Origin of the sequence: Dyella sp. (assembly GCF_036384435.1) — a bacterium.
In the GTDB taxonomy this organism is placed as follows: domain Bacteria; phylum Pseudomonadota; class Gammaproteobacteria; order Xanthomonadales; family Rhodanobacteraceae; genus GSA-30.
Window position 1 is genome coordinate 1 of record NZ_DASVMI010000107.1, and the last position, 51,375, is coordinate 51,375.

At 62.9% G+C, this 51,375-nt stretch carries 44 protein-coding genes; 21 read left to right on the forward strand and 23 right to left on the reverse strand.

The window, feature by feature from the left end; translation table 11 throughout:
- Positions 1 to 124, reverse strand: a 124-nt coding sequence (locus VF436_RS10550; protein ID WP_330904020.1) for a transposase, incomplete at its 3' end; no start/stop codon positions are given.
- Between the two features lie 115 nt (positions 125 to 239).
- Positions 240 to 2,219, reverse strand: coding sequence for a UvrD-helicase domain-containing protein (locus VF436_RS10555; RefSeq protein WP_330903978.1), 1,980 nt, complete (start codon positions 2,217 to 2,219; stop codon positions 240 to 242).
- A gap of 110 nt (positions 2,220 to 2,329) precedes the next feature.
- Here VF436_RS10555 and VF436_RS10560 point away from each other — a divergent pair, with 110 nt between their 5' ends.
- From VF436_RS10560 to VF436_RS10570, 3 genes are read left to right on the forward strand one after another with little or no spacing between them, the layout of a single operon-like run.
- The gene (locus VF436_RS10560) at positions 2,330 to 3,670 is read left to right on the forward strand and encodes an NAD(P)/FAD-dependent oxidoreductase (RefSeq protein ID WP_330903979.1); all 1,341 of its coding nucleotides are present in this window, start codon (positions 2,330 to 2,332) and stop codon (positions 3,668 to 3,670) included.
- Positions 3,671 to 3,704: 34 nt separating this feature from the next.
- On the forward strand, positions 3,705 to 4,337 hold the full coding sequence (locus tag VF436_RS10565; protein WP_330903980.1) for a thymidine kinase: 633 nt from the start codon (positions 3,705 to 3,707) through the stop codon (positions 4,335 to 4,337).
- Between the two features lie 34 nt (positions 4,338 to 4,371).
- Positions 4,372 to 5,139, forward strand: a complete 768-nt coding sequence (locus VF436_RS10570; protein ID WP_330903981.1) for a hypothetical protein — start codon at positions 4,372 to 4,374, stop codon at positions 5,137 to 5,139.
- Positions 5,140 to 5,161: 22 nt separating this feature from the next.
- On the opposite strand, the gene VF436_RS10575 is transcribed toward VF436_RS10570, so the two are convergent.
- The 7 genes from VF436_RS10575 to VF436_RS10605 all read right to left on the reverse strand — a co-directional run bounded on the left by VF436_RS10575 (position 5,162) and on the right by VF436_RS10605 (position 12,381).
- On the reverse strand, positions 5,162 to 6,415 hold the full coding sequence (locus tag VF436_RS10575) for a hypothetical protein (protein WP_330903982.1): 1,254 nt from the start codon (positions 6,413 to 6,415) through the stop codon (positions 5,162 to 5,164).
- 111 nt (positions 6,416 to 6,526) lie between these two features.
- The gene (gene mutM, locus VF436_RS10580) at positions 6,527 to 7,354 is read right to left on the reverse strand and encodes a bifunctional DNA-formamidopyrimidine glycosylase/DNA-(apurinic or apyrimidinic site) lyase (protein WP_330903983.1); all 828 of its coding nucleotides are present in this window, start codon (positions 7,352 to 7,354) and stop codon (positions 6,527 to 6,529) included.
- 125 nt (positions 7,355 to 7,479) lie between these two features.
- Positions 7,480 to 8,901 (reverse strand): NADP-dependent phosphogluconate dehydrogenase, encoded by a 1,422-nt coding sequence (gndA, locus tag VF436_RS10585; protein ID WP_330903984.1) that lies wholly within the window; start codon positions 8,899 to 8,901, stop codon positions 7,480 to 7,482.
- 102 nt (positions 8,902 to 9,003) lie between these two features.
- Entirely contained in the window at positions 9,004 to 9,501 is a 498-nt protein-coding gene (locus VF436_RS10590; protein ID WP_330903985.1) for a hypothetical protein, read from the reverse strand.
- Positions 9,498 to 10,853 carry a GldG family protein gene (locus VF436_RS10595; protein ID WP_330903986.1) on the reverse strand — a complete coding sequence of 452 codons (1,356 nt, stop codon included), beginning with the start codon at positions 10,851 to 10,853 and terminating at the stop codon, positions 9,498 to 9,500. Before VF436_RS10595 ends, VF436_RS10590 begins: the two co-directional genes overlap by 4 nt.
- Positions 10,853 to 11,638: an ABC transporter permease gene (locus VF436_RS10600; protein WP_330903987.1), complete on the reverse strand. Its 786-nt coding sequence runs from the start codon at positions 11,636 to 11,638 to the stop codon at positions 10,853 to 10,855. Before VF436_RS10600 ends, VF436_RS10595 begins: the two co-directional genes overlap by 1 nt.
- Positions 11,635 to 12,381, reverse strand: coding sequence for an ABC transporter ATP-binding protein (locus VF436_RS10605; protein WP_330903988.1), 747 nt, complete (start codon positions 12,379 to 12,381; stop codon positions 11,635 to 11,637). The genes VF436_RS10600 and VF436_RS10605 overlap by 4 nt, the downstream gene beginning before the upstream one ends.
- 157 nt (positions 12,382 to 12,538) lie before the next feature.
- Here VF436_RS10605 and VF436_RS10610 point away from each other — a divergent pair, with 157 nt between their 5' ends.
- Both VF436_RS10610 and VF436_RS10615 read left to right on the forward strand, forming a co-directional pair.
- Entirely contained in the window at positions 12,539 to 13,729 is a 1,191-nt protein-coding gene (locus VF436_RS10610) for a DesA family fatty acid desaturase (RefSeq protein ID WP_330903989.1), read from the forward strand.
- A 223-nt stretch (positions 13,730 to 13,952) separates the two neighbouring features.
- Positions 13,953 to 15,065 carry a saccharopine dehydrogenase family protein gene (locus tag VF436_RS10615; protein ID WP_330903990.1) on the forward strand — a complete coding sequence of 371 codons (1,113 nt, stop codon included), beginning with the start codon at positions 13,953 to 13,955 and terminating at the stop codon, positions 15,063 to 15,065.
- A 260-nt stretch (positions 15,066 to 15,325) separates the two neighbouring features.
- Here VF436_RS10615 and VF436_RS10620 read toward each other — a convergent pair whose 3' ends face one another.
- A complete protein-coding gene (locus tag VF436_RS10620; protein ID WP_330904021.1) occupies positions 15,326 to 15,868 on the reverse strand; it encodes a DUF4166 domain-containing protein in 543 nt (180 codons plus the stop codon).
- A 146-nt stretch (positions 15,869 to 16,014) separates the two neighbouring features.
- Here VF436_RS10620 and VF436_RS10625 point away from each other — a divergent pair, with 146 nt between their 5' ends.
- Positions 16,015 to 18,513 carry a S9 family peptidase gene (locus VF436_RS10625; protein ID WP_330903991.1) on the forward strand — a complete coding sequence of 833 codons (2,499 nt, stop codon included), beginning with the start codon at positions 16,015 to 16,017 and terminating at the stop codon, positions 18,511 to 18,513.
- Positions 18,514 to 18,585: 72 nt separating this feature from the next.
- On the opposite strand, the gene VF436_RS10630 is transcribed toward VF436_RS10625, so the two are convergent.
- Genes VF436_RS10630 through rpmB form a run of 3 tightly spaced genes read right to left on the reverse strand, consistent with a single transcriptional unit; the run spans position 18,586 to position 19,188 of the window.
- Positions 18,586 to 18,729, reverse strand: coding sequence for a hypothetical protein (locus VF436_RS10630; protein WP_330903992.1), 144 nt, complete (start codon positions 18,727 to 18,729; stop codon positions 18,586 to 18,588).
- Positions 18,730 to 18,772: 43 nt separating this feature from the next.
- On the reverse strand, positions 18,773 to 18,940 hold the full coding sequence (gene rpmG, locus VF436_RS10635; protein ID WP_126675274.1) for a 50S ribosomal protein L33: 168 nt from the start codon (positions 18,938 to 18,940) through the stop codon (positions 18,773 to 18,775).
- A gap of 11 nt (positions 18,941 to 18,951) precedes the next feature.
- Positions 18,952 to 19,188: a 50S ribosomal protein L28 gene (gene rpmB, locus VF436_RS10640; RefSeq protein ID WP_090449535.1), complete on the reverse strand. Its 237-nt coding sequence runs from the start codon at positions 19,186 to 19,188 to the stop codon at positions 18,952 to 18,954.
- Between the two features lie 449 nt (positions 19,189 to 19,637).
- Here rpmB and secB point away from each other — a divergent pair, with 449 nt between their 5' ends.
- The 5 genes from secB to VF436_RS10665 all read left to right on the forward strand — a co-directional run bounded on the left by secB (position 19,638) and on the right by VF436_RS10665 (position 27,642).
- Positions 19,638 to 20,141, forward strand: a complete 504-nt coding sequence (gene secB / locus VF436_RS10645) for a protein-export chaperone SecB (RefSeq protein WP_330903993.1) — start codon at positions 19,638 to 19,640, stop codon at positions 20,139 to 20,141.
- A gap of 12 nt (positions 20,142 to 20,153) precedes the next feature.
- A complete protein-coding gene (locus tag VF436_RS10650) occupies positions 20,154 to 21,179 on the forward strand; it encodes an NAD(P)H-dependent glycerol-3-phosphate dehydrogenase (RefSeq protein ID WP_330903994.1) in 1,026 nt (341 codons plus the stop codon).
- 441 nt (positions 21,180 to 21,620) lie between these two features.
- A complete protein-coding gene (locus VF436_RS10655) occupies positions 21,621 to 24,641 on the forward strand; it encodes a DEAD/DEAH box helicase (RefSeq protein ID WP_330903995.1) in 3,021 nt (1,006 codons plus the stop codon).
- Between the two features lie 56 nt (positions 24,642 to 24,697).
- Entirely contained in the window at positions 24,698 to 25,189 is a 492-nt protein-coding gene (locus VF436_RS10660) for a hypothetical protein (protein ID WP_330903997.1), read from the forward strand.
- A gap of 413 nt (positions 25,190 to 25,602) precedes the next feature.
- Positions 25,603 to 27,642, forward strand: a complete 2,040-nt coding sequence (locus VF436_RS10665; protein WP_330903998.1) for an ATP-binding protein — start codon at positions 25,603 to 25,605, stop codon at positions 27,640 to 27,642.
- Positions 27,643 to 27,649: 7 nt separating this feature from the next.
- Here the strand turns inward: VF436_RS10665 and VF436_RS10670 are convergent, their stop codons facing one another.
- The 5 genes from VF436_RS10670 to VF436_RS10690 all read right to left on the reverse strand — a co-directional run bounded on the left by VF436_RS10670 (position 27,650) and on the right by VF436_RS10690 (position 32,076).
- Positions 27,650 to 27,967 carry a hypothetical protein gene (locus tag VF436_RS10670; protein WP_330903999.1) on the reverse strand — a complete coding sequence of 106 codons (318 nt, stop codon included), beginning with the start codon at positions 27,965 to 27,967 and terminating at the stop codon, positions 27,650 to 27,652.
- 417 nt (positions 27,968 to 28,384) lie between these two features.
- Positions 28,385 to 29,068 (reverse strand): HAD family hydrolase, encoded by a 684-nt coding sequence (locus tag VF436_RS10675; protein ID WP_330904000.1) that lies wholly within the window; start codon positions 29,066 to 29,068, stop codon positions 28,385 to 28,387.
- A gap of 199 nt (positions 29,069 to 29,267) precedes the next feature.
- A complete protein-coding gene (locus VF436_RS10680; RefSeq protein WP_330904001.1) occupies positions 29,268 to 29,645 on the reverse strand; it encodes a hypothetical protein in 378 nt (125 codons plus the stop codon).
- Between the two features lie 12 nt (positions 29,646 to 29,657).
- Positions 29,658 to 30,680, reverse strand: coding sequence for a glucokinase (gene glk, locus VF436_RS10685; RefSeq protein ID WP_330904002.1), 1,023 nt, complete (start codon positions 30,678 to 30,680; stop codon positions 29,658 to 29,660).
- 46 nt (positions 30,681 to 30,726) lie between these two features.
- Entirely contained in the window at positions 30,727 to 32,076 is a 1,350-nt protein-coding gene (locus tag VF436_RS10690) for a GH1 family beta-glucosidase (protein WP_330904003.1), read from the reverse strand.
- Between the two features lie 161 nt (positions 32,077 to 32,237).
- Between VF436_RS10690 and VF436_RS10695 the strand changes: the two genes are divergently transcribed.
- From VF436_RS10695 to VF436_RS10720, 6 genes are all read left to right on the forward strand, one after another.
- Positions 32,238 to 33,326 carry a sn-glycerol-3-phosphate ABC transporter ATP-binding protein UgpC gene (locus VF436_RS10695; protein ID WP_330904005.1) on the forward strand — a complete coding sequence of 363 codons (1,089 nt, stop codon included), beginning with the start codon at positions 32,238 to 32,240 and terminating at the stop codon, positions 33,324 to 33,326.
- A gap of 119 nt (positions 33,327 to 33,445) precedes the next feature.
- Positions 33,446 to 34,120, forward strand: coding sequence for an ABC transporter ATP-binding protein (locus VF436_RS10700; protein WP_330904006.1), 675 nt, complete (start codon positions 33,446 to 33,448; stop codon positions 34,118 to 34,120).
- On the forward strand, positions 34,104 to 36,002 hold the full coding sequence (locus tag VF436_RS10705; protein ID WP_330904007.1) for an HlyD family secretion protein: 1,899 nt from the start codon (positions 34,104 to 34,106) through the stop codon (positions 36,000 to 36,002). The genes VF436_RS10700 and VF436_RS10705 overlap by 17 nt, the downstream gene beginning before the upstream one ends.
- On the forward strand, positions 35,999 to 37,201 hold the full coding sequence (locus VF436_RS10710) for an efflux RND transporter periplasmic adaptor subunit (protein WP_330904008.1): 1,203 nt from the start codon (positions 35,999 to 36,001) through the stop codon (positions 37,199 to 37,201). The genes VF436_RS10705 and VF436_RS10710 overlap by 4 nt, the downstream gene beginning before the upstream one ends.
- On the forward strand, positions 37,198 to 38,430 hold the full coding sequence (locus VF436_RS10715; RefSeq protein WP_330904009.1) for an ABC transporter permease: 1,233 nt from the start codon (positions 37,198 to 37,200) through the stop codon (positions 38,428 to 38,430). Before VF436_RS10710 ends, VF436_RS10715 begins: the two co-directional genes overlap by 4 nt.
- A gap of 173 nt (positions 38,431 to 38,603) precedes the next feature.
- Positions 38,604 to 38,936 (forward strand): hypothetical protein, encoded by a 333-nt coding sequence (locus VF436_RS10720; RefSeq protein ID WP_330904010.1) that lies wholly within the window; start codon positions 38,604 to 38,606, stop codon positions 38,934 to 38,936.
- A gap of 151 nt (positions 38,937 to 39,087) precedes the next feature.
- Here VF436_RS10720 and VF436_RS10725 read toward each other — a convergent pair whose 3' ends face one another.
- Positions 39,088 to 40,599: a S53 family serine peptidase gene (locus VF436_RS10725; RefSeq protein ID WP_330904011.1), complete on the reverse strand. Its 1,512-nt coding sequence runs from the start codon at positions 40,597 to 40,599 to the stop codon at positions 39,088 to 39,090.
- Between the two features lie 194 nt (positions 40,600 to 40,793).
- On the opposite strand from VF436_RS10725, the gene hemB reads away from it, so the two are divergent.
- Positions 40,794 to 41,786, forward strand: coding sequence for a porphobilinogen synthase (gene hemB / locus VF436_RS10730; RefSeq protein WP_330904012.1), 993 nt, complete (start codon positions 40,794 to 40,796; stop codon positions 41,784 to 41,786).
- 80 nt (positions 41,787 to 41,866) lie between these two features.
- On the opposite strand, the gene VF436_RS10735 is transcribed toward hemB, so the two are convergent.
- Complete coding sequence (locus tag VF436_RS10735; protein WP_330904013.1) at positions 41,867 to 42,442, reverse strand: DUF4865 family protein; 576 nt, start codon at positions 42,440 to 42,442, stop codon at positions 41,867 to 41,869.
- Positions 42,439 to 42,837: a tautomerase family protein gene (locus VF436_RS10740; protein ID WP_330904014.1), complete on the reverse strand. Its 399-nt coding sequence runs from the start codon at positions 42,835 to 42,837 to the stop codon at positions 42,439 to 42,441. Before VF436_RS10740 ends, VF436_RS10735 begins: the two co-directional genes overlap by 4 nt.
- Before the next feature lie 97 nt (positions 42,838 to 42,934).
- Here VF436_RS10740 and VF436_RS10745 point away from each other — a divergent pair, with 97 nt between their 5' ends.
- A complete protein-coding gene (locus VF436_RS10745) occupies positions 42,935 to 43,819 on the forward strand; it encodes a LysR substrate-binding domain-containing protein (RefSeq protein WP_330904015.1) in 885 nt (294 codons plus the stop codon).
- A gap of 52 nt (positions 43,820 to 43,871) precedes the next feature.
- The gene (locus VF436_RS10750) at positions 43,872 to 45,713 is read left to right on the forward strand and encodes a monovalent cation:proton antiporter-2 (CPA2) family protein (RefSeq protein WP_330904016.1); all 1,842 of its coding nucleotides are present in this window, start codon (positions 43,872 to 43,874) and stop codon (positions 45,711 to 45,713) included.
- Positions 45,714 to 45,952: 239 nt separating this feature from the next.
- On the opposite strand, the gene VF436_RS10755 is transcribed toward VF436_RS10750, so the two are convergent.
- On the reverse strand, positions 45,953 to 49,447 hold the full coding sequence (locus tag VF436_RS10755) for an ankyrin repeat domain-containing protein (RefSeq protein WP_330904017.1): 3,495 nt from the start codon (positions 49,445 to 49,447) through the stop codon (positions 45,953 to 45,955).
- A gap of 68 nt (positions 49,448 to 49,515) precedes the next feature.
- Complete coding sequence (locus tag VF436_RS10760) at positions 49,516 to 49,812, reverse strand: YcgL domain-containing protein (protein WP_330904018.1); 297 nt, start codon at positions 49,810 to 49,812, stop codon at positions 49,516 to 49,518.
- A 304-nt stretch (positions 49,813 to 50,116) separates the two neighbouring features.
- Here VF436_RS10760 and VF436_RS10765 point away from each other — a divergent pair.
- Positions 50,117 to 51,375 (forward strand): OmpP1/FadL family transporter (locus VF436_RS10765; protein WP_330904019.1); only part of this gene is annotated, 1,259 nt, incomplete at its 3' end.

Sequence of the window (51,375 nt, forward strand, 5' to 3'; positions counted from 1 at the left end):
TCCAGTTGAAGAACGTCGCTTCGCAGATCCCCATCTTTCGACAAACTTCCGCTACCGTCGTGCCGCTCTCGGCCTGGCGCAGGGCGAACGCAATCTGCTCTTCGGTGTATTTGGTCTTCTTCATAGCAAAACAGCCTCCTCGTGAGGGTCAGTTTCGCCGAAAAACTCTACTTTGAAACGCTACAAATGGCAGGGATAAGGTCAAGGCTGACCCACTATCAATCCGCATGGCGCCGATATCATCGGCCCGCAAGCATTGCCGCAATCTTCGCCATGTGCGATTCGGCGGTTTCACGGACGACTTCCTTGTCTGCTTCCGGGTCCTTGCCCTGCCAGTGCAGGTCGTCCTGCGGCAGCTCATGCAGGAAACGGCTGGGCTGGTTGCTGTGCACTTCGCCGTAGCGCTTGGTCTTGGCCGACCACGACAACGTCAGTACTTCCTTGGCACGGGTGATGCCCACGTACATCAGGCGGCGTTCTTCGTCGATGCGTCCCTCATCGATGGCGCCTTCGTGCGGCAGCGTGCCTTCTTCGCAGCCGACGATGAATACGAAACGGAATTCCAGGCCCTTGGCGGCATGGAGCGTCATCATGCGCACGGCGTTGCCCGGCTCGTCGCGGTCGGCATGCGAGAGCAGCGCCAACTGCGCGGCCAGGTCGCCGGCACTGTTACCTTTCTGCATGGCGCGAAACCAATCGGCTAATTCGCGCAGATTGCCCAGGCGGCGTTCGCGCATGGCCGGATCGGTGGTGCTGGCGACGATCTGCGCGGCGTAGCCGGTGCGCTTGAGCAGGGTTTCCACCAGGTCGGCGGCACCCTGGTGGATGGACGCGCTACGCAGTTCGTCGATCAGGTCGGTAAATTGCGCCAAGGCGGCGGCGGGGCGGGGCGTGAGCTGGCGCAGCACGGCGTCGCTACGGGCGGCATCCAGCAGTGATGCATGCTTGCTCTGTGCGATCTGACCAAGTTTCTCCAGCGTAGTAGCGCCGATCTCGCGCTTGGGTACGTTCACCACGCGCAAGAAGGCAGCATCGTCGCTGGGGTTGGTCAGCAGGCGCAGGTAACACAGCACGTCCTTGACTTCAGCGCGGTCCAGAAACGACAACGCACCGGTCAGATGGTACGGAATGCGTGCCAGTCGCAGGGCCTTTTCCAGTGGGCGCGCCTGGAAGTTACCGCGATACAGGATGGCGATGTCGTGCCAGCGTGCCTTGTGCTTTTCGGCGAGCGTGGTGACGATGGCTGCTACGCGCTCGGCTTCGTGCTCGTTTTCCTTGCATTCGAGCACGCGAATCTGCGCACCCTCGGGGTGGTCGCTCCAGAGTTTCTTTTCGTGCAGGTGCGGATTATTGGCGATCAACTTGTTCGCCGCGCGCAGGATGCGCTTACCGCAACGATAGTTTTGTTCCAGCTTGATCACGCGCAGGTTGGGCCAGTCGCGGCCGAGCTGGTCGATGTTTTCCGGATTTGCGCCGCGCCAGGCGTAGATGGATTGGTCGTCGTCGCCCACGCAGGTAATGCGTCCGCGCTCACCGGCCAGGGCCTTGAGCAGTCGATACTGGGCGTCGTTGGTGTCCTGGTATTCGTCCACCAGCAGATAGCGCAGGCGCTCGCGCCAGGCATCGCGGCATTCGGTGTCATTTTCCAGGATATTGAGCGGCAGGCGGATCAGGTCGTCGAAGTCCACCGCGTTGAAGGCTTCAAGGCGGGTCTGGTAGAGCTCGTGGATCATCGCCGCGTCCATTTCGCGCGGGCTGCGCGCGGCGGCCTGGGCTTCGGCGGGTGAAAGACCGGCGTTCTTGGCGCGGCTGACCAGGTTGCGCAACGCGAACAGCGCATCGGGCTTGATGCCCTTGGGCGCCAGTTCCTTGATGATGCCTTCGCTGTCATCGGCATCGAGTACGGAGAAGCCTTTGCGTAATCCGGCGCGCGCATGCTCGATCTGCAGGAACTTCAGTCCCAGCGCGTGAAAGGTACAAACAGTGAGTGCCGCGGCGTCCTCGCTGCTGATCAGCTTGGACACGCGCTCGCGCATTTCCTTGGCCGCCTTGTTGGTGAACGTGATCGCCGCGATCTTGGCAGCGGGCAGCTTCCTGCGCGCGATCAGGTAGGCGATTTTCTGGGTGATCACCGAGGTCTTGCCGGAGCCGGCACCGGCGAGCACCAGCAAAGGGGTGTCGCAGTGTTCGACGGCGGCCAACTGTTGCGGATTGAGCATGGTCGAGCGTGGCGGAATGGCGGCGGTCGATGGTAGCAGACGCTTCCTGCTAGGCTTAGGGGTCGGGGCTTGCAAGGGGCCGCCAACCGGGCGGGCCAGGGAATGAAATCATGACGAATCAGGAAGATGTAGCGCCTGAGCGCTGCGACGTGGCGATCATCGGCGGCGGGCCGGCCGGCAGCACGGCAGCCACGGTACTAGCTCGCAAGGGGTACCGGGTGGTGCTGCTGGAGAAAGCCAGGCACCCGCGTTTTCACATTGGCGAATCGTTGCTGCCGATGAACCTGCCCGTGTTCGAGCGGTTGGGCTGCCTGGACAAGGTGCGCGCCATGGGCGTCTACAAGGCCGGTGCCGATTTCGAGGCGGACACCCCGCGAGGCTACAACACCTATGCGTTCGCCCGGGTGGTCGGCAAGAGCCCGCCCCACGCTTTCCAGGTGTGGCGGCAGGATTTCGACCAGATGCTGTTCGAACATGCGCGCGAGAACGGCGCCGACGGTCGTGAAGGCGAGGAAGTGCTGGACGTCGAGCAGGCCGGTCCACGTGAGTCCCTCTTGCAGGTGCGCCGGGATGACGGCAGCGCCTATCGCCTTCAGGCGCGCTATGTGCTCGATGCCAGCGGGCGCGATGCATTTCTTTCGCGCCGCAAGAAACTCAAGCGTAAGAACGACGAACACCAGAGTGCGGCCATCTTCGGTCACTTCCGTGGCGCTGTTTACCGCGAGGGCGAGGATGCCGGCAATATCAGTATCTATAGCTTTGCGCATGGCTGGATGTGGATGATCCCGCTGCCCACTGGCGCCATGAGTGTCGGGGCTGTTTGCCGCCCCGAGTACCTCAAGCAGCGGCGCGGCACGCCAGCGGAGTTCCTGATGCAGACGCTGCGGGCCAACCCGGCGCTATGGGCGCGGATGGAGCGTGCCGAACTGGTGGGCGATGAGGTTCGGGTCACGGGCAACTATTCGTATGATTCGGACTGCATGGGTGGACCAGGCTGGCTGCTGATCGGCGATGCGTTCGCCTTCCTTGACCCGGTGTTCTCCTCGGGGGTGTACTTGGCAATGAGTGGCGCCGAAAAGGCCGCCGATGTAGTGGACGAGGCCTTGCGCGAGCCGGGCCGCGAGGCGCGCCTGATTCGCCAGTTGGAGCGCCGGCAGCGCCGGGGCATGCGCCGATTCGCCTTCTTCATCTACCGGTTCAACGGGCCGGTGATGCAGTATCTTTTCCGCAATTCCCGGGGTTTCCTGCAACTGGACCAGGGGGTTACGTCCATGCTGGCCGGGGATGTGTTCGATTCCTTTCCGGTCTGGTGGCGCTTGCAGGTGTTCCGGCTGGTCTATGCGATCCAGGCCCTGCGTGATCGTCGTCGCTGGTCGGCTGAACGCAAATTGCGCCTGGCGCAGGCCGCTTCGCAGTTCACGGGCGGGACCACGCCGGTGGACGACGCCTGAGGCTGTACCATGGTGCCCCGAAACTGGGGTGCCCATGGCCAAGCTCTACTTCTACTACTCGGCGATGAATGCCGGTAAGACCACCACGCTGCTGCAAAGCGCGTATAACTATCACGAGCGCGGCATGCGCACGTTGATCCTGACGCCTGCGCTGGATGATCGTTTCGGCGAGGGCGTGGTGGCTTCGCGTATCGGCCTGAAAGCCCACGCGCGCAAGTTTTCTCCGGAGGAGAACCTGCTCGCCCTGGTGCGAGCGGATATCGAGGCGCGCGGTCCCCTGCATTGCGTCTTCGTCGACGAGGCGCAGTTCCTGTCCAAGGCCCAGGTCTGGCAGATCTCCGACGTGGTCGACAAGCTCAACATACCGGTGCTTGCCTATGGATTGCGTACCGATTTTCGCGGCGAACTGTTCGAGGGCAGCCGTTATCTGCTGGCGTGGGCGGACAACCTCGAAGAGATCAAGACTATCTGCCATACCGGCCGCAAGGCCACGATGGTGGTGCGTGTGGATGAACAGGGCCGTGCCGTGACCGAAGGGCCTCAGGTTGAGATCGGTGGCAATGACCGCTATGTCTCGGTCAGCCGCGCCGAGTTCAAGAACATCACCGAAGGACACGGACGCATCGAATTGCAGCAGACCGTGCTGCCGCTGGGCGAAGAACGTTGAGCTCAGCGGCGCCGCCAACCACAAGGATTTTGCTATGAGTCACGCCATGATCATCCCCGCCTGGCAGCGCCCCCATTGGCAGCCTAGCGAGGAGGAGATCCTGCTGCAGTTCTTCGTCTTTGGTCGCTTTGGCGAAGGACGGCCGCCCATGCAGGACTATGGCAGTGACGGTCTGCCGCATGGCGTGACCCTGACCAGCTACCAACACAACGCGCTACGTCAGTGGGAAGGTTATCCGCTGCAGGGCAGCCTCGGTCGCATGCTCAAGGCCGATGTTCCCGATGCGTATCGCGCCGCCCTGGATGCTCCGCAGGTGCTGGTTGTTCGCGGCCGTATCAAAGATAGTCAGGCGACCGGCTACCTGCGCGACACATTCGGTGTACTGGCCTCGTTGCTCGATACGGGGGGCGTGGCCATCCTCGATCCACAGATCGCCTCTTTGTTCGATGCCGATGCCTGGCGTCGTCGCTACCTGGTGCGCGATGGCGCGCCCACGCGCGCGCACCTGCTGATCATGCGCGATGGCGATGAGCAGCCAGGCCGCTCCTGGGTGCACACCCGTGGCATGCGCAAGTTCGGCCGCCCTGACGTCAGCCTGCGCAACGTGCCTGATCGCGATCTCGATCGCGCCGGCGCACTGTGCGAACGGCTTGCCGATCTGCAAGCCCTGGGTGCGCATTTCGTCGAAGGCCAGCCGCTGGAAGCCGAAGGCGTGCCAGGTGGCATGGTGGCGAAACTGGGTGGTGGCCAGGACGATCCGGGTTTCAACAATACCTACGTGGAATTTCACTGGCCCGTGTGACACGGGCCAATGAGGATAGCCGTCAGCCCGGCGGCTCTATCTTGATACGTGAAACCTTGCCATCCAGCCCGTTGTGTCTTCTGAACACCATCTCGATGTCCGCGTTGTTCACGTTTTGCTGGAAGGTAGGTATGACCAGATCCTCGATGTTACGACGCAAGGTGATGATCGTGTAGTCGTCTGAAGTGCTTCCGCTGGGAGAGTCATAGATAGAGATGCGCGTTCCAGCGGGCAGCCCGACGATACGCGCAGATCGTGCTTCGTCGTTTTCGCAGCCCAGGCTGTCATTCTGCGTATTGATATTGATTGTGACCCTGCCGGGAATGCCGCAGACGATATTCTGCATCGCGCGATTGCCTTCGTAGAAGATGACGCCGCCCTGGCTCAGGACGCCCGCGAAAGGCAGGCCATCACCTTGTTCGATATGATCGATCGCGATGTAGTTGGCGATGCGTTGTGCCGCCGGGAAGCAGTGGTTGTTGTGGCGATCCAGCAGTTTGTCGAACCGATTGTCCTGCCGGGAGTGGGCCGAAAGGCTCACGCCGTGGAATTGGTTCATGACGAATAGTCGGTCCCAGGATTTTCCCGGAAACGTAACGCTCCGGCTGGCTAGAGGGATGTTGTCCCAGCGGCTTTTGCAGCTGTAGTCATGCGAGAAAATGGTGTCGCCCAAGCTCCAGTAATTCTCTACGGTGCCCTGCGTACTGGCCATGACATGGGCGGTGCCACTATTGAGTTCGTAGTCGCCGGCCATGCTGCTGTTGAGATGAAAGATCAGCAGACGCTGTCCGGATTCCTTCATTTGTCGCAAGGTTGGCCACTGCGACGTATTCCACGAGCCTGGCTTGAAGGTGGCATTGGCCAGCCCAGGCACCCGGTTGAACGAGGTGTGCAGCATCGCGCGTGGCACCTCGCCCTCGACAAGCAATGTAACGACCGCATCAGAGTTACTCGCCAGGAAAGGCATAATGGTGTCTTTGAGCGCATTTTCCAGGCGTTCCTCACCACCGAGGCATACGGAATGACACAGCCGTACCTCATTGCCGCTCTGAACAAGGTCGAGCATCAGTCCACGCACTCCGGCTTGAAGCTGTGCCGCCATCGTCAGGCTCTGGTTGGGTACGGGGGTGAGATTGCGATTGAATGCGTTGTGCGCAGCTACCCAGCTGTACTGGTTGAAAGGCAAATCCATGGAATGCACGAATGGTGCAGGGGTATTGGCGTGAGTCTGTCCCAGGATCAGACAGGTCAGGGCCGTAATAAGTTTCCTGTACATCAAGTTGCTCCGCAGCTTACTTCGGGAGCCCATTGTCTTTGTAGGTGCAAACCTTGCGCTGTGAGCGCCAGAATGCAATGTCCGTGGGATTCTTGTAGCTGTGCCGGAGGGTTATCGCTGGCAGCGCGGACACCAGAAGGTGGAGCGCTGTCCCAGCACAATCTGTCGAATCGGCGTGCCGCAGGTACAGCACGCCTCGCCATCGCGCCCATAAGCGTTAAGTTCGCGAAAGAAGTAACCCGGTGCACCATCCGGATTAAGAAAGTCACGTAGCGTTGTGCCGCCGCGTTCGATGGCCCATGCCAGGATGCGCTTCACTTCGGTGGCTAGTCGCGCATAGCGTTCGCGCGATACGGAGCCGGCAGCGCGCCTTGGGTCAATGCCCGCCGCGAACAGTGCTTCGCTGGCGTAGATGTTTCCCACACCCACGACCACGGCGTTATCCATCAGGAAAAGTTTCACCGCCGTCTTGCGTCCGCGCGAACGGCGCCATAGTACGTCGCCATCGAACGCATCGGTCAAAGGTTCAGGCCCCAACGAGGCGAGCAGTTCGTGCGTGTCGCCAGCCGGTTGCCATAGCAGGCAACCAAAACGACGCGGGTCGGTGAAGCGTAGGACACGCTCGCCCGACGTTGCGGTGGCTTCGACAGCGATATCGAAATGATCGTGCTTGCCCAGCGGTGCATCCGGCGGCAGCACGCGCAGCATGCCGGACATGCCCAGGTGGAGCAGGGCACTGCCGGCCTGGGTATGCAGAAGAAGGTATTTCGCGCGGCGTTCGATGTCGTCGATGCGCTGACCGGGCAATTGCTCGGTGATCTCTCTGGGAATCGGCCAGCGCAGGTCGAGGCGCCGCAGCGTTATCGAGGTGATCCGTCGCCCGATGAGGTGCGGAACAATACCGCGTCGCGTGGTTTCGACTTCGGGGAGTTCGGGCATGGATGTGTGGTGGTGCTCTGCAGGACGTGTCCTAGGCCATGCGAGGAGCTGTTCATGGCCCCTCGTATGGCATGGCGACTTCAAGGAATCTTTTTGGGAGATTCCTTGAAGTCTTGCCTATTCCATCAGGTACCCGGTGCCCAATGTTCTTCGTGGAAGCTGCCTTGTTCATCCACGCGCTCGAACGTATGGGCGCCGAAGTAATCGCGCTGGGCCTGGATCAGGTTGGCCGGCAACTGTTCGGAGCGATAGCCGTCGTAGTAGGCAATGGCCGAGGAGAAGCCCGGTACGGCGACACCCGCACTGACCGCCGCGGCGACCACGTCACGCAAGGCCTGCTGGTAGTCGCTGGCAATTTTGCTGAAGTAGGGGTCGAGCAACAGGTTGACGATGCCTGCGTCGTGTTCGTAAGCATCGGTGATCTTTTGCAGAAACCGCGCGCGGATGATGCAGCCTGCTCGGAAGATCTTGGCGATCGTGCCGTACGGCAGATCCCACGTGTATTCTTCCGAGGCGGCGCGTAGCTGTGCGAAGCCCTGGGCGTAGGACACGATCTTGCTCAGGTACAGCGCACGGCGCACGGCCTCGATGAAAGCCTGGCGATCACCGGCAAACGGTGTGTGCTTGGGGCCGGCCAGATGCTTGCTCGCCGTCACGCGCTGTTCCTTCAGCGAGGACAGCAAGCGCGCGAAGACCGATTCGGTGATCAGCGGCAGCGGTACGCCAAGATCCAGGGCATTCTGACTGGTCCACTTGCCGGTGCCCTTCTGCGCGGCGCGATCAAGCACCACGTCAAGCAGGTCCTTGCCGGTCTTGCTATCTTTTTTCTTGAAGATGTCGGCGGTGATCTGGATGAGATAGCTGTCCAGTTCGCCCTTGTTCCACTCGGCGTAGACGTCGGCCAGCTCCTGGTTGGAGAGGCCCAGCACATGCTTGAGCACGGCGTAGCTCTCCGAGATCAGTTGCATGTCGCCGTATTCGATGCCGTTGTGCACCATCTTGACGTAGTGGCCGGCACCATTCGGGCCCATATAGGCCACACAGGCCTCACCGTCGGGCGCCTTGGCGGCAATCTCGGTCAGGATCGGTGCTACTAGATCGTAGGCGTCGCGCGGACCGCCCGGCATGATCGATGGACCGTGCAGTGCGCCTTCCTCACCGCCGGATACGCCCGTGCCGATGAAATGCAGGCCCGATTCGGCCAGTTTCTGGTTGCGACGGATGGTGTCCTGAAAAAAGGTATTGCCGCCATCGATAAGTACGTCGCCCTTGTCCAGCAACGGCATCAGCTTGTCGATCGTATCGTCGGTCGGCTGGCCAGCTTTGACCATCATCAGGATACGGCGCGGCTTCTCCAGCGAATTGATGAAATCTTCGAGGGTATAGGTCGGCACCAGCTTCTTGTCCGGGTGCTTGGATATCACCTCGTCGGTCAAGTCCCGGCTGCGGTTCCAGATCGACACGGCGTGGCCGCGGCTTTCGATATTGAGCGCAAGGTTGCTGCCCATGACCGCCATGCCTACGACGCCGATCGGTTGCTTGCTCATCGGTTGCTCCTCGGGAGTTTGCTTGAACGTCAGGACCCCAGATATGGGGAATCCCTTCAGTTGTACAAGATCGGATGTAAGGGCCGGATCAATGACGACCGATCACAGGCCTAGCGACATGGTCTTGCCCTGGACGGGGCGCGGCGTAAAACGCGCGGGAATCAGGGCGATGCGGTTGCCGACCTGCACATAGCGCTGCGGTCCGGTAACCGAGGTTTCACCGAATGCCACGCGCTGGCCGTCCAGTTCCAGCACGGCCATGGGCGGTGCGAGACCGATTTTCGAAAGCGTAAAATCCTGCACGGGGCGCCACTGCAAGACCTGGGCGCTGGCGACGTCGGCCAACTCGCCCAGACGGCCATCGTCGGCGCGTGCCGGCCGGTCGCCAGCGGTCCACCAATGTCCGTCATCATGCCGTTTGAAATGCTGTGTGGCGGCTGGTGGAAATTGCAGCGCAATGTCATGCACGGTGGCCGCATCCAGGTCGAGCAGGGCGCCAGGTGCATCGTGCATGTCGCGCCGCCATTGCCAACCTGCGGCCACGACGATGACCGCCACGCCCAGCAGCACGACCAGGCGCGTTCGCGTGGCCCGCCTCATGCGCGGCGCCGGCGCCAGGCGACGAAGCCGCCAGCCAGCAGCAACACCAGAGGCAGCGCCAGCAGGAACCCCATCGTCACAGCATTGAGCTGCCCTTGGGTCAGTTGCAGGACCCGATCGGGCGCACCCCTTGGCGGCAGATTCACTAACGCGTCGTCGCCCAGTAACCAGTCGAAGATGCGCTCGCCCAAGGCACGGTTGCCGCCATTGCCGAGAAAGCTGTTGGAGAGGAAGTCACCGTCGCCGACCATCACCACCCGTTGCTCGGCCTTGTCCGGGCTGGGTGACAGGCGGCTCAGGGCGAAGCCGAAATCCAGCGGACCTTTCAGCTCACCCGCTTGAGCGTCGTACTGGATCGTCGATGCCTGGGTATTGTCGATCGGTTTGAATTCGGTCCAGCTTTGCGGACTCGAACGCAGAAACGGCTGGACGTTCCAGCCGGCGTTGCTGGCCTTGGCCAGGGCCGATACCTGTGGGAACACCGTGGTCAGGTTGAAGCCGCGTGTGATCGCCTGCGCCGGATAGTCGCCCAACGCAATGACCCGAGGATCTTTCAGGCCCAGCGCCGCACCGCCGCCGTCCACGAGCACGCCAGGTAATACCTGCACACCCAGCGCCTTGGCCAAGGCACCCAGGCCCAGGTCGTCATTGGATGGCTCGGTCAGCCACAACAGGTTGCCGCCATTGGCGACATAGTCTTCCAACGCCTTGGCGGCCGCCGGTTGCAACGCCAGCGATGGTCCAGCCAGCACGACCAGGTCGGTGTGCTCGGGCACGGATGTGACCTGTGCGAAATTGAGCGGCACCGCACGCATGCCGCGACCTTCCAGTTGCGTCATGAAGGTGCCAAGGTCCGCATTGGCCTTGCCATCGGCGCGACGTTCGCCATCGCCGGTAACAAAGGCGACGATGCGATCGCCACCACGCGCCAGCCGTTCGAGCGCATTGGTGAGGCTGCGTTCGTCGAGTTCGTCCAGTCGCTGCTCACGGCCCTGGTAGTGCAGGATCAGCGCGCCATCGACGGTGATGCCCTGCTCGCGCATGGCGGCAGGGTCCTGCTGCGGATCGACGAAGCGGAGCGTCAGATCGGCTTTCGCGCGCTGATAGCGGCGGATGAACCCGGCGATGGTCTGGCGCAGGTCGCCCTGTGGGTTGGCGTAACTGACAATCTCGACCGGTCCCTTGAGCGTATCCAGTACCGCCCGGCTTTCCGGTGCAAGGCTGGCGCGCCCGCCGGACGTCCAGTCGGCGGCGTAATCGTAACGCGTGGCCAGATAACCCAGGGCAGCCACGCCCAGCAGCAGGGCCAGCGCGAACAGCCAGCCATCGAGGCGGCGAAGCATCCTGTGCATCAGCCACGCTCCTTGTCGGCGGCCAGACGGCGTATGGCCAGGGCCAGGGCGAAAGCGCTCACCAACACGAACCAGGCGATGTCGGCGCTGGAGACCAGGCCGCGCAACAGGGTCTCCAGATGCGACCCCAGGGCCAGCCAGTTGATGACGCCGTTGCTGACACCAGCCAATTGGGCGCCCAGGTTCACGCCGATCAGCATCAGGCCGATCATCAAGCTGGCCACCGCTGCGATGGCCGGGTGCGAGGCGAACGAGGAGCAGGCCACGCCGATGGCCGCCAGCGTGGCCAACGCCAGCAGCATGCCGAGCGTGGCGGCGGCGAACTTGCCCGTGTCCATGTGGATGCCGTGCGCCAGGCTCAGCGGCATGGCGATCGCAAGGGCCAGCCACAGCACCAGCCAGCCCAGCAGGGCCAGGTATTTGCCCAGCACGATCTGCCAGGCGGGCAGGCCGGCGCCGAACAGGAGTGGCAGCGTGCCCTGGCTACGCTCGCCAGCGATGCAGGACATAGTCAGCAAGGGCACGATGACCAGGGCCATCTCCAGTACCCCGAACGGCATGGCGGCACTGGTCAACAGGCTGCTCAAGGTGGGTACGGCGACGATGTCGGTGTACCCCGGCCCCCCCGCCACGGCGGCCAGGCGAATCTGGTTGGCCAGGAACGCGCCCAGCAGCAGCACAAAGCGCCAGGCAAGCTCGGCGAGCGTGAGGGCGCCCAATACCCAGGCGAGCGGACGAACGAACAGGCGGCGTGCTTCCAGCCGCGCAACGGCGATGACACTCATGCAGCCTGGCTCTCCTGCGCGCCACGCAGGGCGATGTCGAAAAACAAGTGCTCCAGGGCCTGATGGTCGGTGCCGGCCAGAGGGGCATCGTGGCGCAGCCGGCCTTCATGCAGGATCGCGACCCGGTCGCATACGGCGGTGACTTCCGTGAGCAAATGCGTGGAGAGGATCACCGCCGTACCCTGCGAGGCCAGCTCACGGATCAGGGTGCGCAGTGCAGCGACCTGGACCGGGTCGAGCGCATTACCGGGTTCGTCCAGTACCAGCAGCGGCGGCTGGTGGATCAATGCGCATGCCAGCCCCAGGCGCTGGCGTTGGCCTTGCGAGAGCACGCCAGCGATCCGACGGCCGAGCGAACCCAGCTCCAACCGTTCCAGGGTACGGTCGCGCGCCTGACGCAATGTCGCACCGGCTAGACCGCGCAGGCGCGCATGAGCCTCCAGATGTTCTTTTACCGTTAACTCGTGCCATAGAGGGGCACGTTCGGGTAGCCAGCCAATGACGCGACGCGCCAGCTCAGGTTGCTCCAGGAAGTCCTCGCCGGCCAGCACTATGCGCCCTTTATCGGGCCGCAAGGCACCGGCGATCATGCTGAGCGTGGTCGATTTTCCAGCGCCATTAATGCCCAGCAAACCCAACACCTGTCCCGATTCCACGGTCAGGCTGAGATCACTCACGGTAGCGCGGCCGGCGCGGTGGCGGCTGATGGTGTCCAGTTGTAAAACAACGGTAGGCGCGGTCATTGCATGATTGTCATGGCGCCCACATCGTTAGACAACAGGGCGCAGGGACACGATGGGACGTACGCCGCATCAGCTCGTTCATTTTCAAGAGCTTCCATGCTGGCGGGTACGGGGACGTTAGGTCTAGACTCCAATCCAAATACCCGAGAGCACATCCATGCTTGATGCAGTTCTGAATTTCCTGTCCAACGGCTTGCTGCACGCCAGTTGGGTCACCATTCTGGTCTACACACTGGTGATGACGCAGTTGACCATTTTCACGGTCACGCTGTACCTGCACCGCTGCCAGACGCATCGCGGTATCGATCTGCATCCGCTGATCGCCAATTTCTTCCGTTTCTGGGGCTGGCTTACCACGGGCATGGTCACCAAGGAATGGGTGGCAGTGCACCGCAAGCATCACGCCAAGGTGGAAACCGAGGAAGACCCGCACAGCCCGCAGATCTATGGCATCAAGAAGGTGTTTTTCGACGGCGTTTCGCTGTATCGCGAAGCGAGCATGATCAAGGACGACCTCGAAAAATATGGTCGTGGCACTCCTGATGACTGGATCGAGCGCAAGCTTTATTCCGCGCACCCATATTGGGGTCCGACCCTGATGGCGGTGATCGACCTGGCGCTGTTCGGCGTGCTGGGCGGTGCCATCTGGGCGGTGCAGATGATCTGGATCCCGTTCTGGGCCGCCGGCTTCGTCAACGGTATCGGCCACTATTGGGGCTACCGCAACTTCGAGAGCGCCGACACCGCGCGCAACCTGATCCCGTGGGGCTTCTGGATCGGCGGTGAAGAGCTGCACAACAATCACCATGCGTTCCCGAGCTCGGCGAAGTTCGCGCTGCGCAAGTGGGAATTCGATATCGGCTGGGCCGCGATCTGTGCTCTGCGTGCCATCGGCCTGGCCAAGGTGCTGCGTGTGGCGCCGGCACTGGACATCCGCCCGAACGTGCATCTGCCCGACTCCGAAACGCTCAAGGCCGTATTGACGCACCGCTTCCAGGCGATGACCGACTATTACCGCGACGTGATCGTGCCGACCCTGCGCGAAGAGGCCCAGCACGCAGGCGAAAGCCTCAAGCTGGTTCCCCGCCGCATGCGCTTGGCGTTGGCCGATGGCGGTCGCTGGCTGGATAACGAAGGCCGCGAGCGCATGCAGGCCGTGTTGGACAAGCGTCCGCGCCTGACGACGGTGTGCGACTTCCGTGCCCGCCTGCTGGCCCTGATGGAGCAGCGCGGTGCCGACCAGGCGCTGAAGGGGCTGCAACAGTGGATTCACGAGGCCGAGCAGAGCGGCATCCAAGCGTTGCAGACGTTCGCGCAGCGCTTGAAAGGCTACGGTGTTGCTGGTTGATTCGGGTCACCTTACGATGAGTAACAAAAAGCCCGCCGCATGGCGGGCTTTTTGTTGTGGGTAAGACTCGGGGGATTGGAGGTGGGGGTGTGGGCGCCAGTCCATGGGCGAGCGGCAAGTCTGAAATACTGCGAATGTCGCGAGTGAGATGTCTGACCACGGGTAGTCGGTTGTCGAGCACCCATGATGCATCTCCGAGCCCCAACACCCCTAAGGAACGACCATGCTGCGAGTGGTACTGATCGGTGCATCCGGTGTTTTTGGCCTGCGTATCGCGCGGCAGCTCGCGCATGACGCGCGCTTCGAATTGTTGCTGACGGGGCGTCGGCTCGATGCGCTCGATGCCTTGCGTGACACGCTGGGCGATCCACGCGTGCTCACGGCAGCGCTCGATGTGCAGGCGGCGGATTTTCCCAAGGCATTGGCAGCCTTGGCACCGCAACTGGTGATCCATGCGGCAGGGCCGTTCCAGTCGCAGGACTATCATGTTGCCCACGCAGCCATTGCCTGCGGCAGTGACTATGTCGATCTGGCCGATGCGCGCCAGTTCGTGGCCGATATAGGTCGCCTGGATGGCCCGGCGCGTGAGGCTGGACGCCTGGTCGTGAGCGGCGCTTCCACGTTGCCTGCGCTCAGCGCTGCGGCCATCGATCATCTGCGTGATCGCTTCAGCCGCCTGGATAGCATCGAGCACGCGATCAGTCCGGGCAATCGTACACCGCGTGGCGATGCGACGGTGGCTGCCATCCTCAATTATTGCGGGCATCGCGTGCCGATCTGGCGCGATGGCACGTGGACGCATGCCTATGGTTGGCTGTCCACCCGGCGTGCGCCGTTCCTATCGGCTGGCTCGCGCTTCGTCGGAGTCTGCGATGTGCCGGACAACGTGCTCTTTCCCGAGCGTTATCGTGGCGTGCGTTCGGTGACGTTTCGCGCCGGGCTGGAGTTGTATCGGTTGCACTTCGGCTTGTGGACGTTTGCCTGGCTGGCGCGTTGGGGGCTGATACGTCACCTGCCGCGTCATGCTTCGCGATTGCGTCGCATGAGCGAATGGTTCCTGCGCGCAGGTTCGGATGAGGGCGGCATGGTGATCGAACTGCGTGGGCTTGGGCACGATGGCGCACCGCTGGCCTTGCGTTGGACGATCCATGCCGGTGCGGGTGATGGTCCGCAGATTCCCGCCATGCCCGCGGTGATAGTGGCGCGAAAGATTGCCGACGGTACGCTCACGCATAAAGGCGCCACGCCCTGCATGGGCCTGTTCGATCTCGAAGAAGCGCTGGCGGCATTGAATGGTTTCGCCATGACGACGGAACTGGAAACCCTCAAGGCATGAATGGTGAGCGTTGCCGATCGTCTGGCATGCGGCATGGGTCGCTGCGGCCGAAAATGCGGTAGTGCTGACGTGCCGCCACGCGATACAGCGGCTTGTAAAGCAGGTGTGGCGTCACGCGCATGCCCAGGTGATGATGGTCCAGAGCTGGCGATCAAGGCGAAGCGGAACGGAAGTCCGGGATCGCGTCGCAGCAGAAACCGTACCCAGCAGATACGCAGCAGGTAGAGGCATCCTGGACCAGGACGGGATGGTGAGCCGGGTCATGCATCGGCAACGATCTCCAGCCAGCCGCGATATGCCACCAGCAGACCGATCAGCGGCATGCGGGTTTCGACGAAGAAAGCGTAACGACCATCGGCATGGCCGCTACGTGACACCACGCTGCCGAAAAAAGCGCGTGGCACAGGCAATCCCAACACACGCACGTGCTGCAGCGACCAGTCGATGGCCTCGCCATCGCGGCGCAGCGCGAACGCCAGCATGGTCGGACCGAGTCGCTCGTACAGCAAGTCGGAGCCTTCGCGGCGGCTGAGCACGGAGCGCATGTGTCGGCTATGGAATTGCCGCGTCCAGGTCTCTTGCCGCCCCGAGGGTTCGATCACCACACGCAACGGCTGCCGTGGACCGGGTTCGGGCAGGCCCAGCATGCGTCGCAACAGCCTGGCCAGCGCATGACGGGCACCGTCGATGTCGGCCTCGCCCTCGGCCACCACGCGTACCGATGAGCCATGCATGCGCTGCACCGAAGCGGGCAGTGCTTGCCAGGCATCCGCGCCAAGCAGGGTGGGAAAGAGGGGTTGCATGGTCACGCATTGTGGACCTTGGCACGGCGGGGAGAAAGCACAGGGCCGCAGACATCGCGCAGCATCGTGGGCATGACTAACGGCAGGGCATGCGCGCCCCCTGCCGCGGTGTAACGTCGTGAACTTGCCCATGAGGAGACCGCACGATGCCGTCCGCCACCGTATCTAAAGGATTACTGCTTGCCGCTGGCCTGCTGGCGAGCCTGCCTGCCCTGGCTGGCTACGACAAGCCACCCGAGCCCTTGCTGGGTGTGATGCATGCGCCGCTCCCGGCCATTCCCATGCTCGACCCGACGCGTGAACGCATGTTGTTGGTTCAGCAGTCGCAGTACCCGCCCATTGCACGCGTGGCCGAGCCCTATCTCAAATTGGCCGGTTTGCGTATCGAACCGGCCAACCATAGCCGGCATGATGCGTCGAACGGCTATGGCATTCGCACCTGTCTGAAGAGTTTCACGGTGGAGGATGTCGCCAGCCACAAGCAGTTGCCGGTCACGCTGCCAGCCGACGCCTGCCCGAGTGCGCCGCAGTGGTCACCCGACGGTCGTCATTTCGTCTTTGCCAATACCACCCGCGAGCGCACGGAACTGTGGCTGGGCGACGCCCTGACCGGGCAGGCGCACCGGGTGGACGGCGTATGGCTCAATCCCGTCATGGACGATGCGGTGCAATGGCTGCACGACAGCGATTCGTTGCTGGTGAAGTTGGTGCCAGCCGATCTTGGTGCGGCGCCCCAGGTCGATGGTGACACGGGCCCGGAGATCAAGGAGTCGATCCAGGGCAAGGGCGAGAGCAGCACGTATGAAGCGCGCGACACGCTTTCCAGTCCGCAGGACGAAGCCTTGTTCGATTATTACGCCACCACGCAACTGGCGGTGGTCGACATTGCCAGCGGTCAGGTACGACCGGTCGGTAAGCCCGGTGTCATTGCAGGTGTGTCCGGCGCGCCCGATGGCGAGCACGTGCTGGTAGAGAGCTTGAAGAAGCCGTATTCCTATGTGACCACCTACGAGCGCTTCGCGCACGATGTCGATGTGCTCGACGTGCGCAGCGGAAAGTCTGTGACGATCGCGTCGCTGCCCGTGGCCGATCGCGTGCCGGTGCGCGGCGTGCCGCTGGGGGTACGTGATGTCCAGTGGCGCGATAATGCACCGGCCACACTGGTCTGGCCTGAAGCGCTCGACCAGGGCGACTGGAAGGTCAATGTGCCGCATCGCGACAAGGTCATGATGTGGAGTGCGCCGTTCAGCGGCAAGCCGCACGAAGTGGCGCGGACCACCCAGCGTTTCAGCGGCATGCGCTGGCTGGAGCAGGGTGACGAGCCCTTCATGTACGAATTCGATGCGAACAAGCGCTGGATCCACGTCAGCCGCGTGGACGTGGCTCATCCGTCCAGGCCGGCACGAACGGTATGGGATTACTCGGCTGACGAGAATTACAACGAGCCCGGTTCGCTGATGATGCGGCAACTGCCCGATGGCGCACGCGTGGTACGCCAGGATGGTGATTTCGCCTATTTGGTGGGCTCGGGTGGGTCGCCGCAGGGCGATCGTCCCTTCCTCGATCGTTATTCGCTTTCCACCGGACATACCGAACGCCTGTTCCGCAGCAGTGGCGATCATTACGAATCGCCGGTTGCCATGCTCGATGGGGGGCAACGATTCATCACCGCACGGCAATCGCCGATCGAGCCGCCGAACCTGTTCCTGCACACGCTGGGTGCGGCCAAGGCCGATGCGCAGGCCGGTGAGGCCATCTATGCGTCCACCGATGAGCCGATCACGCATATTGCCGACCCAACCCCGCAGATCCGTGGTATCGGCAAGCGCCTGGTGACCTACAAGCGCAAGGATGGCGTGGAGCTTTCCTTCACCCTTTACACGCCGCCGGGTTACAAGGAGGGTACGCGCCTGCCGGCTGTTCTCTATGCCTATCCGCAGGACTTCGCCGATCCCAGCAAGGCCGGTCAGATCAGCGGCTCGCAGCAGAAGTTCGATATCCTGCGTGGCTATCGCCTGTTGCTGCTCTCGGGCTACGCCATCATCGACAACGCATCGTTCCCGGTGGTGGGCGATCCTCGTACCGCCTATGACACGTACATCGACCAGTTGGTGATGGATGCGCAGGCGGCTGTGGACAAGGCGGTGGAACTGGGGGTCGTCGATCGCAACCGCATCGGCGTGACCGGTCATAGCCATGGCGCACTGATGACAGCCAACCTGCTGGCGCATACCGATCTGTTCCGCGCGGGCGTGGCCACCAGCGGCAGCTACAACAAGAGCCTCACGCCATTCGGCTTCCAGAACGAGCGTCGTTCGCTATGGCAGGCGCCGAAGGTCTACGAACAGGCGTCGGCGTTCTTCCACGCTGACATGATCAAGACGCCATTGCTGCTGATCCACGGCATGGATGACGCCAACCCGGGTACGGAGTCGATCCAGTCGCCCAAGTTGTTCCAGGCCATCCGCGGCCTGGGCGGCACCACGCGCCTGGTCATGCTGCCGCACGAGCCGCACTGGTACACCGCGATGGAATCGAACGAACAGGAAGTCTACGAAATGCTGACCTGGTTCGATCGCTACGTGAAAAACGCCAAGCCTGAGACTGCGGCGTCGGCGAGGCAGGCCGAGGCGGCGACGCCTTGATCGGTAGGGCTGATTGATTCAAGGGAAAGAGCCGGGTGACGAGGCTGCCGATATACTTGGTACCGTAAGCCGTCACGCCGCCCATCGTGTCAGGGCGCTTTGGATTTCGTTGATCCACGGCGCCTGATCCTCGCCCGACACGATCTCTTCGATACGCATCTCCCGTGATGAAGCACAAAAAAGCCCACCATGAAGGCGGGCTTTTTTGTGGAGCATGGATCAAGTCCGGTTTTGCCGGAGTGACCTGCCGAGCGGCAGATTACTTGATCTTGCCTTCCTTGTAGATTACGTGCTTGCGAACGACCGGATCGTACTTCTTGAATTCGAATTTATCCGGGGTGTTCTTCTTGTTCTTCTGCGTGGTGTAGAAGTGGCCGGTACCGGCCGACGAGATCAGGCGGATCTTGTCTTGCTTGCTATTAGCCATGACTTAACTCCTCAGACCTTTTCGCCACGGGCACGCAGGTCGGCGATCACGGCCTCGATGCCCTTCTTGTCGATGGTGCGCAGCGCCTGGTTGGAGACGCGCAGTTTGACCCAGCGGTTTTCGCTGGCAACCCAGAAGCGACGCTCATGCAGGTTGGGCAACCAGCGGCGACGGGTTTTGTTGTTGGCATGCGAGACATTGTTACCAGTCTGCACACCCTTTCCGGTGACTTGGCATACACGGGCCATGATGACCTCCGTAGATTCTGTTGACCGCCCGTTGGCCAGGGCGACATCGGCCCAGCGACGCCAGGGCGCCACGCGATGCTGGAGATTTGGAGCTTTTCGAGGTTCGCCGTGAGGGCCGCATCGCGTTGCGGACAGCCCGTCGAGGACGGGTCGGCTTTGTCGAGCCGCGTATTCTCCCATGGCGACCATGGATTGCGCAAGATTTGAGCAGAGGCGGGTCATGGGGGCGCAAACCGGACCGGATGAGGTGCACCGTGCGTGGTGAAGCCATCAAGGTCGCCACAAGGCCTGCCGAACCTGCGTGTTACGCCCCCGCTACCCATCTCTCGTCACCTGGCTGGTTCTCGTCTTACGCGCATCCCTTGAGGAGGGCCATTCCCCCCAACCCCGGGCATGTGGAACAATCGAGCCCTTTAGCTCAAACCGCATTCGCGAACGAGGGACATCCGATGGCAGAAGTAATCGCCAACGGCCAGGCCAATGGCCAGGCCAACCAGCCGCAGCTCGTGCTGCAGAAGATCTACGTCAAGGACGTGTCCTTCGAGGCCCCCAATGCTCCGCAGATCTTCCAGGAGATCGGCGAGACCGACCAGCCGCCGCAGGTGCAGCTCAACCTGGGCCATAAGGCCACCTCGCTCGGCGGCGACCTGTACGAAGTCACCCTGAGCCTGACGTTGACCTGCTCGGTCGGCGAGCGCACCGCTTACCTGGCCGAAGTCGAGCAGGCCGGCCTGTTTGGCATCGCTGGCTTCACCGAACTGGACCATGCCGGCATCATCGGCAGTTACTGCCCGAACCTGCTGTTCCCGTATGCCCGTCAGGTGATTTCCGGCCTGGTGCTGGAAGGCGGCTTCCCGCCCTTCCTGCTGCAGCCGATCAATTTCGATGCCCTGTACGCCGAGCAGCAGCGCCGCATGGGCGGTGGCGACGAGAATCACCCGCTCAACAGCTGAGCTGACAGGGCCATGGCCGATCGACCGACACTGGCCGTTCTCGGCGCCGGCTCCTGGGGCACTGCCCTGGCGGCCCTCGCCGCCAGAAACGGTGTACCTACGCGCCTGTGGGGGCGTGACGCACAGGCGCTGGCGGCCATGGCCGCCACGCGCCGCAACGCGCGTTATTTGCCCGACCTGGATCTGCCAGCCGAACTGAACTATGAGGGCGATCTGGCTGCCGCGCTGCGCGGTGCCCAGGTGGTGCTGATCGTGGTGCCCAGCCACGCCTTCGCCGCGATGCTCGATGACATCGCGCCGCTGCTGGCGCCCGAGGCGTCGATCGCCTGGGCGACCAAGGGCTTCGAGCCCGGGACTGGACGCTTCCTGCATGAGCTGGTGGCCGAAAAGCTACCGGGCCGTCCGGCGGCCGTGGTCACTGGCCCATCGTTCGCGCGCGAAGTGGCCGCAGGTCTGCCCAGTGCGGTGACCGTGCATTCGGAGGACGACGGTTTCGCTCATCGTGTTGCCAACCTGCTGCATGCCCCCAACCTGCGCGCCTATTCGGGCAGCGACGTGCTCGGCGCCGAGCTTGGCGGGGCCATGAAGAACGTGCTCGCCGTTGCCACCGGCGTCGCCGATGGCATGGAACTGGGCCTCAATGCCCGTGCCGGATTGATCACGCGCGGCATGAACGAGATGCTGCGGCTGGGCGTCGCGCTGGGCGCCCGCCCGGAGACGCTGATGGGCCTCTCCGGCCTGGGCGACCTGGTATTGACGTGCACGGGTGACCTCTCGCGCAATCGCCGCCTGGGTCTGGCCCTGGGGCGCGGCAAGGGCATCGATGAAGCAGTACGTGAAATCGGCCAGGTGGTCGAGAGCGTATTGACCGCCGACGAAGTGGTTCGCCTGGCCGCCAAACACGGCCTGGAGCTTCCCATCAGCAGTGGCGTTCACGCTGTGCTGCATGGCGAGGTCACTCCGGTAGAAGGTCTCAAGGCGCTGATGGCGCGCGAGCAGAAACCTGAATATCCGCGTTCGCTGTTCCAGTCATCGTAACTCCAGCGTGCCGCTGTGTTGGAAACGCGGCTATTTGGATCTGGAGATGTGGGAGGTGGGTGTGCCAAGACCGACCACCTGAAGCAGCATGGAGGCTTGCGACATCTCTCGCTCTTACCTGGCTTGCACGGGCTCTGCCGGAGCCCGCTGATTCAGCTCGCGATCTGTTTGGAGTCGCTGAAAAACGAACGCTGGTAGGAATGATGACGAGGCTACGGGTTGTCGGCAGCCTTTGGGCTTGCCCAATGCTGGCGAGCTTGCGCCCCCGCGAGCCAGCTTCGATCTCCCATAACCGCAACGGCAAATCCTCACGCCTGGCGCGGTGGCCAAGCTAACTTTGCCTCATCGCGTCCAATCTTTTCCCAATTTCGACGATTCGTTGCGGACATTCGCACGGCTGCCTTGCTAAGCTCGATTCTTTTGAGCGTCATTGCGAGTCGCATGCAGCCATCCGACGACCAACCGCTACGCGTGACCCCCGACCCTGACGACAGTGCCGATGCGTTGCCTGCTGTCTGGGGCCGGCTGTTGGCTGTGCCGGCACCCGCGCCGGTCAGCGAGCCTGCCGTACTTGGATTCTTCCTCGACGTTATCGCCGAGGACGGCGCGAACTGGGGGCATCTGGAGGTGGCGCCGGCGCTGCTGTCGGTGGGCGAGCAAGGCCGGTTCGTGCGGCCGTCGCCGCTCGATAGCAAGCATCTGACTCACACCGCGCTGGCGCCTCACGCGCAGCGGCTCGCCGCAACCCTGCTGGGGCTGCCGCAGACCGTGCGCAAGACACGCAGCTATGCGCGGCTGTCCGGGCACGTCGGTGATGTGTTGCTGGCGGAGATTCTCGATACCTCGCCGTGCTTCCTGGGAGGTCTGGCCGGTCTTCGCCTGTCGCGTGGCAAGGCGCATCCGATGCATTGGCATTGGCAGATGGAAAAGGACGGCAGCCAGCGGCTGCTCCCCTCGTTGCCGAACAACCAGCGCCTGATCCGCATCGAGGGCTTGTGGTTTCTCGATGCCGAATGTGCCGAGCTTGGTCGCCTCGACGCAGAGCTGGAAGAATCCCACTGGCTGGATCTGCCGCCATTGCGTCACGAAGACAGCCGAAACCTGCGCGATGCGTTGCCAGGCAGCCGGGTGGGGCATCGCATTCCCTTGCCGCAAGTCTTCGAGGAATTGCGACGCGCCGAATTGGCCCCCAAGCCGGTGCTCACCTTGCATGCGCTGACGCGGCATGCGCGTCTGGCCGCAGGCACGCCGCCACTGGCCTATGCGCGCCTGGCGTTCGACTATGCCGGTGAGCGCCTGCCAGGCCGTGGCGGCGAGCCTCTGGTGCGCCGCGTGCGCAACGGGCATCTGGTGGAGATCACGCGTCGCCGCGCCGAAGAGCTCTCGGCGATGGAGCAGCTCGAACGCGCTGGTCTCACGCCAGGCGTTGATACCGAAGGGTTGCCCTGGGACCTGGCCGATACGTTGCCAGAAGATGCTTGGCTGTTTCCGGGCAAGGGCTATGCCGGAGCATTGGAGGTCAATACGCCCGCGCGCTGGCTGGCCTTGCGTCCCAAGCTCGAAGCCGAAGGTTTCCAACTCGACTACGCGGCGAGTTTTCCCTTCGAGGTATTGGAGGGGCCGGTGCGCTGGTACGGTAACGCGGTAGAAGACACCGACGACCATGCCTTCGACCTGGAAATCGGCATTGAGGTCGAGGGCAAGCGACATAACCTGTTGCCGGCCGTGGCGCAGGCCCTGGCCGAGCATCAGCTCAACTTGAGCCCGTCGCCGAACGAGCCAGAGGATGCAGTGTGGTATGCGCCCGTCGATGATCGTCGGCGCGTGCCGGTGCGTCTGAAGGAACTGCGCGGTCTGCTCGCACCATTGGCCGAATATCTTGAGCGCCCGCGCAAGAAGCTGCACCTGCCACGCGTGCAGGCCGGCCGCCTGGAAGAAATCGTCGATGCGTTGCCAGCTGGCGCCGAGTTGCAGGCGCCCGAGCAGCTGCGCGGTTTCACCGCACGGCTGCGCGATGCTGCCGAGCGCGCCAGTGACGCGGTACCTGAGGGTCTCACCGTCGAGCTGCGCCCTTATCAGCGCGAAGGCCTGCGCTGGTTGAACGCGCTCGCCGAGGCCAGTGTCGGCGGCGTGCTTGCCGACGACATGGGTCTTGGCAAGACATTGCAGCTGATCACGCACTTGCTGGCGCTCAAGGAGCGTGGTGCATTGACCGAGCCGGCGCTTATCGTGGTGCCGACCAGTCTCATTCCAAACTGGCAGGCTGAACTGGTGCGCTTCGCGCCCTCCTTGCGCGTGCTGGCCCTGCATGGACCGCAACGTGGCGGCGAATTCAGTCAGCTCGGTGCGCAGGACATCGTGCTGACCAGCTATGCGCTCCTGCCGCGTGACGTGGTGGCCCTGCGCAAGCAGTCATTTGCGCTGATCGTGCTGGACGAGGCACAGCAGGTCAAAAACCCGCGCACCCAGGCGCGTCGCGCGCTACTCACCTTGCGCGCGCCGCGTTGCATCTGCCTGACCGGCACGCCACTGGAAAATCACCTGGGTGAGCTATGGTCCCAGGTTGACCTGGCCGTACCGGGCCTGCTTGGCGACGAAGGCGCATTCCGCCGGCACTATCGCGCACCCATCGAAAAGCAGCGCGATACCGATTGCCAGGAACGCCTCAATCGCCGGTTGGCTCCCTTCATCCTGCGACGTACCAAGTCACAGGTAGCCTCCGAGCTTCCACCCAAGACCGAAATCACGCGTCGCGTCGTGCTGGAAGGTCGCCAGCGTGACCTCTACGAAAGCCTGCGCCTGTCGCTGGCCGATGAGCTGCGTGAGGTGATTGCGCAGCGCGGTATCGCACATAGCGGCATCGTGGTGCTCGATGCATTGTTGAAGTTGCGCCAGGTCTGCTGCGATCCGCGTCTTGTTAAGCTCGAAGCTGCACGTGGCGTGCGTGATTCGGCCAAGTTCGAGTTGTTGATGGACATGCTTCCGGCGCTGCTTGCCGAAGGGCGCAAGGTGCTGCTGTTCTCGCAGTTCACCGAAATGCTCAAGCTGATCGCCAACGAACTCGATCGTCATCGCATCCGCTATGTCACGTTGACGGGTGAAACGCGCGACCGCGCCGAGCCGGTGCGCCAGTTCCAGGAGGGTGAGGTGCCGTTGTTCCTGTTGTCGCTGAAGGCTGGCGGCGTCGGACTCAACCTGACGGCGGCCGACACGGTGATTCACTATGATCCGTGGTGGAACCCCGCCGCCGAGGCCCAGGCGTCCGATCGCGCCCATCGCATTGGCCAGGACAAGCCTGTATTCGTGTTCCGCCTGATCACGGCCGGCACGGTGGAAGAGCGCATCGAGGAGCTCAAGGCGCGCAAGGCCGAACTGGCCGAGGCCGTGCTGGAAGGCGGTGGCAGCCGCGAGAGGCTCAGCTTCGACCAGGCCGACCTCGATGCATTGCTCGCGCCCGATTGACCGCGCCCCTAAACTGCCTGCGCCGATAGCGGCTCATGCAGCGAAGGAAGCATTCAATGAAAGGCAGCCAATGGGTACTGTTGTGCCTGGTTCTGGTCATGCCGGCGGTGGCCGCCGACAACCAATACTCCATTGAAGACCAAGCCATGGGCGCGGTGCCCGATGCCGTGGCCAAAGCCGTGCAGGCGAGCAAGGGCTTCAAGGATATGCTTGCCGCGCAAGTAGAGTGCAAGCTGCAGGGCGAGCCGGTGACGCTTCGGGCAGACAGGCCGAAGTCCGGTTATCTGCTCACTACCATGCATGCCTGCGGCTGGGCGGCGTCGTCCGGGCCGTATTGGCTGGTCGCCGTCGATGAACAGGGTGCCCGCGTGGTGCTCGATACGGGCGGCTATGCCATTACGGTGCTCGACACCCAGACCCACGGATATCACGACCTGCGCGCCGTGGAGGGCGATGCCTCCGGCGGCGCGGCAGCCGTGCTCAAGTTCGATGGCAAGCAATATGTCGAGACGAAAGTTTCGCGAGTGCGGATGGAATCCTCCGATTGAGGTTCGATGAGTGAGTGCTGAGGGAACTCGATGATGCCGCTTGCCTCTGGCGATGGGAGACGGATGGCGGGGGCGCCAGTTCGTACGCCAGAGGCCAGGATGGCTTGTGTTCTGGCAGCGCGGTATGCGTGCAATACGTGTGCGGACTGGCGCCTCCGCGACCCACCTCCCATCGCCAACCCCTCTTGTCACGCGGACAGCAAGGCACGTCGCTCGCCGGGCAGTCCTTGCACAACACGCGCGCCAAGGCTAGAGTGCGCCACTTCCCCGCTCCCTCCTGAGGGTTCCGTCATGCGTGTCATTCATCACCCGAGGTTTTTCACCGCGTCCTAAAGGACGCCCGCGCCGCACAGGAGGGTCCTGTGGCGGTGTCGTGAACCTTTGTCTTTGCGCTTTGATGCGCTGGTGAAATGATGAACACGTCTACACGGAACCTGCGTGCCGCCTGGGTGCGCCTGTGGTTGCTGCGGTTGTATCGAGCTCGCCTCGATGGCTGCGCGGCCGATGATACGGCTCTTTTTTCCTCGATACGCCAGGGACTGCGGCGCCTGCGCGTGTACAAATGCGCGGATGATCGTGAAGCCTTGCAAGTCAAGGTTGCCGCGCTGCTGGCGCGGACGGAGTCGCGCGTGCGTATCGCATCCGATCCGCTGTTTGCCGATTTCGCGCGAGTGTTTTCGCTCAACGCCGACGAGTTGCAGGTTTTCGCCTTCGTCTGCATGGTCCACGAGGATGCCGTGCTAGGTACGGCGGCTCGTGATGAAAAACGCTATCCGTCACACCGCGGTGGCATCGGCCGCCTGCTCCAGGATGCGCTGGGCCTGCCGCAGGATCGCCTGCGCAGTTGCCTGCGCGTGCGTGGTGCGTTGTTATCGGCCAGATTGTTGTCGATATATTACGGTAACTACGGCGGTGCGATCGATTGCATCGAGCCGGGCGAGGGGCTCGCCGCGATCATCGCCGAGGAAACCAGCGATATTTCAGTCTACCTGGATCGCCTGTTCGAGCCCTGCGGCGACAGCGAACTTGGCTGGAGCGACTATGCGCACATGAATCGTGATGCCGAACGCGTGCGCGCTTATATCTCGGCCGCATGCCAGGACCACAAGGGTGCCAATATTCTGTTGCACGGAGCGCCGGGCACGGGCAAGAGCCAGTTCGCTCGCGTGCTTGCTGCGCAGTTGGGGTTGACGCTCTATAGCGTTCGTACCGCTGATATCGATGGCGAACCCATCGAAGGGCGCGCAAGGCTTATGGCTTATGACGCTGCGCAAAAGGCGTTTGCTGCCAATGCGCAAGCCATGCTGCTGTTCGACGAGATCGAGGATGTCTTTCGGCGTTCAGGGGACTCACGCACTGGTGCGGTCAGTTACAAAAGCTGGATCAATCGCCAGCTTGAGACCTCGCGCGTGCCCTGCATTTGGATCGGCAATCGGTTCAGTGGCATGGATGATTCGCAATGCCGTCGCTTCGACATGGTGATCGAGATGTCCTCGCCACCGCGCAGGGCGCGTCGCGCCATGCTTGCGCAGCAATTGCGGCGTTGGGAGATCGAGCCGGCGTTGATGGATGTCATTGCCGAGCGGGATGCTTTTGCCCCAGCGCATTACCAGCGAGCCGTACGCATGCTCGAACGCATGAACGTACGTGACAGTGAGCGGGCCGGCGAGGTGCTGTGCGATTCGCTCAACGAAATCCTGCACGTGCAGGGCGCCCGTCCGCTTGCGCGTCACACGCACAAGGACCGCTACGACCCTTCGTTGATCCGGACCGATCAGCCGGTGGCGCCGATTCTCGACCTGCTCGCGCGTCGGCCAAGCGCACGCTTGTGCCTGTATGGTCCGCCAGGAACCGGCAAAACCGCCTTGGCGGCGCATATCGCCGAGTGTATCGAACGCCCCTTGCTCAAGCGGCGGGCCTCGGAGTTACTCGGATCGTATGTCGGTGAAACCGAACGAGCTATCGCACGCATGTTTCGTGAGGCTGAGCGCGACGATGCCGTGCTTTGCCTGGACGAAGCCGATAGTTTCCTGCGTGAGCGACAGGGCGCGATGCAACGTTGGGAAATCACCCAGGTCAACGAGTTGTTGGTCAGGCTGGAAGAGTTCGAGGGCATATTCGTCGCGTCCACCAACCTGATGGAGAGTCTCGATGCGGCCGCGCTGCGCCGATTCGATTTCAAGCTGCGTTTCGAATGGCTCGACCTGGCGCAACGCGAGCGCCTGTTCATTCGTTACGTCGAGCGCTTTGGCCTGCGTCAAGCATGGGATAAAGGCGAACGTCAGCGGCAACTGGCATCGCTGGACTGCCTGGCGCCGGGAGACTTCACGGCACTGCGGCACCGAATCGAGGCGCAGGACGATTGCAGCGAGAGCGACCTGCTTGCGTGGTTGCGTAGCGAACAGGCGCTCAAGCCCGGTCGCGGCTCACGGCGTATCGGATTTGTCGCGTGAATTCAGCTTATGGTGCCAGCGGCGCCCGTGTGCGCAGCAGTGAATCGACCGACTGCTGCCATTCGGGCGACCCCGGTTGCGACTGCGGAGCTTCCTGGCCGAGTTCTCGCTGCACGGCGTTGTTCCACTCGGTTGAACCCGGATCCGGCCCGTGGCCGTTGTCACTGATCTGCAAGCTGCTGTCGACCCATGCATACCACTGCGGAGAACCCAGCACGGCGCGAGCTGATTTGGGTTGCGGTGGCGCATTGTCCGGCTGCGGATGGTCGGGCGAGCACGCCGCAAGCAAGGCCGCAAGTGGCAGCAAGGGCAATAGGCGCTGCATGGATAGGCTCGTTGATCGCATGATCACGAGCCTACCCTTATGCGACAGCCAGGCGATGAATCACGGCTGACAAACGTGAACTTAACGTGCGGCTGCAATGGTTCCAGCTAGCCGGCCAACCGGCGACGCAAAGGTTCTTTAGCAGATCGAGAACACCTTTATTGATGCAGTACGCTGATGTACTGGATGCACGAGCCATTGCTGTAAAGCGCGGGCTGATCAAAGTGCAGCCCATTGCTCATCTTGACGCTGCTGTGGATCGTGATGCCGGAAGCCCACGCAGGCACTCGGTGGCCGTTGTCCGACAAGCCATGAGATACACGCCTTTGATGGTGACTGTTTGTGTCGCGGGTTTACCTGGCTTTGCGAATCCGCCCGTGCGTGCCGGCAGCCGGGCTCGCCTCGCGGGAGACGCGGTCAGCTGCGTGCTGCCACTTCGTCGATGTGCTTGAGCAGACCCGCCGGATCTTCATACACGCGAAATGCGCCAGCGCTTTCCAGCTCCTGCTGTCCATAGCCGCCGGACAGCAATCCGATTCCCAGCGCGCGGCAACGTTGAGCGGCCAGCATGTCCCAGATGCTGTCGCCCACTACCAGCGAGCGCTGAATGTCGATTCCCAGGCGCTCGGCGGCCGTCACGAAGAGATCGGGATCGGGCTTGGCGTGCCGCACCTGATCACGCGTGACGACCGGGACCTTGCCCGGATCGACGCCGAGCGCTTCCAGGTTGTGGCGTGCCGTTTCCATGCGTCCGCTGGTTGCGATCGCCCAGGGAATCTTTTCCTCAGTGAGGAAGGCGAGCAGTTCGCGCGAGCCTGGCAAGGGCCGTACTTCATCGCGTTCGGCCTGCCGTCCATAGGCTTGGGCATGCCAGCGGCGCAAGCGATCGAGGCGATCCTCGGTGATGGCCATGCCGGTTTCGCGCAACAGGATATTCGCGAAGAGGCCTCCACTCATGCCGATCTTGCGGTGAATGCGCCAGACCGAAAGCTCCACACCCTCCTTGTCCAGCGCCTCCTTCCATGCAAGCACGTGCTGGTAGACGCTGTCGATCAACGTGCCATCGAGGTCGAAGAGGAAAGCGGTGGTAGCGCGGGACATGTGTTGAACTCCGAAGCGTAGCGGTGGTTTTACGGCAGGAGATGGGAGACGGGCAGCGGGGGCGCAAGTTCGATGGGCGCTGTGTGTTGCCTGGGCGCGAAAACACCATCGTGCATCTTGCGGTTGCGGCCGTGGTCATCCATGCGCCCCCGCGACTCATTTCACGTCTCCATAAGAACACGGCGATGCGTTACACCTGTTACAACGCCGCCCCATCCTTCCACGCGTAATACATGCCCTGGCTGTACAGGTGCGACACATTGCGTGCATCGGCCCAGGGATAGCGCGTGCGAAAGCGCGATTCGAAATCGCTGACGCGCGTCTTGGTGCCTGCTTCCTGCGCCAGCTCGTAGACCGTGTCATGGCCGAATTTCATCGCCTCCTGGCACAGACTATTGAACTGGTCCAGTTCGGCCTGAGAGAGCTGCGGGTAGCGCAGGCGCAGGCGCGCCTGGATCGGCTTGAGCCAATTCTCGCCCCACTCCATCGCCAGGGCGAGACCGGCATTGAGTTGTTCGGCCCGGAGGGTATCCGGATCGAGCATGGCGGGCTTGCGCTGGCGCCGGAATAGAAACACGAGCCTGGCCGGTCAGGACCGCCGTTCGGCGAGGACCGGGCGACCGGACTCGACCACCGCCAATGCGGCGGCACCGACAAGACCCGGTTCGGGATTCATGATCGCCTGCGTGGGCACCTTTTCCATGATGTCGCGGAATCGGCCCTTGGCCTCGAAGCGATCGCGGAAGTGACCGCGCTCCAGCCACGGCAGCAGGATGGGGATCAAGCCGCCGGTGAGATACACGCCGTTCCACGCGCCCAGCGTGAGCACCAGGTCACCGGCGACACTGCCGAAGATGCCGGCGAAGGTTTCCACCGTGCGCACGCATAACGGGTCGCTGCTGTCGTTGGCGCGCTCGGTGATGTCTTCCGGTTGCAGTTCGTCGGGTTTCTGGCCGGCGATGGCGCAGATGGCGTCGTAGAGATTGACCAGACCCTGGCCGCAGATCAGGCGCTCGTTGGAGACGCGGCCGAACTTGCCGTTGAGGTATTTGAGTATCTCGATGTCTTCGGGGCTGTGTGCGGCGAAGCCGGCGTGGCCGCCCTCGGTCTGCAACACGCTGCAATGGCGGTCACGCACCAGCAGGCCGCCCACGCCCAGGCCGGTACCCGGGCCGACGACACAGTAGGTTTCCTCGGCCTCGGCACCGATGTCAGGCAGCGCGAGCTTGCCGACCGGCACCAAGTCATCCTGTTTGAGCAGGATGACCGCCATGCTCTGCGCGGCGAAGTCGTTGACCAGGTGCACCCAGTCCATCTTCAGCTCGTCGGCGAGCTTGTGCGCGGCAATGGACCAGGGGTTGTTGGTGATCTTCACCGTTTCGCCGTCGCTGATGCGGCCGGCTGCGGCGATGACCGCGTTTTTCGCGGTCAAGCCGGTGTCGCTGTGGTACTGGCGGATGGCTTCGGCAAGGGAGCCGAAATCCTTCACGCGATAGCGACGCACGCTATCGTGCAGCAGGGGGTCCTTTGCCGTGGGATCGGCAAGGCCGAAGCGGACATTGGTGCCACCGAGATCGGCAAGGAGAGTGTGACTGCTAGCGGTAGAACGCATGAAAAATCCTGGCAGAGCGGGTCACGCAAGCCGCTATCGGTCCGAATCAATCGTCCAGCACCGCACCGTTGCTTTCGATCACCTTGGCATAAAGTTTCGCCGTCGCCTTGGGCGTACGCTTCTGGGTGGCGAAATCCACATGGTACAGGCCGAAGCGTTTAGAAAACCCCAACGACCATTCAAGATTATCCAGCAAAGACCAAGCGTAGTAACCCTTCAGATTGACCCCGGCATCGATGGCTTTATGCAAAGCCTTCAAATGCTTACGTAAATAGTTCGTGCGCAGCGGGTCATCGAGCACATCCGCTTCGGCCACCGGCGGGTCGTAGAACGCCGATCCGTTTTCGGTGATGTAGAGCGGAATATCGCCGTAGCGGCTCTTGAACCAGGTCAATGTATCGGTCAGGCCCTGCTCGAAAACCTCCCAGCCGGTTTCGGTATAGGTCTTGTTGGCCTGGCGCACCGGCGAGGCCCTGAGCGGATACTGTGCCGGATCGTTCTTCACCACAGCGCGTGTGTAGTAGTTGATGCCGACAAAGTCGACCTGCTGCTTGGTGAGCTTGAAGTCGTCTTCCGGGAAGTCCGGCCATGCCGGTCCGAAAATTTCCTTCAGCTCCGGCGGATAGCTGCCCAGCAGCGCCGGATCGGCAAACTGCTCATTCATGTAGGCATGGGCGCGTCGCGTCGCGGCCAAGTCCTCGGGGCTTTGCGAGTGAGGATATTTAGGCTCGATGTTGAACACCACGCCGATCTCATGCTTGCCGTGCGCGCGATACGCCTGGATGCCAGCGCCGCTGGCGCGCATCAGATTGTGCGCTGCAATAGGCGCCTCGTATTTGCTGCGATGACCCGGCGCCAGCGCGCCATGCAGATAACCGCCATCGGTGACGACCCATGGCTCGTTAAGCGTGGACCAGCGCTGCACGCGGCCATCGAGGGCCTTGTACATGACCTCGGCGTATTCGGCGAACCAGTGGGCGATGTCGCGGTTGAGCCAGCCGCCGCGATCGTCCAGCGCTGCCGGCAAGTCCCAGTGGAACAGCGTGACGTTTGGTGCGATGCCGTTTTCGAGCAGTTCGTCGACCAGGCGGGAGTAGAAATCCAGGCCCTTCTGATTCACCCGCCCTGTCCCCTCAGGCAACACGCGCGCCCAGGCGATCGACAGGCGATAGCCTTTCAGGCCCAGGGCCTTCATCAGTTGCACGTCATCCTTGTAGCGGTTGTAGTGGTCACAGGCGATGTCGCCGGTGTCGCCACCCACCATCATGCCGGGCGTATGCGCGAAACGCTCCCAGATGCTCGGGCCGGCACCATCGGCCAGCGGGGAGCCTTCGATCTGGTAGGCGGATGTGGCGGCGCCCCACAGGAAGCCGTCGGGAAAGCGGTAGCTGCTCATGAGTGAAGGACTCTCGATGCCGCATCGCGGCTTGATGTAAACGATTACATTGCGAGAATATCCGAATCTTGTCCGCTTGTGCAGCCGCCTCGGCGCATGCCAGGGCGGCGTCGTCCAATCCACGCAGGCTTTGCTACAGCGCGAGGCCGGGAGATGCATGCATGGCCACTGTTCGTCTCGACAAGTTGCGCAAGGTTTATCCCAATGGACACGTGGGCGTGGCCGATGCGAGCTTCGAGATCGCCGATGGCGAACTGTTGGTGCTGGTCGGGCCTTCGGGCTGTGGCAAGACCACCTTGCTGCGCATGATCGCCGGGCTGGAAAGCATCAGTGGCGGCACGCTGAGCATGGGAGACCGGGTGGTCAATGACGTTGCGCCCAAGGATCGGGACATCGCCATGGTGTTCCAGAACTACGCGCTCTATCCGCACATGACCGTCGCCGAGAACCTGGGCTTTGGCCTGAAGCTGCGCAAGCAGGATCCGGCCGAGATCGATCGACGCGTGCGCGAGGCGGCCAGGACGCTGGAACTGGAACATCGGCTCGACTCGCGCCCTGGGGCATTGTCTGGCGGCCAGCGTCAGCGCGTTGCCCTGGGGCGGGCGCTGGTACGCAATCCTCAGGTATTCCTGTTGGATGAGCCCTTGTCCAATCTCGATGCGAAGCTGCGCCTGACCATGCGCGTGGAGATTGCTCGCCTGCATCGGCAACTGAAGGCCACGATGATCTACGTCACCCATGACCAGATCGAGGCCATGACACTCGGCCAGCGCATCGTGGTGTTGAATGGCGGCGTGATCCAGCAAATCGACACGCCAATGAATCTCTACGACAAACCTGCCAACCTGTTCGTCGCCGGTTTTCTGGGTAGCCCAGCCATGAATTTCTTTCGCGGCACGTTGCAACGCGACGAAGGCTGGACACTGTCCACACCACAGGGAGGCTTGCCGTTGCCTGTACTTCCCCCGGCGCTGGAAAGTTGGCAGGGCCGCGAGATCGTCCTGGGCGTGCGCCCGGAAGACCTGCAACTGCAACCGCAGGCCGAGCGTGCGCAACTGAGTGCGCAACTTGAAGTGATAGAGCCGGTAGGCAGCGAAGCTTTTCTCAACCTGCGCCGTGGCGACCAGTCCCTCGTGTCACGCCTGACCACACGTGAAATGCCCGAGCACGGCAGCACGTTACATTTCCAATTCGTGCCCGAGCGCATGCACTTTTTCGATGCTAGCCAAGGGGAGCGAATCGCAAGTTAATGCGTTTCGGTCCTCATGTGGCTCCGCCTGGTGTTGTATGGCATTGATATCGGACTTCGCCTACTCCCCAAGCGTCAAGCGTTGACGCAAGATAGCGGCAAATACGCTCAGGAGCGCACATGGTTCGCATGGAGGCCGTCACCCGGCACTACCGGGTGGGGGGGCAGGTGATCAAGGCGCTCGATGGCGTCAATTTTGAAATTCCAGCCGGACAATTCACCGCGATCGTCGGACCCTCCGGCTCGGGCAAATCCACATTGCTCAACATGCTCGGTTGCCTGGACCGGCCCGACTCTGGCCGTTACTACCTGGAAGACCAGGACGTCTCGGCCTTCGACGATGAACGCGCCAGTGATTTTCGCAATCGTCGCATCGGTTTCGTTTTCCAGTCCTTTCATCTGCTGCCGCGCCTGAATGTCCTCGAAAACGTGCTGCTGCCACGGCGTTTCCTGCGTGGTCCGGACGACGGCCTGGAGGCGCGGGCCCTGCAACTTCTCGAACGCATGGGGTTGTCACGCCATTTAGCTCACCGTCCGAACCAGTTGTCCGGCGGACAAATGCAGCGCGTGGCCATCGCGCGTGCGTTACTGATGCAACCGGCGTTGCTGTTGGCCGATGAGCCCACGGGCAATCTCGATTCGCGCAGCGCGGCTGACGTGCTGGCGCTGATCGAGGAAGTCCATGCCGCCGGACAGACCGTGGTGCTGGTGACACACGATACGGATGTAGCTGCGCGCGCACAGCGCCAGTTGGGAATTCGCGACGGGAGCCTGGAATTTGATACGGCGCATTAGTTGGCTGGGATGGCCGCTGGCATGGATGGCTACCGCCGCGCATGCGGTGGTGTTTTCGGGAGAAATCCAGGTGGAAGGGGGCGAGCCGATCTTCGTGCCGCATTCGATGAATGCGCCGGTCGCGCTGCGCTACTACGTGCCCGAGGGTGCGTCGGTGAAAGCCGGCGATGTCACCGTGCGCATTGATGCCAGCCAGGCCGAGGCAGACCTGCACAAGCAGCGTGCGAACATGGCGCAGGCCGGTGCCAAGAACGACAAGGAAATCGCCGATCTGGAACTCAAGCGCATCGATGCCGAGTTGGCCTTGGCCACTGCCCAGGCCGATCGCGACACGGCGGCCATCGATGCGGCAATACCAGCCACACTGGTATCGGCACTCGACCATGATCGATACCAGAGCGAGATACAGCGCACCGAAAAGGCGCTTGCCCTCAAGAAACTGGAAGCGGCCAATGCACAGGCAGCCGTTGAACGGCGCCGCAAGGACGACGAGCTCGATGCACGCAAGCAACAGTTGCTGCTGGATATAAGCCAGGCCCAGGTCGAAGGCGCGGTGTCGCGTGCCAGGCAGAGCGGCGTCGTGGTACATGATTTCGACGAAGTGTTCGGCAATGGCCGCCGTTATGAAGAAGGCGCGATGGGTTATCCGGGCACGCAGATCGGCCGTGTCGTCAGCCCCGGGAGCCGTTTCAACGCGCGTGCCTGGGTGCTCGAACCGGATCGTGCCGGGCTCAAGGTAGGACAGCGCGTGGCCCTGCAACTGGATGCCTTCCCGGGACAGCGTGTCGAGGGTGACATCACGCGCATTTCCGACGCTGCACAGAAAAAAGGCGAATGGGGTGACGGGCGTTATTTTGCGGTGGACATCGCCTTGTCCGATGCGCATGGTCTACCGTTCAAATCGGGCATGAGCGTGCGGGTGGACACCGACCTGGGCGAAAAGGCCGATCCGGCGCCGAGCAAGGCGCCCGCCGCCAAACCGCTGGATATCGACGGCGAAATCTTTGCCCGAGAGTCGATCCCCATTCTGCCGCCGACTGTGTCTGGCCTTTGGCAGATGACGGTGACGCAGATGGCGCCTGATGGTGAAGTGGCGAAAAAAGGCGATGTGCTGGTGACTTTCGATGCCAGCACCGTAGTGAAGGACCTGGCCGCCAAGCAGAGCGCATTGGCCGAAAAACAGCGCAAGAAGGAGCAACTGGTGCTGGATCTGGCCGATCGTGAGCGAGAGGCCCAACTGGCAACCGCCGCGGCGGTTGCCGATATGGAAAAAGCCCGCCGCAAGGCTGATCAGCCGAAGGAATACATCGCCGCCGTCGCCTACAAGAAACTCGTCATCGAGCGTATTCGTGCCGAGCAGCGTGCCACGCTCGCCGCGAACCGCGAGCGGGTGGCGGCCACCGAACGTGCCGCGGAATTGCGCCTGGCCGACTCGGAAGTCTCCCAGTTGAGTGCGAATGTGGCGGAGCTGAAGGCATCGCAGTCGGCATTGAGCATCAGAGCGACTCGGGACGGCATATTCCTGCATAAAACCGGATGGAGTGGCGACAAGATCGACGTGGGTACCCAGATATGGCTTGGACAGCCCGTCGGCGACATGCCGAACGTCCACACGCTGGCCGTACGCGCGGCGGTTCCCGAGCGCGATATATCCAGGGTGCGGATGGGACAACATGCCAGTGTGAGAGTCGTCGGCAGCGGCAATCGCAGCATTGGCGGCAAGATCATCGATATAGCCAGTAACGTGCACAGCAAGTCGCGCGTCGAGGCGATTCCCGTGGTGGATGTGATCGTGGCCCTGGATGACACCGACATGCCACTCAAGCCAGGACAGACCGTGCAGGTCCAGGTGCTGCCACCCACGCCGGAGTCGGGCCGATGAAGCGCTGGCTGATCATGGTTGCTGCAGCTTTCCTGGGCGCTTGCCATCACAACGAGGCGAGCGATGCGGTCACCGTTCGCGTCACGGCGTCGCCATTGGAGTTTTCTGTCGAAGGGCTGGGCGAGCTGCGTTCGAACAAGTCCACGCCGATGCTGGTGCCTGGCCAGACGTTTGCACCACGTCAGGTCGTATGGATGCTGCCCGATGGCAGCCATGTGCAAAAAGGCGATCTCGTCGCGCGCTTTTCCGCCGAGCAGAGCAAGAACGACCTGCAACAGGCACTGGTCGATCTGGCGCGCAATGCGCTCGCCCGAGAAGGCAAGCAGGATGAGCTGGGCAGCAAGGCCGGGCAGATCGGTGTGGATCTCGTGCAGGTCGACGGGCAATTGGCCATCGCGCACCGCTACGCGCACGCCACGCTGGCCGCCCTGGCGCGCAACGATATCCTCGATGCCGTGCTGGATGAAAATTACCTGCGCGTGCGCCAAGGGATCCTGCAATGGCGTGACAGGCAGTCCAGCACGCGTGGTGCGGCCGAGCTGGCGGTGATCGATGCGCAAAAGGACACCTATCAACAACAAGTCAAGCAAAAGCAGGATGATCTCAGCGCCCTGGAACTGCGGGCACCCTACGAGGGCATGGTGGTGCTGGAGCGGGACTGGGCCGGGCAGGTGCCGCATGTGGGTGTCGACCTGTGGGCGGGCAACAGCTTTGCCAGTCTGCCGGATCTTTCCTCGCTGGAAGTGCAACTGTCCGTGCCGCAGATCGATGCCCAGGGCATCCAGATCGGTGACGATGTGGAGCTGCATCCTTGGGGCGATACCCAGCAGACCCTTCGCTCGCGTGTGAGCTGGATCGCCGGCGCGGCGCAGGCGCGCAGTCGCGACAACCCGGTCAAGTACCTGGACATCAAGGTACCTGTGCCGGCAGAGATGGCGCGCAAGTTCGACTGGACGCCTGGGCGCACATTCGCGGGCAGGATCATCCTGCTGCATAGCGATCGTGCGATGAGCGTGCCAAGCATCGCGCTGGTCGATGGCGATCACGTCAACGTACTGCGAGATGGCAAGGTGGTCAGGCAGGCCGTGAAACTGGGCGTGCGTACTGCATCACTCGTGCAGGTCATGGATGGGCTGAAAGAGGGCGACCAAGTGGTATTGGTCGATGCCACCGCCAAGCAAGCAAAGGAGTTGCCATGATAGACCACGTCTGGCGGGAGGCGATCGAGGAACTGGCACGCCGCAAGTTGCGCACACTGCTGACCATGCTCGGCATGATCTTTGGCGTGGCGGCCATCGTGGCCATGCAGGGTGTGGGCGAGGGCAGTCGACGCGAGGCGCTACGGCTGGTGGAAAGCCTGGGCTTGCACAACATCATCGTGGAGGCCAAGTCGCAGGACACCGACGCCATGCGTGAAACGCGTGCGCGCAGCGTCGGCCTGACCTTGGCCGATGCCCGTGCGGCCGGTGACGCAGTTCCCGGCGTTGAGGGTTACGCGGCGGAGAAAACCGTCCGGCGCTGGGCCGTGTTCAGCGACGCCGGCCAAAGCGATGCGGAAATCAGCGGCGTGACGCCTGACTACTTTGACCTGGTGGCGCTGCATGTCGCGCAAGGGCGTGCCTTGAATAGCAAGGACGATCAGGCTCTGGCCGCCGTCGCGGTACTGGGTTACCAGGCGGCCCATCAGCTGTTCCCGGATGGGCAGGCGGTAGGCAAGCTGATCAAGGCCAACCATGTCTGGCTTCGTGTCGTTGGCGTGCTGGCCGATCGCGACCTGGGCAAGGACAAGTTCGAAGGCGTGTCGCTTGGCGCGGAGAGCAATCGCGTATTCGTGCCGCTATCGAGCGCCCGGGCACGATTGCGTTTTCAGCCTATGGAAGACGAGGCTGATCGCATGCTCATCCGGATCAAGGACGCCGATAAGCTGGCAGGCGCCGCACGTGTGCTGACCAAGATGCTCGATCAACGGCATGCGGGTATGGCCGACTATCGTTTGATCGTGCCGCAGCAGTTGTACGAACAGAACCAGAAGACGCAGCGGATCTTCAGCATCGTCATGGGCACGATTGCTGGTGTTAGCCTGCTGGTGGGTGGTATCGGCATCATGAACATCATGCTTGCCAATGTGTTGGAGCGCCGCCGCGAAATCGGCTTGCTGCGTGCGATGGGTGCGCGCAGGCACGACATCGTCGTCGGTTTCGTGCGCGAAGCCATGGTGATCTGCACGACCGGCGCAGGCATGGGGCTGGTACTTGGCGCCGCGCTGGCGTACGCGATTGCCGCGTTCGCGGGCTGGCAGGTCGCATGGTCTCCGGTAAGCATCGCCGCGTCCGTGGTGGCCTGTGTGGCGATCGGCCTCGGTTTCAGTATCTACCCCGCGCGACAGGCGGCGGCGCTGGATCCGATCGCCGCGATTCGTGACGAGTGATCGATTGTCAGGCTTGCGTGGAACTTGCGGTCTTGTCGTAGCTGAACGGACGGGTGCGCTGTCATGCGGTAGTCGTCAACGGGCTCGCTGGCGCCACGTTTTTGCGCTTGCAGACGGCGCGACCCGAACCGGGTTGCGGGGAGCCGTCGCCAACCAGACCCGGAGGAATATTCATGAAGTCGATCAGCCGTATCTTCGTCGCCGCGCTCGTTTTCTCCACCGCCGCTGCTTCGGTCGCCATGGCCCAGGACGTGCCGGGTCATCCGCGCGTCAACGAAGTGAACCAGCGCGAAGACAACCAGCAGAACCGCATCAACAATGGTGTGGCCAATGGCACCATGAACGCCAAACAGGCCGCGCGCGACGAAAAACGCGATGCGAACATCGCCAAGCGCGAATCCAACGACGAAGCCAAGCACAACGGTCATCTGACCAAGAAAGAACAGAACAACCTCAACCGTGCGGAAAATCGCAACAGCCGCGATATCCGTCGTCAGAAGCATTGAGGTAAAAAAACGGAGCGGGAAACGGGTAGCGGGGCGCAAGTCCGAACGGTTCGCATGACCGGAGCGGACTTGCTCTTTGGCGATTCGATGGCTTGCGATAACGCGCCATGGCGCGCCCCCCGCCACCCGGCTCCCGTTTCCGGCCTGCACATCAACTTTGCTTCATACCTTGCAAGGCCTCAAGCAATGCCTGGCCTTTGGGGCTGCCCCAGCCGGTGCAGGCATCCCAGCCCTTGCCAGCATCGAAACGGCCGTTGTTGCCTTGCGCGATGTCGTTGAAGGCGGTGGCGCCAATTTGATAGAGCGCTGCGTGTACGTCGCCGAGGGACGTTCCCAGTGACTGGTTGAGCCTTGCGATCAATGCGGCCCACAGCGGTGCGACAGCGCTGGTACCGCCGATGACCGTGTCCTGCCCATCCACGCGTACCTGGTAGCCACTCAGCGGGTCGGCATTGCCGGCGACGTCGGGCACGCCGCGACCGCGTTTTCCCTCAGGCAGCGTGATGCCGCTTTGCCAATCCGGTGCCGACACCTTGGTGCTGACGCCGCCGCCGGTGGCGCCTTCGTTCGAAGCAGTTTCATTCCACACCACTTCGCTGACGATCGAGTTGTCGCTCGATTGCAGCTTTGTGCCGCCACAGGCGATGGTGTACTGGCTGGATGCGGGAAAATCCACGTGCGGTTGATTGTCCGATTCGCCATCGCTGGAGCCGTCGTCGCCCGCTGCGGCCAGTACGGTGACGCCCATAGCAAGGGCGTCCTCAAGCGCGCTCTGCATGGCGTTGAAGGATTGTTCGCTCCAACTGGCTTCCGGGCCACCCCAGCTTATCGACATGACGGAAGGTTTGTGAGTGGTGTCGTGGGCTGCTTGCGAGATGGCTTCATAGAAGCCCTGGTCGGTATTGGGTGCGAAATACACCGCAATCGCGGCTTCGGGCGCTAGTGCGCCGGCTACTTCGATATCCAGCAATACCTCGCCATCGGCATCGCCCCCTGGCTGATTGCCACCACCGGCCACGCCGATAGCCGTCACATTGGGCGTGGCCATCTTCAATGATGCGAAATACTGGTCCAGATCATCCTGCTGGTAGCCACCACCCAGTTCGATCAGCGCAATGGTCTGCCCACTGCCGTCGGTGTCGGCGGGATAGCCATAGAGCTGGCCCACCTGCACGGGCGTAAAGCTTTGCGAGGGCTGTTGCTGCGCCACGCGAAAATGCGCCTTGGCGACCGGGCGCTGATCAAGTCCCAGTACGGCGATCACATGCGGTCCAAGGAGCTGATCCGGACGCGGGGAGGGTTTGCAGCCAACGAACTGGCGACCATCGGTCGCCTGGTAGTGTCCCAGTTCGACGCCGAATGCGCGCTGCAACGCGGGCACCGAGCCACGCAGGCGCATGACGCGGCGATGGGCTTGGCAATCGGTTTCCTGCAATCCATGTTCCTGCGCGAAGCCACGCAGCTTTTCAATATCCAGCGGATCGGCGCCGAAGCGATCGCCAAAGCTCGCACGATCATGTGGTTTCGTGGAAGGCCATCGTGCGAGCGCCGGGCGGTCGGCGCGGCGTCGCAGTACGACGGTGACTTCCATGTGGTCCTGGTCATCGCGCGGACCGAGGTACCGGGCGTCTGGGAAGGCGCAATGGGCGTGGATGGCAGACATGGGCGTGCTCCATGGGCGGCGGGGGAAGGTGAGCCTGCGCCCGCAAGCGTTGCGCTGATGTAACCGCAGCAAGATGCATTTAGGCGCTTGTCAGTCTTGAGCGCTGGATCTTGCGGTGCGACGTGATGTCCTGCGTCGCGGTTCGGGCTGGGGAGTAGAATGACCTGAGTGCATCTCATCCGAGGCGACTGCCCATGACCTTTCCCTCTGTTCGTCCTCGCCGCATGCGCCGCGATGCCTTTTCGCGAGCGCTGATGCGCGAGACGACCCTGCTTGCCTCCGACCTGATCATGGTGGCGTTCGTCATCGAGGGTGAAGGCCAGCGCGAGCCCGTGCCATCCATGCCGGGCGTGGATCGGTTGTCGATCGATGAATTGCTCAAGCTTGCCGGTGAATGCGTGCGCCTGGGCATTCCTGCTTTGGCGCTGTTCCCGTCGCCGGGTGGGGCGGTCAAGACGGAGGACGCCCGTGAGGCGTGGAATCCCGATGGCCTGATGCAACGTGCTACGCGTGCGCTCAAGGCGTCTTATCCGGAGCTGGGCTTGATCGGCGACGTGGCGCTCGATCCTTACACCACGCATGGCCAGGATGGTCTGATCGACGATAGCGGTTACGTGATGAACGAGCCTACGGTCGAGGCCTTGATCAAGATGTCACTGGCCCAGGCCGAGGCCGGTATGGATTTCGTGGCGCCATCGGACATGATGGATGGCCGCGTCGGTGCGATTCGCGATGCCTTGGAAGCCGCCGGTCATATCCACACGCGCATCCTGGCCTATTCGGCCAAGTACGCATCGAGTTTCTACGGTCCGTTTCGCGATGCAGTGGGTTCGGCGGCCAACCTGGGCAAGGGTAACAAGCACACATACCAGATGGATGTCGGCAACAGCGACGAGGCCTTGCGCGAAGTCGAACTCGATATCACCGAAGGCGCCGATGCCGTCATGGTCAAGCCTGGCCTTCCTTACCTGGATATCCTGCGCCGCGTGAAAGACGCCTTTGGCATGCCGACCTTCGTTTACCAGGTCAGCGGCGAGTACGCGATGCTCAAGGCGGCCGCGCTCAATGGTTGGCTTGACGAGCGCGCCGTGGTGCTCGAATCGCTCACGGCGATGAAGCGTGCCGGTGCCGATGCGATTCTTACGTATTTCGCGATCGACGCAGCGAAGTGGCTGCGCGGAGAGTAAACCGCTTCCTCAAACCTGCCGTCGGGGCGACCTTCGGCGCAAAGCAAGTCGCGACAAGGTCGCGACTTGGAGGTTTGGCATTAGCCCAATGACAACGTCTCAAGCGATGGTGCCGACACGTGCCCGACTTCATACGCCTGTTGCCATTGGGCCGGGCTTGGCCGTTCACGCCATAGTCGCAACCGTACGGCGGTCCATCCGGTCGGCTCATAAGCGGCGACTGCCGCCAAGGCGCCATGCGCGGTATCGTGCAAGGTGCGATCGCGCTCCCGTAGGCGCCACGCATCCAGGTCTGCATCGACCGGGATGTCCAGCAGTTCACGCGTCGCAAACGCCGCTTCACGGATGTCCGGCTTCAGGCTGGCCTGCCATACCGGCCACACCTTGATGGATGGGCGTCCAAATGATTCGCACAAGGCCTTGAATGGTCCGCCGAGAAAGGCATTCATGCCTTTCTCGTTGCGCCACAAATAAAACGGTGCGTACAGGTTGTCGCGGGATGGCAGGCCCGGATTTTCTCGCGTAGCGCTCAAGTAGGCCTTGAATGCCAGATGCGGGAAATCGTCGGTCATGCCACCTTTCCCGGCGATGCGACGGGCGATAATCTGCATGTCGTAGTCAGCCGGCAAGGTGAAGCTGTACTGCATGGCGATCATGACAGGACCTGGGCTGCCGTAATGCCCTGGCGACCACCGCCGAATGACCAGTCTTCCGATGCCGTCGTGTGCACCACGATCATCACATCTTCCGGATCGATGCCAGTGTTCTGCGCCAGCAGCGTCACCGCATGCTGGTAGAAGCGCTGCTTGGTCTGCGCGTCACGCGGGCGGCCGACGGTAATGGCGATATGCACGAAGTCCTGCGAGCGCGGACCACCCAAGTAATCGCGGTCATAAATCAGCTCGCCCGGCTCCACCTGATGAATGACCTGAAAGCGATCGGTAGCCGGTGTTTCGAATGACTCGTGCATGGCCTGGAACAGACCATCGGCGAGGGCGCGCAGGTAGGACTCGGACTTGCCTTTGTGCAGGGTGATGCGGGCGTATGGCATGGGGGGCTCCTTGGCTTGACGACAACAAGCTAGCGCGGCACGATAATCCTGAAAATCGGAAATTATTGAATTAATTGTCCACTTTTTTGGGATTATTATGCGCCGGGTCCATTTCGACCTCGATGTCCTGCGTACTTTCGTCGAGGGTGTCGAACTCAACAGCTTCGCCAAGGCCGCGGATCGGTTGGGGCGCTCGACTTCCGCAGTCAGTGCACAGCTGAAGAAGCTCGAAGACCAGGTTGGCGCCCCCGTCCTGCGGCGGCTGGGGCGCGGCATGGTGCTGACTGAGACCGGTGAGACCATGCTTGCCTATGCCCGCCGCCTGCTGGACCTCAACGACGAGGCAGCCTCGGCGATGCACGGTACTGAGCTGGAGGGTTGGGTGCGTCTGGGCTTGCAGGAGGATTTCGGCGAGTCGCTGCTGACCGAGGTGCTGGGACGCTTCGCGCGGGCTCATCCGAAGGTGCGCATCGAGGCGCGCATTGCGCGCAATCGTGAGCTGCTTGAGCGCATCGATGCCGGCAAGCTGGATCTCGCCCTGGCCTGGGACAGCAACTATTCGACGCCTTACCAGCAACGCCTGGCGGAGCTGCCGATGTGTTGGATCGAGCCTGCCAATCAGCCGTTCGAATTTCAATCCGGCGATCCGGTTCCGTTGGTATCGCTGGATGCGCCATGCCTGATGCGAACCGCCGCGACGACGGCGTTGGACCGCGCGGGTATTCCCTGGCGGGTTGCTTTCACCAGCGCCAGTCTGGCCGGCATCTGGGCAGCGGTAGCCGCCGGCCTGGGCTTGGGGATGCGCACATCGGTCGGTCTGCCTGCCTCGGTACGCCCGGCAGCACCGGGCGGGTTGCCGGAGCTTCCTGTGCTTGGCCTGCATTTGCACCGTGCACGTGCCGATGCTGCCCCAGCGGTGACACGACTGGACGAGATACTGCGCCAGGCGCTTGGCCAAGTGGCTGCGCCCGCAAAAACCTGAGCGAGCGAACGCCTCGCGTGGAATAATCGGGTTTCGTATACGGAGCGCGTGCTTGGACAGTCATCATTTCCTGCAAACGGCGCTGGTCTTTCTGCTCGCCACGGTGATCGCGGTACCGCTGACCAAGCGGTTTCGTCTGGGGTCGGTGCTGGGCTATCTCGTCGCAGGCGTGGTTATCGGGCCGCAGATGCTTGGCCTGGTTGCCGATACAGCCGGCGTGGCGACGATTTCCGAGTTCGGCGTCGTATTGATGCTGTTCGTGATCGGCCTCGAACTGTCTCCCCAGCGCTTGTGGGTGATGCGGCGCTCGGTCTTCGGTACGGGCCTGCTGCAAGTGCTGGCCACCAGTCTGATCATCGGTCTTGCGGGTTACTACTTGTATGGGCTGACCACCAAGGCCGCCGCGATCATCGGCGGCAGCCTGGCGCTCTCTTCCACGGCGTTCGGTTTGCAGATCCTTGCCGAGCGTAAGGAGGCCGGTTCGGCCTATGGTCGCCAGGCGTTCGCCATCCTGCTGTTCCAGGACCTGGCTGCCATTCCTTTGATCGCCGCGGTGCCGTTGCTGGCCAGCAGCAATACCAAGCATGGCCTGGATCTGGTGGCCAGCGCGCGCACGATCTTCGGCATTCTTGCCGTGGTAGTGGGCGGTCGTTACCTGTTGCGCCCGGTATTCCGTTTTGTGGCGCGCGCCAATGCGGTCGAAGTATCCACGGCCACCGCCTTGCTGGTGGTGATGGGTACGGCGTGGCTGATGGAGGTCGTGGGGGTTTCCTCCACGCTTGGCGCCTTCCTGGCCGGCGTGCTGCTAGCCGATTCGGAATATCGCCATGAACTGGAATCGCATATCGAGCCGTTCAAGGGTCTGCTCCTGGGGCTGTTCTTCATCAGCGTGGGCATGTCGATGGATGTGCTGCAACTGCTGCATCAGCCCTTGATGGTGGCTGCGCTTGTGGGATTGCTGCTATTGCTCAAGGGCGCGTTGCTGTGGCCGCTGGGGCGGATCGTCGGCGGCCTGACACGAAGCGATGCCTTGCGCTTGGCGATGCTGCTGGCCTGCGGCGGCGAATTTGCGTTCGTGGTGCTCAAGCAGGCCATGGAGGCGCGACTGATCACCGCCAAACAGCAAAGCCTGCTGGTGCTGGTGATCACCTTGACGATGGCGTTGACGCCGGTGCTGGTGGTGCTTTGCGCCAAGCTGCTCGATAGCGTGGCGGAAAAGAAACCCACCCGTGAATACGATGAAATCACCGCCGACGCACCGCGCGTGATCATTGCCGGCTTCGGCCGCGTCGGGCAGATTGTTGGCCGCGTGCTGCGTGCGCAGCGCGTGCCCTTTGTCGCATTGGAGTCGTCCATCGAGCAGATGGATACCTTGCGTCGCTTCAACAATACCTCGTTGTTCTTTGGCGATCCGGCGCGCGCGGATTTGCTGCGTGCCGCACAGGCCGACAAGGCCGAAGTGTTCGTGCTTGCCACCGATGATCCAGATGCCAACCTGCGCATTGCGCGACTGGTGCGTCGCCAGTATCCGCACCTGAAGATCGTTGCCCGTGCGCGCAACCGCCAGCACGCGTTTCGCCTGATGGACCTGGGTGTGGAAATGCCCGTGCGCGAGACGTTCTATTCCAGTCTCAAGATGACCCGGATGACGCTGGAAAGCCTGGGGTTGTCGAGCGAACTGGCGACCGATCGCGTGGATCGTTTTCGCGAGCACGATATTCGCCTGCTCAAGGCGCAATACCTGGTCTATGACGACGATGCACGCTTGACTCAGACGTCGCGGGAAGCGCTCAAGGATCTCATGCACATCTTCGATGCCGATGATGATCCCGTTGCCAAGCATGAGCGGGAAACCTCCGAGCCATCCAAGGACATGAGCGAAGAGGAAGAGTAGGCGGGCGACAAGTCAGGGGTGAGCTTGGTGGAAGTTCTTTGTCGAATGCATCGCCGCTGTTGCGCGGCTGCCCCACCATTACCTTGTAGTCGGCCTATTCTCCCCGTTGACCTGAAGAGAATCGAGACCTAAGGAGCGAATTCAATCGCGAAGCAATCTGCGATTCAGGCGCAGATTGGTGTTTTTAAAACTTCCAAGCCGCGACCTGGTCGCGTCCTGCATCGCGATTGAAATCGCTCCTACTCGGGTTGGGCGGGTTGGCGCAACGTCTGCCGCACGCTGGGAATGACGCTGCCTGCGCGCACGGCCAGCTCATGGGCGATATCCACGTAACCCAGTTGCCGTGCCACGTCGGCGGCGGTGCGGCCGAATGCATCGACGGCTGCACGGTCGGCACCGCGTGCCAGCAGCACACGTGCCGGCGGCAGCAAGGCGTGCATCGCACAAGCATGCAGTGCCGACACACCGCGCTTGTCGGCCTGTTCCAGGCGTGCGCCTGCGTCGAGCAGTACGGGTACCAGTGCGCCGATATGCGTGGCATCGCATTCGCTGCCGGGGCGCATGTGCGCGCCTAGCAAAAGCAGCAACGGTGTCTTGCCTTCGCCGTCCGCACGGTCGACCTGTGCACCGTGCTTGAGCAGCGAATCAAACAGGCGGCGCGCACGCAGGCTGTCATTGTGATCGAAGCCGAATTGCGCGGCGGCGTGCAGCGCGGTGTGGCCACGCGAGTCGGCGGTGTTCACGTCAGCGCCGCCATCGAGCAATTGCTCAACGATCTCCGGGTAACCCATCGCCGCGGCGATCATGAGTGCGGTAGCGTCGCCCGGCAGGCGTTGGTCGACCGAAACGCCGCGTTCGAGCAACAGGCTGATCAATCCGTCGCGTCGCGCGCCGACGGCGGCGGCCAGCGGTGTCATGCCGTTGCTTGCCGTGGCGGCGATATCGGCGCCTGCCTGGATCAGGTATGCGGCTACGTCACGATGTCCTGCGCCGCATGCGTGCAGCAAAGCTGTCGCACCCTGGCGATCGCGTGTGTCCACGCCAAAGCCAAGTTCAAGCAGGCGTTCGACGGCCGACAGCGCGCCCGCTGCCGCGGCCGAGGGAAGGTCTTCGGGACGCAGCGGGCGGCGCGGACGCGACCATTGCCCCCAGTTGAGCCAGCGCTCCACCGCGCTGTGATCGAGTGCCAGGCCGAGCGGTGTTTCGCCATTGACGTCCACGGCTTCCGGGTCGGCGCCACAGGCGACCAGGGCGCGAACCAGCGGCAACGCCTGCTCGCCATGTTCCAGCGCGGCAAACAGCGGCGTGCGGCCGGACTGGTCACGCGGATTCGGGTTGCAGCCACGATCGAGCAATGCCTGCAGGATCGAGACCTGCCCGTTCGTCGCGGCCAGGTGCACCGGGGTGCGTTCCCGCATGTCGGCACCAAACGGGTCGGCACCTGCACTCAGCATCGCATGCAGCAGGGCAACACCCTGCGGTTGCCGGTCGGTGATGCGTAGCAGGGCTTGGCTGAGCAGGCCCGCACCGGCGGGACTGGCGCCGGCCTGCATCAAGTCCATGATGGCCTCGGCCGAACCGGGCAGCTGTTGCAACAGGGCATCGAACAGGCGGCGGCCCAGCGTGGGAAGCATGCCTTCCTGGGCGTCGAGCGTTTCGGCGTCATCCACCAGTTGCGGTTGCAGGCGTGCTTCAGCCTGCAAGGCATGTTCGAGCAACCAGCGCCGCGCGCTGCCGAGGCCAGGTGCGGATAGATCCAGGTAAAGCTGTGCAAGCTGGCCTTGCGGCCATTCGCGCACGCGCTGGGTAAAGGTGGACACGATGGCCCAGTGCCCGAAGCGCAGGGCATCGAGCAGATGCGCCGGCGTGTCGGCGCCGTCGGGCAGCACATCCACGCTCAGGCTGGCCGGTAGCGGAGTGTCTGGATCGAGCAGGGCGACCAGGTCCCAGCGGCCCGCCGCGGCGGCGTGATCTAGCGAGCTGCGCCCGTCGCTGCCGGGCGTTTTCGGCTCTGCCCCAAGAGCCAGCAAGGCTCGCACCGTCTCAGCCTGGGCGTGCGGCGACTGGCAGGCCAGGGTGAGGGCGTCACGGCCATGGTTGTCGCGCACGCGGGCATCGGGTTGGGCCTCGGCGATCAACTGCACGATACCGAACGACCCGGCGCGCGCGGCTTCCATCAGGGCCGTGGTGCCGTGATGGTCGGCCAGTGAGACATCGGCATTCGCCGCGCGCAGCACGCGCACGATCTGCTCGTGTCCTTCCGCGGCAGCGGTCATCAGGGCACTACGATGGCGTGCGTCCACCGCGTTGATGGCGGCGCGGTGCTTGAGCAGCAACTTGACGCCTTCCACGTCGTCGTCGGCCACGCCGGCGGCAGCGACCAGCGCCGGTTCGCCGTCGGGCGGCGTGGGCTTGGCGCCGCGTTCCAGCAGGAACTTCACCAGCGGCCAGTTGGCCGCATGGCAGGCGGTCGCCAGCGGGCTGACGCCGCTGCGATTGAGCGTGTTGATCAAGGCGCCCGCGTCGAGAAGCATCGCGGCGACCATCGGTTCCTCACTGAGTACCGCACCATGCAAAGGCGTGTTGCCGTCCGGGTCGGTGGCGAGCGGGTTGGCGCCGTTGGCCAGCAAGGTCATGACGGCATCGGCGCGGCCATGCCAGCTGTCGCGTGTGGCGGCCAGCAGGGGCGTGAGCCCACCGCTGACGCGATTTACATCCGCGCCCTTGGCAATGAGCGTACGCAGCAGGCGGGTATCGGGGAGCAAGGCGGCGAGCATCAGCGCGGGACGCTGGTCGCGATCGCCGGGCAGGGGCGCGGTGTTCGGGTCGGCGCCTGCTTCCACCAGGGCGATGGCCCGCTCGATATCGCCATCGCGGGTGGCCGCCAGCAACGCCTGCTGTTGTTCGGGTGTACCGGCGGTGCGTTCCTCTTCGGTCAGCTGCGGCACGGGGGCGGGTTTGGGCGTCGGGATGGTACGCAGGCGAGATTCGCTGGCCTGCGGTGTAGATGTTGCGGCCTGCCGCGACATGCGGGATTTGCCGCGATCTTCGCTGAGCAACGCGCGTAGCGTGCGATTGGCCACGATCAGGCAACACACGGGCAGCAGCACCACGCCATAGATGACCAGCGCGCTGATACGCAGCTCCGAAGGCAGGATGCCATACAGGCCGGTCAGCACGATGGCGACGAAGGCCAGGGCCAGCAGGGCAAGGGCGGCCGGCAGGTAGTGTGTGAAAAAGCGCTCCTCGCGCGAAAGATGCCGTCCGAAAGCGATACTGCGAGCCGTGGCGGTGAATATCCAGGAGCCTTCGCCCTTGGCCGGATACGCATCGTCCCAGACGAAGACCAGGCCGAATGCCGGCCACATGCGCCACAAGGCGCCCAGCGCCACGACCAGCGCGGCGGCCAGCGTCAGTGCGGCACCCAGGCCGTGCCCCTGGCTCAACTGGAGCATCGGCCAGGCAATCAGCAGGAACACCAGCACCACATACCCGGTGAACATCACCAAGTGGGCCGCGCCACGACGCAGCACGGTGCGCAGGAAACGCGGCTCCGGGTCGAACCCGATCGCATGGCAGACCGCCGCCATTGTCAGCGCATTGGCCGCCAGCAGTGGTATCAGGGCCAGCGGGTGGGCGCCGATCGCGGCAATGGCGACAAACACGAGGCCGGGAACGAACCAGGCAAGCGATTGCAGGAAGGGGGGCGGACGACGCGTTTGAGGTTTGGGCATGAGGTCGTGAGTATAGGAATCGTCGAAGCGGCGGGCGGTAATCCCGCGTTAATCGCGCGAGAAAGCTGTCATTCCTCGCCGTCGTCCTGACGCAGGCTGCTTCGGTAAGCCGGATGATTGGCTGCGGCCAGGGTCTCCCTTGGCGGCAACTGCAAGTGCCAGCCCTGGTCGCGCAGATGTTCGATCACCTGTTGCGCGTCTTCGTGCGGGAGTTTGCGCTCGCCGCTCAACTCCACTTCCAGGACGAAGCGCAGGTCGCCGAGCAGCAGGATCAGCGATTCGGGCAGGGACGAAAAATCGTCGCGGCGGGGCAGCCACAGGTATGTATCGGCCTTGCGCTGGCTGGCATAAACGAAACAGTGCATGGCAACCACCTGTCAGCGGCATGGGAAATGACGCAGTTGCGTCGCGCAGACGTCCAAGCGTAACAGTCTGCGACGCCGATGGACACCGCATGGGCAGGCTCCGATGTAGGCCATGGTTCATCGAGGCGGGCCATGTGATGGTCCGATCATACTCGCCCAAAATGCTGCGCCTGCACTTGCAAGGGCGATGGTCAGCCGGCACTCTGCCCGGCAGGGTTCTCAAACGCGCGTATGAAAACAGATGACGCGGACAGATCCTTTGCTGTTTCCCGAGCCGGATCAACAAATAAGCAGGAGCAATTCGATGTCCTTTCAAACGATCTCGCGGGCGTCCCGTCCGCTGGCGTTGGCCACGCTGAGCCTCGCCATTCTGGGTGCGCTCGCCGCACCGCGCAGCGCCGACGCCAGCGCCTTCCAGCTGAAGGAAGACAGCGCCAAGTCCATGGGCCGTGCCTATGCCGGTTCCGCTACCGCTGGCAACGACGCTTCGGTGATCGCCAACGCCCCGGCTGCGATGGCCGACCTGAAGGGCACCTATTTCCAGGCTGACGTCACGGGCGTCAATTTCAGTGCCAAATTTTCCGGTTCCGCCCACGATGCGCTGGGTCGTCCGATCAGCGGCGGCAACGGCGGTGATGCGGGCACCACCCTGCCGATCCCGGCCTTCTTTGCTTCCACGCAGCTGGGTGACCGCTGGCACATTGGTATTGCCGGTACCGTGCCGTTCGGCTTCCAGACCGAATACGACAACAACTGGGTGGGCCGCTACAACGCGCTCAAGTCCAAGTTCGCTTCCTACGACGTGACCCTGTCGGCGTCGTTCAACGTCACCGACGACTTCGCCCTGGGCGCCAGCGCCATCGCGCAGAAGACCACGGCCGAGCTGACCAGTGCGGTCAACTACAACGCCGTTGGCCTGGGCATCGTGCAGCAGGCCGCCCAGGCTGGCGCCATCAGCCCGATCCAGGCTGGCGCGCTTGCCCAGCAGCTTGGCCTGGCTGTGCCTCCGGGCTCGGACGGCACCGCGCGTATCAAGGGTGACGATTGGGCGTGGGGTTGGCAGGTGGGTGCCTACTGGAAGCTCACGCCCAACGATCGCTTCAGCCTGAACTATCGCTCGAAGATCTCGCACACCCTGGAAGGCACGGCGAACTTCACCCAGCCGACCAACGTGCAGGCCGTGCTGAGCAGCCCGACGGTGGCTCCGCTGTTGGCTGGTCTGGGCGGCGTGCCGTTCACCCACACCAACGGTTCGGCCAGTTTCACCACCCCGGCGTCGGCGTCCTTCAGCTACTGGCACCAGGATGAGAAGTTCGGCCTGGGCTTCGACCTGGCCTGGACCAAGTGGGACGTGTTCAAGAACCTCACGGTGAACTATGCCAACCCGGCGCAGCCGAACACCACCGAACCGTTCAACTGGAAGAACACCTGGTACGCCTCGGTCGGTGCCGATTGGTACCTCACCGACAAGCTGACCTTCCGCAGCGGTATCGCCGTGGACACCACGCCGACCTCGTCGACCTATCGTGACCCGCGCGTGCCTGATTCGACTCGTAAGCTGCT

Bases quoted from the DNA above. Each gene is read 5' to 3' on its own strand.
- VF436_RS10555 (WP_330903978.1), bottom strand. From the start codon at position 2,219: ATGCTCAATCCGCAACAGTTGGCCGCCGTCGAACACTGCGACACCCCT.
- VF436_RS10560 (WP_330903979.1), top strand. From the start codon at position 2,330: ATGACGAATCAGGAAGATGTAGCGCCTGAGCGCTGCGACGTGGCGATC.
- VF436_RS10565 (WP_330903980.1), top strand. From the start codon at position 3,705: ATGGCCAAGCTCTACTTCTACTACTCGGCGATGAATGCCGGTAAGACC.
- VF436_RS10570 (WP_330903981.1), top strand. From the start codon at position 4,372: ATGAGTCACGCCATGATCATCCCCGCCTGGCAGCGCCCCCATTGGCAG.
- VF436_RS10575 (WP_330903982.1), bottom strand. From the start codon at position 6,415: ATGTACAGGAAACTTATTACGGCCCTGACCTGTCTGATCCTGGGACAG.
- mutM (WP_330903983.1), bottom strand. From the start codon at position 7,354: ATGCCCGAACTCCCCGAAGTCGAAACCACGCGACGCGGTATTGTTCCG.
- gndA (WP_330903984.1), bottom strand. From the start codon at position 8,901: ATGAGCAAGCAACCGATCGGCGTCGTAGGCATGGCGGTCATGGGCAGC.
- VF436_RS10590 (WP_330903985.1), bottom strand. From the start codon at position 9,501: ATGAGGCGGGCCACGCGAACGCGCCTGGTCGTGCTGCTGGGCGTGGCG.
- VF436_RS10595 (WP_330903986.1), bottom strand. From the start codon at position 10,853: ATGCACAGGATGCTTCGCCGCCTCGATGGCTGGCTGTTCGCGCTGGCC.
- VF436_RS10600 (WP_330903987.1), bottom strand. From the start codon at position 11,638: ATGAGTGTCATCGCCGTTGCGCGGCTGGAAGCACGCCGCCTGTTCGTT.
- VF436_RS10605 (WP_330903988.1), bottom strand. From the start codon at position 12,381: ATGACCGCGCCTACCGTTGTTTTACAACTGGACACCATCAGCCGCCAC.
- VF436_RS10610 (WP_330903989.1), top strand. From the start codon at position 12,539: ATGCTTGATGCAGTTCTGAATTTCCTGTCCAACGGCTTGCTGCACGCC.
- VF436_RS10615 (WP_330903990.1), top strand. From the start codon at position 13,953: ATGCTGCGAGTGGTACTGATCGGTGCATCCGGTGTTTTTGGCCTGCGT.
- VF436_RS10620 (WP_330904021.1), bottom strand. From the start codon at position 15,868: ATGCAACCCCTCTTTCCCACCCTGCTTGGCGCGGATGCCTGGCAAGCA.
- VF436_RS10625 (WP_330903991.1), top strand. From the start codon at position 16,015: ATGCCGTCCGCCACCGTATCTAAAGGATTACTGCTTGCCGCTGGCCTG.
- VF436_RS10630 (WP_330903992.1), bottom strand. From the start codon at position 18,729: ATGCTCCACAAAAAAGCCCGCCTTCATGGTGGGCTTTTTTGTGCTTCA.
- rpmG (WP_126675274.1), bottom strand. From the start codon at position 18,940: ATGGCTAATAGCAAGCAAGACAAGATCCGCCTGATCTCGTCGGCCGGT.
- rpmB (WP_090449535.1), bottom strand. From the start codon at position 19,188: ATGGCCCGTGTATGCCAAGTCACCGGAAAGGGTGTGCAGACTGGTAAC.
- secB (WP_330903993.1), top strand. From the start codon at position 19,638: ATGGCAGAAGTAATCGCCAACGGCCAGGCCAATGGCCAGGCCAACCAG.
- VF436_RS10650 (WP_330903994.1), top strand. From the start codon at position 20,154: ATGGCCGATCGACCGACACTGGCCGTTCTCGGCGCCGGCTCCTGGGGC.
- VF436_RS10655 (WP_330903995.1), top strand. From the start codon at position 21,621: ATGCAGCCATCCGACGACCAACCGCTACGCGTGACCCCCGACCCTGAC.
- VF436_RS10660 (WP_330903997.1), top strand. From the start codon at position 24,698: ATGAAAGGCAGCCAATGGGTACTGTTGTGCCTGGTTCTGGTCATGCCG.
- VF436_RS10665 (WP_330903998.1), top strand. From the start codon at position 25,603: ATGAACACGTCTACACGGAACCTGCGTGCCGCCTGGGTGCGCCTGTGG.
- VF436_RS10670 (WP_330903999.1), bottom strand. From the start codon at position 27,967: ATGCAGCGCCTATTGCCCTTGCTGCCACTTGCGGCCTTGCTTGCGGCG.
- VF436_RS10675 (WP_330904000.1), bottom strand. From the start codon at position 29,068: ATGTCCCGCGCTACCACCGCTTTCCTCTTCGACCTCGATGGCACGTTG.
- glk (WP_330904002.1), bottom strand. From the start codon at position 30,680: ATGCGTTCTACCGCTAGCAGTCACACTCTCCTTGCCGATCTCGGTGGC.
- VF436_RS10690 (WP_330904003.1), bottom strand. From the start codon at position 32,076: ATGAGCAGCTACCGCTTTCCCGACGGCTTCCTGTGGGGCGCCGCCACA.
- VF436_RS10695 (WP_330904005.1), top strand. From the start codon at position 32,238: ATGGCCACTGTTCGTCTCGACAAGTTGCGCAAGGTTTATCCCAATGGA.
- VF436_RS10700 (WP_330904006.1), top strand. From the start codon at position 33,446: ATGGTTCGCATGGAGGCCGTCACCCGGCACTACCGGGTGGGGGGGCAG.
- VF436_RS10710 (WP_330904008.1), top strand. From the start codon at position 35,999: ATGAAGCGCTGGCTGATCATGGTTGCTGCAGCTTTCCTGGGCGCTTGC.
- VF436_RS10715 (WP_330904009.1), top strand. From the start codon at position 37,198: ATGATAGACCACGTCTGGCGGGAGGCGATCGAGGAACTGGCACGCCGC.
- VF436_RS10720 (WP_330904010.1), top strand. From the start codon at position 38,604: ATGAAGTCGATCAGCCGTATCTTCGTCGCCGCGCTCGTTTTCTCCACC.
- VF436_RS10725 (WP_330904011.1), bottom strand. From the start codon at position 40,599: ATGTCTGCCATCCACGCCCATTGCGCCTTCCCAGACGCCCGGTACCTC.
- hemB (WP_330904012.1), top strand. From the start codon at position 40,794: ATGACCTTTCCCTCTGTTCGTCCTCGCCGCATGCGCCGCGATGCCTTT.
- VF436_RS10735 (WP_330904013.1), bottom strand. From the start codon at position 42,442: ATGATCGCCATGCAGTACAGCTTCACCTTGCCGGCTGACTACGACATG.
- VF436_RS10740 (WP_330904014.1), bottom strand. From the start codon at position 42,837: ATGCCATACGCCCGCATCACCCTGCACAAAGGCAAGTCCGAGTCCTAC.
- VF436_RS10745 (WP_330904015.1), top strand. From the start codon at position 42,935: ATGCGCCGGGTCCATTTCGACCTCGATGTCCTGCGTACTTTCGTCGAG.
- VF436_RS10755 (WP_330904017.1), bottom strand. From the start codon at position 49,447: ATGCCCAAACCTCAAACGCGTCGTCCGCCCCCCTTCCTGCAATCGCTT.
- VF436_RS10760 (WP_330904018.1), bottom strand. From the start codon at position 49,812: ATGCACTGTTTCGTTTATGCCAGCCAGCGCAAGGCCGATACATACCTG.